The sequence below is a fragment of the Nostoc sp. DedQUE07 genome (assembly GCF_034530975.2).
GTDB lineage: Bacteria > Cyanobacteriota > Cyanobacteriia > Cyanobacteriales > Nostocaceae > Nostoc.
The window spans coordinates 57,672-115,342 of record NZ_JAVRCC020000017.1; the positions used below are offsets into that span (position 1 = coordinate 57,672).

Consider the following 57,671-nt stretch of genomic DNA (forward strand, 5'->3'; position numbering starts at 1 on the left):
CGCTTAAAACAAAGACCAAACTTATTTACCCAGGTTTCATTGATTTGATAGATTACTACGTTTTCCAACGTAAGTACGGAGATCATCTCTATTTTTATAGCAGCGTATTAACTAAGCCTTAGCTTCGTTGATACGGATGACGGCACACCATTACTTATCTACCTCATTTAAATGAAAATGCCTATAGATTAAGCTTTTAGCTTTTCACTATAGAAATTGCATATCTGATTTTCATAAAAAGTATATATTATTCATGAAGTTTTAATCATACATAAGTTTAACTACTAAGTGTTGATAACAGTATCATACTAGATAAAAATTCTTTTTTTTCAGTGAAAGCACTTTAGATAAAGCGCTATTTAAATATACTAGCAAAAGTAAATAGACAGATTGACGTTACAGAAGTCTAGCTGTTAGAAGTAAGAGACAACTGAAGAGAGATAGCTGCTCAAAAAGCATTATCTAAATTTTTTTTCCTACTTAATGGCTCATAAAATGAAACCTAATTTATTCACTGCCTTGATTGCCGCTACAGCTACATTAACCGGATTAGTTTCCAAAGTAGAAACTGCATCTGCTGCTGATTTTAATTGGAATAGTTCATGGACTCAACCAACTGTATATAATAAGTCTCAAACTGGTTTTAACGACGCTCCTTTTCAACAATTTGTCCAAGCAGAAAGTGCTGCCCTTCCAAACAGCGGACAATTTAAATTAGACCCCAGTAAATTAAATCTAAAATACGACCACGATGTTTCTGTTTATTTTATTAATGAGGGCGCAGGTTATAGAAACCAATTAGCCTTTGAAGCTACAGGAACTACTAACAAATCTGGGCTGCTTTTTAATGATATTTCTTGTGAAGGGACTGGATGTGTTGGTGGCTGGGGCGGTAACGCACTAAAACTAGGTGATGGGGTCAAAGTTGGTAATGTTACCGCAGGTACTCAACTAGATTTATGGTTGAGAGCTGATGGTTTGAACCGTGGCAACTCTGCCAATATCTTTGGTACTGACACTGCCTCTAACGCTGACGGACTACAGCACGCAGTTGCTTATGCTTACAACAACTACATCCTCCTGGCATTTGAGGATTTATACGGAAATTTATACGCTTCAGGGGTAGATTCTGCAACTGGTAAGTGGAACGAAAGTTCCGATCGCGACTTTAATGATGTTGTCGTCGTTCTTGATGTCGGTGAGGCAAATGTTAAAGCGTTAATTGGCGCTACCGTTCCTGAACCATCTGTGACTCTATCAATGTTTGCGGTAGGAGCAGTTAGTATGTTTGGATTGCGCCGTCGCCGTCAAAGTCGCATTTCTAACTAAACTTTGAGACGGTGCTAAATATAAAGTGCATTTAGTTTAATTGGAAAATAACAAGCGATCTATCGCATTTTCACCCGTATAAATAATGTACGGGTGATTTTACGTTTGTAGTGGCATTTATATTTTATTTATTGCGATCGCGTTCTAAATCATCAATCACTTTTTGCAAATACCACTCGTCTGACATGCCAGGATGGTAATCTTTGTTTTGCTGAATCAATCGTTCGGCAATTTCCCAATATCCTCCAACCATTCGTAAAAGTCGCTGACGTAGGAGGTGATATTTTTGCTTTTTTGACTCTGGACTAAATTTCTGGATTTTTTCGAGGCTATTTAAGACTTGTTGATAATTTTCCCAGTCTTCTTGTTCGCAAAAGATACTCCCCGCCCGTTGATAATCTTCCACGGCGTTTTGTATTTCTTCTAAGCAAGTATAGGCAATGCCGCGATTGTAATAAGCTTGAGCATCATCAGAATTAATTTGCAGCGCTTGGGTGTAATCTTGAATCGCACCGAGATAATTACCCGTTGTTCGATAGACATTACCTCTGGCAATATAAACTAAGCCATCTTCGGGTTGCATCTGGACTGCTTGGTTAAGATCCGCGATCGCACCTTGATGATCTCCTAAAATAGAACGGGCTTTACCTCGGTTGCGATAGACAATGGCATCTTGAAAATTTAATCGTAATGCTTGATTAAAATCTGCGATCGCTTCTCGATAATTCCCCATTTTACAACGCACAACCCCACGACAGCAGTAAGCTTGGGCATCTTGGGGATCGGCTTTTAATACCCAGTTTAAATCGGCGAGTGCTTCTTGAGTATCTCCCTTTTCAGCCTTTTCTAATAATTGTGTGAAATAATCATTGGTCGATAAAATTGGCTTATTAGTGGAACTCGATTGCTCAAGGACAGGTAATTCTTTTGGTTGTAGCTGTTTAATTCGTTCCAAAGACAGACGACAATTCTCTTTATCCTGTTGTTCTAGATATAACCCAGCAGCTTTTTTAAAGTTAGCGATCGCATCTTGAATATAACCTTGTTTGCGGCGCACCATTCCCCGCAGATTATAAGCAGCAGCATAATTGAGATTGAGACGAATCGCACGTTCTACATCATCTAGCGCCCCCGGTAAATTTTTCAGCGCTACTCTAGCCAATCCCCGGCAATAATATGCCTCTACACTCTCAGGATTCAGCTTCAGGGCTTCGGTATAATCTGAAACAGCTTTCAGGATTGCTCCTGAGTCATAATGTGCTAAACCCCGTTGTAAATAAGCTTCGCTAAAGTAAGGTGTCAGTTGTAAAGCATGGTTAAATTCCTCAATTGCTCCCGCGTAATCTTTTCGCCTAGCCTTTTCCAATCCCCGATTGTAAAATTCGTCATTCATGGCATTTGTTTGGTTTATTCAGTTGATTGAATTCCAGCAGGCTTGTTTCGTAGCCTAATCTATGCACTCGACTTGATATTTTAAGTATATTTCATATTTTTTGTGAAGTAAAAACAACACACTACCCTAAGTTGTGATAAATGAAATTTATCTAATAGAATATTGTACGCGTTCAAATTATAGAGTTAAGTTTAATTAAAACATCACTAATTATTTATACTAATGAAAATTAGAACTATTACAACAGGTATATCAATTCAATCTCTCCAATATCAGGAAAAAATTAAGCAAGCTGCTGAGTTTAATCAGCAGGTGCAGATTTTGTTTGAAAAACAAGGATATGAAGTTCAAACAACTAGAATTGCTACTAATAGCTGGGAAGAATATCTGCAAGGCTTATCTAAAATCGAAATTATTAATGAAGTTAAAGCTATCGAACAACTTTGTCAAAGTTTGAATATCAGCTTTTTCAATATTGGTTATGCCAGCAAATCTGAAACTATAGATATAATTCCAGATATCAATAAAAATACATCAATTATTTATTGTTCTAGCAAAATTGGGGACAGGGAAAACGGTATAATTTTTGAGAATGCTCAGGAATCTGCCAAAGTTATTAAACGTATTTCCCAAGAAAGTGAAAATGGCTATGGTAATTTTCATTTTTGTGCATGGGCAAACTGCCAGCCAGATATCCCATTTTTTCCTACGTCATACCATACAGGCAATACATCTTTTGCTATAGGTTTAGAGTTAGGCGATTTGGTAACGCAAGCATTTTCACAAGCTAACAATATTTCTACAGCAGAGCAAAACCTGCAATTACTTTTAGAATTAGAATTAAATAAAATCGCAGTTATTGCTGAAAAAATCTCCGATAAATTTGCTGTTATATATAGAGGAATTGATACATCTATAGCTCCATCTTTAGATAAAGAAAATAGTATTGCTTTTGCTTATGAAAAATTGATGAATGGCAAGTTTGGGCATTCAGGAACTCTCGCAATTTCTGGGATGTTGACTCGCGTCTTGAAAAATGTATCAGTAAAAACCTGTGGTTATTCTGGACTGATGCTTCCAGTTTGTGAAGATGTTGGACTAGCTACCAGAGCTAATGAGCAAACATATAATATTACAAATTTATTATTATATTCAGCAGTTTGTGGCTGTGGACTGGATACAGTTCCGATTCCTGGTGATATCACAATAGAAAAAATTACAGCTTTATTAATTGATATGGCAACTTTAGCTATCAAATTAGATAAACCACTATCAGCACGATTATTTCCAATTCCAAATAAAAAAGCTGGGGAAATGACTACATTCAATTCCCCATATCTCGTAGATTGTAAAATATTTACGGTTGACTAAAATTATTCTGAAAGCAAGCTGGGAGAAGTTAGTACAAAAACATCTCTGCTTCCTTGAGCATCAATCTGTGGTTTGATCGGAGTGGTAAAGTGGAAGAAATCACGATCGTTGACTAATAATAGTTCTCCCGGATTTAGAACTTTGCTAAACACGGGCTTTTGTTTTTTGTCAGTATATAGATGTGTTTCTCCACCTTGAATATTATCTCTATCTACTGAAAATATACCGATAAAATCAGTACCATCTTGATGGATACCTTCAGGTGCTGGATTACCCAAATTATCCGCCGAACAAATAGTTCTAATTTGATGAACTCCAATTTCAGCTTCAGGATGAAGTTTACAAGAATCACTGAATGCTAAGACAAGATTCTTAAAAATATCAAGTTCTATAAGTGCATCTTCTAATTCTGCAAACTCTCTTTTTATGTCACCCACTAATGGATTATACTCTTTACTTTGAAAGAGGTAGCCATGAGGTAATTTGATTAATTGATTTCCATAAACTGTAAACCGAGATAATCTTCTGGAACGATAAGTGCCTTTGATATAAGGGTCAATAGGCATATTACTAAAAAATGCCTTAAAACCTTCTGGATTGATAGAATTTACCTTTCTGAGAGTAAACAGAAAAGCATATTCTAATTCCGTTGCTGTCCACACTTTTTGCATAGGATTTACCTCCTTGCACGTTGAAATTCTCCCAGATTTTTATGGGAGGCTTGTAATACTTAGTATATGCTACTTTTTATTACTATGTTGTCAATTTGACTACAAAAATTGACAATCCATGATATGTAAAGTTACTCAAATGCTGTCGCAGGGCGGAGTAGCTGCTGAAAAGATTTGCAGATATGGGTTTGGTGGGCAAAGAATCGACGTATATTTACAAACAGCAACAAGGTTCCATAATGATAGATTGGCTTTACAAATACCCACCTTTGTATCCCGGTATTTTACTCAAGCGTTACAAGCGGTTTTTTGCTGACGTTCAACTTACTTCTGGCGAAATAGTGACAGCACACTGTCCCAACACAGGGCCAATGATTGGAGTATCGACACCTTTAAGTGCAGTACAGCTTTCCAAAAGCAATAATCTTAACCGCAAATTGGCTTACACTCTAGAACTAATTCAGGTACATGACAATGAGCCGACTTGGGTAGGCATAAATACTTTTTTGCCCAATCGGGTGGTAAAGCTAGCTTTGGCGAAACATCTTTTTCCAGAATTGGGCAACTATAGCCAAATTAAGGGCGAGGTGGTTTATGGGCTAGATAAAAAAAGTCGAGTGGATTTTTTCTTGACGGGAAGTGATGAGGAACGCCCGATTTATTTAGAAGTGAAAAATACAACTTTGTCTGAGGGGAGATTAGCTTTATTTCCTGACACGGAGACTACAAGAGGGCAAAAGCACTTGCGAGAACTGATGGCGTTGTTACCTTTGACTCGTGCGGTGATGCTTTACTTTATCAATCGCGGTGATTGTATCGAATTCTCCCCTGGCGATCGCACAGATCCTATATATGGTAAATTATTGCGGGATGCGATCGCTCTCGGTTTAGAAGTTTTACCTTGTCGTTTTGAAATTTCCCCCGAAGGTATCCGTTATTTGGGTTTAGCAAAACTAAAAATTTGATTGCATTTAATTAAGAGAGACTAGCAATTGCAAAGTTTCTACACGCATAAAGCAATAAATCCATCTAGACAGCATCTAGATGGATTTGTTGGTAGTTGATGTTTACTAAAAAATATTCAACCAGACTGTCATGAAGAAATGACTATAGGTAGTCGTCACCCCAAAAATAGCATTCGCTATTCTGACGTTGGGTTATGCAGGAATCAAAACTGTGTCAATGACGTGGATGACACCGTTATCAGCAGCAACATCTGCTGTTGCAACTGTTGCATCATTGATCTTAACGCCATTAGAAGCGTCAATTTTTACATCTGAACCTTCAACTGTTTTAGCTGTTTTTAGCTTAACTACATCAGCAGCCAGTACCTTGCCTGAAACAACATGATACGTCAAGATTTTCTTGAGCTTTGGAATATCTTGAAGTAATGCGTCTACTGTACCTGCTGGAAGCTTATTAAATGCTTCATCGGTGGGTGCAAAAACGGTAAATGGCCCATCACCTTGAAGTGTATCTACCAAACCAGCTGCTTGGATTGCTGCAACTAGTGTGTTGAAAGAACCATTGTTAGTGGCAGTGTCAATTATGTTGGCCATGTGTTTTATCTAGTTCTGTGTAACTTGTTACAAATCTAAACTATTTACTTAATAAAATCTATCTATCATTAGGCGTATGTCAAATCATTTTTGTTATTGATATTATAAAAGTTTACATATATTTTTCTCCAAGTAAAGAATTATACGTATATCGTCCAGGTGGATAAGTTATGGGCACTGCTGAATGCCATTAAGACTCAGAGCCATCAACGATTGGAGGAATAGTTGTCACTGCTGGTTTATTAGGAATATGGCTGAAGAAAAAGAAAGCAATTAGCTAGAAAGAACAGTCCTTTTTTTACCTTTTGGAAAAGAACAGATCGTAAATCCCTCAAACTACTGTGCAGTAGTTATGAGGGATTTGGTCATCTTCCACTAAAACGGCGATCGCTCTAATATATCGATCTAATTCTCGATAATTTAGAGTCGCTGCTTGTGTTTTACACCGATCGCTACTATTGCTATTAATTTGCAATTATTCTTAGAACTTTAAAGCAACTTAGCTAAGATAGCAAGTAATTTTAATTAAAAACTATTATTGTCTTTTTCTCAGAAAAACATTCCAAAAATATATCAAAAGATAGATGACTAAGTTTATATAAAGTTAAGTAACTTAGTTTTTGCTATGCCAATAGCTTAACAAGACTTATATATTTAGTCAGATTTATAAAATTCAGAAGTTTTGATAAATGCTTGCTCAGGTGTAGCCTTTATGATAATCTCTCCTAATAGCACTAGAATTAGATGCAAATCAGTCGCAAATAGCTTTTGAGAATTTCTAGAACTAGTGTTAAGCATTATCGATAATATACAATCGCTCGTCTATTCGGCATCTGTGGGATTAATGCTACTTCAAAAGCATTATTTCCACGCTAGTAAGTCGCTGTGAATATTTATCATCAGGTTCAGGCAGGAGGCAGAAGGCAGAAGGAAAGAGGGTTTTAGTCCACTTTACTTTTATTAACATAGTTTGATTTTTCCCGCCTGTTCTACTTGGTATGGAATTTTGATCAACTTATGGTGGCATAAACAAAGGCGCTGAGATGCCACTGTGATACGTTCTATGTTCTTTATGTATGTTGCTAGTGAGTATGGATTTAATGTCTGTTTGTTACGAAATATAGGCGAAAGTCACTAAATTTTTCTAGTCAAATTAATTTAATCGAATCATCATGTTGAATATTAGAATTTATTTGTGGCAATTCGATCGGTCAATACTAAAAAGAAAATTTTCTAGATTTTTAGCTTTTATCCTCAGTGCCATTTTAGTTGTAGTTTTGGCAAATAACAGTTTTGCGACTGCACCCAAAACTACAGAGATATTATGGGATACTTACGGCATACCGCATATATATGGTAAAGATGCTCCAAGCGCTTTCTCTGCATTTGGTTGGGCACAAATGCAGAGTCACGCTAACTTGCTGTTGCGCCTCTATGGTCAAGCTAGGGGAAAAGCAGCCGAATACTGGGGAGAAGAGTATTTAGAATCTGATAAATGGGTACTGACGATGGGAGTATCCGATCGTGCTAATTCTTGGTATCGGGCACAAAGTCCAGCTTTCCGTAGTTATATAAATGCCTTTGCCAGTGGGATAAATACTTATGCAAAAGCCCATCCTGATTTAATTGACGAGCAAGTGAAAATAGTATTACCTATAAAACCAGAAGATGTGTTGGCGCATTTGCAAAGAGTGCTGAATTTTACTTTTGTCGTCAACCAAGAACAGGTAGCAGGTATTACTCATACTCAATCGGAAGCTGGTTCTAACGGTTGGGCGATCGCACCTAAGCATTCTGCCAGTGGCAAGGCGATGTTGCTGGCAAATCCCCACTTGTTCTGGTCGGATTTATTTGTCTGGTACGAAGCCCAAATTACTGCTCCAGGAATGAATGCTTCTGGAGCAGCGCTGGTGGGAATTCCAGTTTTAGCGATCGCTTTTAACGATTATTTGGGTTGGACTCATACCGTCAATACTCATGATGGTTGGGATGTATATAAGTTGAAATTAGCTGATGATGGTTATCTTTTTGATGGCAAAGTCCGTGCTTTTACAACATCAAAGTTTTTGTTAAAAGTTAAGCAAAAAAATGGCTCGTTAGTCGAACAACCATTATTAGTCAAAAGTTCCGTCCACGGTGCAGTCGTTCAAGAAAAAGATGGGTTTGCTGTGGCACTGCGGGTTGTCGGTACAGACCGTCCCGGTGTATTGGAACAGTGGTGGGATATGGCGCGTTCCCAAAACTTAACCCAATTTCAAAAGGTATTGAAACGCTTGCAACTACCGATGTTTACTGTCATGTATGCAGACCGAGCCGGACATATCATGCACTTATTCAACGGTCTGGTGCCGATTCGTCAACAGGGAGACTTTCAATACTGGGAAGGTTTAATTCCTGGCGATACATCTAAGACTTTGTGGACAAAAATGCACCCATACAAAGATTTACCGCGTGTAATTGACCCGCCTAGCGGTTGGTTGCAAAATGCTAATGATGCACCTTGGACAACGACTTTCCCTGCTGCGATCAAAGCAGATGATTACCCTGCTTATATGGCTCCACGAGGAGAGATGTCTTTCCGGGCACAAAGTTCTGCAAAAATACTGGCTGAAGATCCAAAAATTTCTTTTGAGGAAATGATTAAGTACAAACATTCCACCAAAATGGAACTTGCAGAACGCATCCTCGATGATTTAATTCCCGCAGCTCAAAAATATGGCGATGAATTAGCTCGTCGTGCTGCTGATATTTTAGCTGCTTGGAATCGCAATGCTGATGCTGATAGTCGAGGCGCGGTATTGTTTTCTTTTTGGTGGCAAGAAATGGATAAAAACCAAACCTTCAGTATTCCTTGGAGTGAGAACTCGCCGCGCACCACACCCGATGGTTTAAAAAACCCAGAAAGTGCAACGAAAGCACTACAAATAGCAGCAACAAAAGTCGAAAAAGCTTATGGAAAGCTAGATGTTGCTTGGGGTGAAGTCTTCCGAGTCCGTAGCGGAAACTTAGATTTACCTGCCAATGGTGGCGATGGGGATCTAGGAATATTCCGCGTCCTCAATTTTGCTCCAGCTAACGATGAACGCTTTCAAGCTGTCGCTGGTGATAGTTATGTTGCAACCATTGAGTTTTCACAACCAGTAAAAGCAATGGCTCTGATCAGCTACGGTAACGCTACTCAACCCGGTTCGCCCCACATTACTGACCAACTACCACTGTTTTCTCGCAAGCAATTGCGTTCTGTTTGGCGAACTCGGAAAGAAGTACTAGCACATTTGGAGGAACGCAAAACTTTTTGAGAGCTGCGTTAACCATGAGTTATGCATCAAAAGCCTGCCTGTACAGTTTGAAGATTGTTCTTTTGATAACGCTTGTTAGTATTTCTTTAGCAGCGTTGTCAGAAGGCAAACAACTGAATAATGATGAACCACAAATTCTTCAGACTGAAATTAGCGATCGCATCAAATAGCAAATTCTGATTATGTTAATGCTAAATACAAACCCACGCGATCGCTTTTGGTAATATTGGTGGGTGCAGCAATGTCTACTTTGGTGCAATTATGCAGGGTATGACTCGTAATCCATTAGCCGATCCTGGTATTTTGGGGGTGAATGCAGGTGCAGTTTTTGCTGTAATAATTAGTATTGTTCTATATTGCCAAGGTAATTAGTTATGATTCTCATAGTACTTGCACCCTACACGCCAGTTGCTCATGCCATGACTGCGCTGGCTCCCTTTAATCCCCGATCTACCTGCGGGAAGGGGGAAGCAAAGCGCTGATTTCGTGGGGTGGGGTTCTTTGGGTTTAATTAAGTCATCAAGTAGATATGATATTACATACTTACAAAATTCTCAAAGATTCTCTTAAGTTTAATTATGTCAATGTCATTATCGAGCGATAATTTACATTACCAACTGTCAGCAAAGAATTTGACTTTGGGTTATGATAATATAACTATTATTAAGGATTTAGATTTAAATATACCACCAGGAAAAATAACTGCTTTAGTTGGTGCAAATGGTTCTGGAAAATCTACTTTATTACGGGGTTTAGCAAGATTATTAAAACCTCGCGTTGGCACAATTTATTTAGATACAACAGATTTATTTAAGCTATCAACAAAAGATGTTGCTAAAAAATTAGGAATTCTTACCCAAGGCCCCGTTGCACCAGAAGGATTAACCGTTCGAGATTTGGTAGCTTGTGGAAGGTTTCCTTATCAAAATTGGTTGCAGCAGTGGACAAAAGAAGATGGAAAATTAGTAGAACTAGCGTTAGAAATTACTGGAATTAAATATTTGGCAGAACGCGAATTAGATACTCTTTCCGGTGGACAGCGACAACGTGCTTGGATTGCAATGGCATTAGCTCAAGATACAGATATTTTATTGTTAGATGAACCAACTACTTTTTTAGATTTGGCGCACCAAATAGAAGTTTTAGATTTATTGTATGATTTGAACCAAAATCAGCAACGAACGATTGTCATGGTGTTACATGATTTGAATCACGCCTGTCGTTATGCTGATTATTTAGTAGCGGTGAAAGAAGGTCAAATTTTTGCTGTTGGCGAACCTAATTTGGTGATTACTGAGAAGATGGTAAGGGAAGTGTTTGGATTGGAATGTCGGGTTATCCCAGACCCGGTTTCCGGTACACCGATGTGTATACCAGTAGGAAGAAAGGGGAGAACATAGAAACAAATCAAAACCTTACACAGCAGAATACAGTTTAGTTAAGCATTTCTTCTTTCTTGTCTTGCAGAGTAGGGAATAAGTTTTGTAATTAGCAGCGATCGCAAAACATCTCGCAGATATGCAATGCTCTCTTCTGAAATTAAATTGCTGTATTTATTGCAGATATCTAATACAGTGGAGAGCGATCGCCTTTGATGTAGATTGTGATATCTCCAGAGATGATAACGGTTTTCAAGTAATTGAACTACGCCACTCCCTACTCCCCGTCTCATTTATGGTCTAAAATCATTTTCTTGTAATCAACCCTCTAGATTGCTCCACTAGGCGAATAAACTCACCCCGATAACCCTCCTGGTCTTCCCCCTTCCCTTGGGTTGCCAATTTCATCACCAAATCATAATTAGCATCTCCCTTATACTCAGAGTCACGCAGCACCATCCCAAAGGTCGCTACCGCAGCAGCAAATTTCAGGTTTGTGGAGGGGTCAGTTCTCAAATCATCATCTTGGATGGTTTGGGTAATTAGTTGACTGGTGCTGTCCTGAGGCGACTTGTAGCGCAGTTTCACCTGCATCAACTCATTACCAGCAGCATCCGAGACAGTTTCACCAGAACGCTGATACCGCAAAGGATCTATCTCTGGCAGTTTCACATCGCTTTTTGTACCAGTGGGAATTATTTCATAAAGCGCTGTTACAGAATGACCAGCCCCAATATCGCCTGCATCTTTCTTGTCATCATTGAAATCCTGGTTTTGCAGCAAGCGATTTTCGTAACCAATCAAGCGATATGCTTGAACTTTCGCCGGATTAAATTCCACCTGAATTTTTACATCTTTGGCAATAGTAAACAGAGTTCCCCTGAGATCGTTAACTAAAACTTTTTTGGCTTCCAATAGGGTATCAATATAAGCGTAGTTGCCGTTACCCTTATCAGCCAGTTGTTCCATTTTTCCATCTTTATAATTGCCGGTGCCAAATCCCAACACCGTCAGAAAAATTCCCTGCTCTCGCTTTTGTTCAATTAATCGCGTCAGGTCGCCATCGCTGGAAACCCCGACGTTAAAATCTCCATCGGTAGCTAAAATGACTCTGTTATTACCAGACTTGAGGAAGCTTTCTTTGGCAATCTTGTAAGCTAATTCAATACCCTGACCGCCAGCAGTGGAGCCTCCAGCCTTTAAGCGGTCAATCGCCGCCAGAATTGTTGATTTTTTACTACCAGCAGTAGCCGGTAACACCAATCCAGCATTCCCCGCATAGACTACTAAACTTACCCGATCTTCAGGACGCAGTTGATTCACCAACAATTTGAGCGACTGTTGCACTAAGGGTAATTTATCCGGGTCATCCATAGAACCAGAGACATCAATCAGAAATACTAAGTTGCTTGGTGGTAAGGTTTTGCTTTCTAGGCGTTTACCTTGCAAACCCACCTGTACCAACTTGTGTTGAGGATTCCAGGGAGCAGCAGCAACTTCAGTGGTGACGGAAAAAGGGCGATCGCCTTTTGGTTGGGGATAATTGTAGGTAAAATAATTGATTAATTCCTCAATTCGCACTGCATCTTTGGGTGGTAATTCCCCTTGAGTAATAAACCGTCGCACGTTGCTGTAAGATGCTGTATCTACATCAATGGAAAAGGTGGAAAGGGGATCGTTACCAACGCGATGAAAGGGATTATCTTCAATCCGGTTATAGTTTTCTGTATTGAATCTGCTACCTATTTGAGGTTCCGGGGCAACCCTTCCAATACTGTCACGAGTTTGGAGTTTAGGCATATTCGCACGGTTAGCAACTCGATCCTGCACGGATGAGCCAGACGGAATACTAAGGGGTGGGGCTGTAGGTAAGGGTTGAGTCTTTTGGTCAGACTCAGTTTGAATACGTTCTCTGGTAGGCTGATTCAAAGTGATGGGACTAGGAGCTTCCAATTCCTCTATCGGACTTTTTAGGGTTGCTAACTCCGGTGCAAATTCTGACTGCAAGCGTTGCAGAATTTTCATATCTGCTGGGGTAACTATCTTGGGATCGGTCGCTATTAGCTCATTGCTCCGATTCACACAGGCATTCAAGACTGTAGCAAATTCAGTTCGGGTTACAGGAAGAGTGCCAAAATTTTGGACGGTAACGACACAACTATACTGTTTTACCAATGTCTGGAGTGCTTGGTAGTCAGGGTGATTGGGGAGAATGGAAGTTTTTGGAGTAGAACTGGCAGGATTCTGATTGGCTGGAACTGCAACCGTAGCAGACTGGCGTAAAACGGCAATTCCTATTGAGGGTATCAATAAAAACAATATTACAATACTGACTCGCTGCCACATTTTGGATGGAATCGGGTAAGACATGGCTAAATCCTCACACTAAATTTTTTCTGTCACATTTGACTATTTACCCAGAATAGTCCTGAGCAGCTTGGGATTTGATAAGCGTTTCAGTTTTGGTAACTGTAATTTATACAACACTAACCATTCCCATCTAGCATTAGGGAATATCACAGTGTTTGTTGGTATAGTCGCTTAACTTTAGATATTCATTTGTGACAAAGTTGGCGTGAAGTTTGATGAAGTTGTATTAACGTGAGTTCGACAAGCCCCCAGCTGATAAGGGCAGTGGTGGAATATGGGATGTTGAATACGCAGTCTATGATTTGTTCGATCTGGGTGAGTTCGATCGAAAAAAATACGGTCTGTCTGCAAAAATAGTTTGAATAGAAAACTAAGGTTAAAGAGGTAGATAGTAAGAGGATGTTTGAAAAGTTTGTAGTGGTGTATAAAGTATTTGTTTACCCCACCCTAACCCTCCCCTTGCAAAGGGGAGGGAACCGGATTTTTCTTTTTTCCCCCCAATATATCGGGGGGATTAAGGGGGGTAATTTGACTTGTGTATACACGGTATTTGGAAAGGGGAGGGAAATAGATTTATTTTTTCCTGCCTTTATAAGGGGGATTAAGGGGAGTAAAATGTGATTAAAATCACAGTCAACTACTTTTAAAACAACCTCTAAGGAGTTTTTCCACTATCTACCTTTTTGAGAATATAGAAATGAGTAAAATTTTCAACAGAATTACGGAATTGCGATCGCATCGCTTGAAGTCATAATCATCAGAACACAAACTGACTGCGTTCACTGAATTTTTTGCTTGTTCAACTCCAAGCAAGAAATCTTAAAACAGCCAAATAATTAAAGCTATTAAGGAGATAAATGAACATGAGCGAGAATAATAATCCACAACCCAAAACAAAAAAACAACCTCCTAATACTATAGGAAAACCACCTAAGACTGAATTTATTAACTCCAATCAACAGTCCACAAGATCAGAATTATCAGATAAATAATTTTTTTACCCCAATATTTTATTTATAGCTCAATACGCTTGGCTTAAGGGTTATTGGTGTAGATACAGCAGATTGCGAGTTAATGAAGTACAAAAATACCCCTCCCTAACCCTCCCCTTGGAAAGGGGAGGGAACTAGATTAAGAATTTCCCCCCTTTACAAGGGGGGATTAAGGGGGGTAAGGATATACTTCATTTAGATGCAAAATGCTGTAATTGGTTTTTGAAGACGCGATCAATCGCGTCTCTACATGAAGGTTTTGTTGCTCATCCTGAACTGTATTGATTTATCACTATAAAACGAATTCTAGTGTAGGAGACAATAAGAAACTAGAAGTCTGACGAAAATATTCACTTGCTGCTAGATTTTGGGAACCATTGGTTCCCATTTTTTTCATCTCTAATCCCATTTTTGATTGATTTATTGCTTTGATAAGGGTAGGCAAATGGTAAAACAAGTTCTACCTGAGTGCGACTCAAATGAAAGCGTACCGTGATGGCGATTTTCTACAATTCGGCGAACGGTTTCTAAACCAAGTCCTGAACCATGTCCTACTGATTTGGTGGTGAAGAAAGGTTCAAAAATACGGGTTTTAATTTCAGGTGGAATTCCACTGCCAGAATCGATGATGTCAATATGGGCATAGCGATCGCAATGATGTGTTGTAATTTCTAGCAATCCTTTACCATCCATTGCATCAATGGCGTTGTCAATTAAGTTCGTCCACACTTGATTTAGTTCGCTGCCAAAGGCAAGGATTTTTGGAAGACTTCGATCGTAATTGCGTTGCACTTGGACACCGCACTTGAGTTTATGAGCAAACAATCGCAAGGTATCTTCCAAGCCTTGATGTATATCTACTTCTTGCTGAGTGCCTTGATCGAGGTAAGAATAAGACTTCATCGCTTGCACAAGTTCGGAAATCCTCTCAGATCCTCGCAAACCATGTTTAATCATCGACATAACTTCAAAGGAAAGCGCTAGCCAGTGCAATCCCATTTCTCGCAATTCTGTGTCGTCGTTGCGCCAACGTTCCATGAGTTGCTCTAGGGTTTCAACCTCAACACCACCTTCTGCTAAAGGCTCTGCCAATTTCCAGGCTTGGTTTACACCATAGTCTTCTAACCATTCCAGCAATATGTCTTCGCGATCGCTTAGTGTCACCGGATCTAGGCGATTGTTCAAAATCGCATCATAGCCTAGATCGCGTACTCTCAACCAGTGTTGAGTATGGGTTTCCTCAACATTGCGTTGCCCATAAACTAAGTTCATCCGTTGTAACTCTAGGATAGCGGCTGGCATTTCTTTTAAAGTCCGAACCAAGGCTGCGGCTGGGTTGTTGAGTTCATGAGCAAGACCCGCAGCAAGTGTCCCTAAAGCTGCCATCTTTTCCCGCCCACGAATGAAAGACTCTAGCCCCCGGACACGACGTTGCATAATTCGGAAGACCATCCGCTCAAAATCACGACATTCATGCAGCAGTTTGCGGAAGTCTTCTCCCTTCATTTCATAGATGTGGCAATTTGAAAATGCCCGCATTGTCACAGGTGCAGGTTCATCTGTGAGTACTGGAATTTCACCAAAAAAGGATGGAGCTTCGTGTTGCCCAATCGGAATTTCCACTCCTTCACTGCGGCGGGTCATGTTGATTTTACCTTTGACTAAGATAAATAAGCGACATACAGGGTCTCCCTCATAGGACAACACATCTCCAGGGGAAAGTTCAACTGTTTGAGCGCGATCGCAAACCCACTGCAATCGCTCTTTGGGAAGTTGTTGAAATGGGTCTAAGTTGATTAATTCCTCAACACATAACATCGATTAACCTCCTTGAGTGAGCAGGGGGGTAGGGGAGCAGGGAGCAGGGGGGCAGGGGGCAGGGGACAGCAGAGATAAGAAAGTAGGGTTATATAGGTGGGTTTCTTTATGGAGAATTTTGGCTTAAATAGTTGAAGAAGGCTTTGTATAGCACAAGCCTTGGTGGTTAGGACATTAACAGATGATAAAACTTAGACACAACAAGACTTTTCACCCAATCCCCAGTCACCAGTCCCCAGTCCCTTGCTATATCAGTTTATCAGAATGCGCAAAAAACCCGATCCGTTTATAAGGTGGGGATGGATAGCGGGCTGATCGCTCAAAATTTATTAAACCCAGCAGAACGACGATAAAGTAACCAGATAAACACGGGTGAACCCAGCAAGGCAGTGACGGAACCTACTGGTAGTTCTACTGCTCCTAGTCTAGAGAGTAAATCTGCAAAAGTGAGTAACCATGCACCTGCAAGAGCGGAAAGTGGTAAAACAAAGCGATGATCTGTACCAACAATCAGGCGGACACCGTGAGGGATAACAAGACCGACAAATCCAACCAAGCCACTGATGCTGACTGCACCTGCGGCTAATAGAGTGGCGACACCACCAATTAACAAGCGCGATCGCGTCAACGAAAGCCCTAAACTCACAGCTAAATCATCTCCCAAAGCCAGGATGTTTAGCGATCGCGCCAGCAAGCATCCCCCAATCAATGCAACGATGATATAAGGGCCAGTTGTAGCAATTTCTTGCCAACCCCGTCCATTAAGACTACCAACCAGGAAACTGAGCGCAACTTGAATTTGCCCATCTTCAGCTAAAAGCAGCAATGTACTTTGTACAGCACCAAATAAAGAACTCACCGCTACTCCGCCTAAAATCAAGCGCTCAACAGAAATTCCCGACCCCGAACGACCGAGTAAAATAACGATCGCAGCAGTTAAAATTGCTCCTATCCATGCTGCAAAAGGAATTGCGATCGGGAATATATGGCACACAATCATCAGAATTACCAGTAGTCCCGCACCCGCTGAAATGCCCAAAATAAATGGATCGGCGAGACTATTACGTAACATTCCTTGCAGCAGTGCCCCTGACATTCCCAAAGCTGCGCCGACAATAATCGCAGCAATAATGCGCGGAAGACGTAAATCCCAGAGAATTGTCTGTTTAACCGGATCGCCTTTGTGGAGTATAGCTTGCCAAAATTCCGACATATTTAAAGGTACTGCTCCTTGAGAAAGTGACAGCGCTAGCGTTACCACCAGTGCTGTACCAAAAAGTAAAACAGCCCAAAATACGCGGTGTTCAGTAAAAATTTTCTGAAATGGTCTAGTCAAATTTATGATATGTATTTTTTTTAAATATAATCTGTCCCAAACAAAGCTGCATTTAAAGATAGCTTCTCGATAAGGGAGCAGAAATCTAAAAATTTGACCCTTAGAAGCTCAATGTTGACCCTCAGAAGCTCAATGTTGACCTTTAGAAGCTCAATGTTGACCTTTAGAAGGTGGAAGTTAACCTTCTGAAGGTGAACGTTGACCCTCAGAAGCTCAATTTTTAAGTTTTAACTCCCTCTTCTTCCCCTGCCTCCCGCTCTCCTAAGTTAGTTCCAGTCCACCTTGATAGCCAGTGACAATGCGTCCACCATCCTTAAGGATGTGGATTTCGATCTGGTCGCTAGCCCAAGTAATCTGGTCTTGGAAGTCCGGGTTTAACACCCGAACCCGTTGATTGCTGGAAGAAACTGGAGAATTGGGAGAATTAATTGCCAGAGATTGTACAAAAGGCCCGTCAATCAGGATATCGAGTTGTTCTAACAATGCTTGGGAACCTGGCGGCGCAGATTGGGACTGTAGCTGCTTAAGAGTGAACCCGGAAAAAGACATTACATTTAAACCAGCAGCTTTTACCTTCTGGGCTAAAGACGCTAGTGCCGTTGCTTGCCAAAAGGGTTCTCCACCAGAGAATGTTACACCCGTGTTGCGAGGATTGCTGAGAATATTTTCGGCAATGGCATCAACAGCAATCAATTGGTTAGCCTCAAAAGACCAGGAGTTAGTATTAAAGCAGCCAGGACACTCACGCAAACAACCTTGTACCCAGACGACTGCACGACAACCAGGGCCATTAACTTCTGATTGATCGACGTAACCCATAATATTGAGATAGCCTGGGGGAATTTCCATGAGTGCTAGCGATGGGTCAGTTGGCTTAATTTCCATCTCTTTAACTCCTTTTAGCCGTTAACTGTTAAATATAGCGAATCTCCAGTTAGATAACCGTGACAATAGTTATATAACTGGAGATTTAATTGATGATTAATCTCTCAAAAACTTTTGGGAGTTTGGAAAAGTCCGCTTTAACTTACTAGACCGGGTGCTAGTGAAGATAGTTACAGGTTAATTGACACATATTTATCGAGTTTGGTATTGTTACCAGCGTCCCATAAATTACGAAGCTTATATTATATGTGGCCCAGAAATGCCCTTAGAACACCAAGCTGCACTGAAACTGAAAGCTGCTGTATATCCCTAAGTGCAGATAGACAAATTTACCGGATTTAATGAGTTACATCGCCGCAGATGCCGTAGTCGCAATGGGTGGCTACAAAACAACTTGCGAGATTCTCTCAGTGGGTAAGCCAGCAGTAGTAGTACCCAGAATTAAGCCATCACGAGAACAGTGCATTCGTGCAGAAAATTTGGCAAATTTGGGGGTTTTAGCAGCGATTCAAAACGATCTGACTTTAGATATATTACTGCGATCGCTGTTACAACAACTCCAAACTCCGCAGATTTCCCAACCGAAAATTAATCTCAATGGTTTGCCCAAAATTAACCAATACATCTCTACCTTACTAGCAAAAAAAGAGCGTGATTATACCAATTCAAAATTAAAAATTCAAAATTAGAAAAGCTAGACATAACAAAGGTATGTCCGTATGGATCTGTCGCATTCTTTTTTAAATTGATATTACATTTTTCGATAACCCATATGTACAATTACTGAAATTAGCGATGATTGCCAAAATTGTTCAAGTAAAAAGTAATAAAAGTATTTATTGTATCTTTCGTTCGCCTTCTTCCAACCATCCAAATTGACAGAGGTAAAATTTTTATGAAACGTATTATGTTTTACTGCCAACATATTTTAGGTATGGGGCATCTGGTTCGCAGCCGCGAAATTGTGCGAGGTTTAACCAAAGACTTCCAAGTTTGTTTTATTAATGGTGGTGAAATAATTCAAGGATTTGAAATTCCTGCTGGTGTAGAAGTTATCAATCTGCCTGCAATTAAAACTGACCTAGAATCTGCTGAACTACAAGTACTAGATGATGCCTTTAGCCTTAGCGAAGCCAAAGACATTAGAAAAAATCGACTTCTGGAAATCTTTAAGCAATTCCAGCCTGATATTTTAATCGTTGAGTTATTTCCTTTTGGGAGAAGACGCTTTTCTTTTGAATTAATTCCATTATTAGAATTAGCCAAATCAAATAAAGGCTCAACTAAAATAGTTTCTAGTTTGCGAGATATTGTAGTTATTAAACCGGAAAAACAAGTAAAACACGAAGAAAAAGTATGTAACTTAATCAATAAATATTTTGATATTCTGTTGGTTCACAGCGACCCAGAATTAGTCTCACTAGAAGCAACCTTTTCTAGAGTCAATGACCTAAAATGCCAAGTATATTACACCGGATATGTCGTGCAAGACCCACCAAAAAATCTTATTTTAACTGATGAAGATCGAGAAATTATTAAATCAGACAAACCCCTGATTTTAGCCAGTGTAGGAGGTGGTAGATTTGGTCATGAGTTGCTTGAATGTGTAGTTAACACAGCCCCTTTTTTAGAGAAATTATTGCCACATCATATTCAGGTTTTTACTGGGCCATTCATCCCCAATTCAAAATTTAAAAACCTGCAAGAAATGGCAAAATTTAGTAAAAATATTTATATTCGACGCTATACTCCTTACTTGCTAAATTACATGAAAAAAGCAGACCTTTCAATAAATATGTCTGGCTATAATACCATAATGAATATTTTAACCACAGGTGTACGAGCTATGATTCTTCCCTTTACAGGTAATCAGGAGCAAGAACAAATAATTAGAGCCGAAAAGTTAAGCGACTTAGGAATAGTCAAATTTATCAATCATAATTATTTGCAACCTGATTACTTAGCTATTAATATTATTAATTATCTCAAAGAGCAGCCTAATAAAATTAACTTTGATTCTGGGGGAGTTGAAAAAACTGTAAACATCTTAAGAGAATGTTTTAAAAGTCCTTTCGTTAGTAGCAAAACGTTATCGATCCCCCCAATCCCCTTTAAAAAGGAAGGAGGGATATGAAAGTGTATAAAATCACAGTGAAATACTTTTCAAACAATCTCTTAACTTAACTTTGTGCAATGGTATCGAGACTATTACGGTAAATAAAAAAAACATTCCTGACTATATCCTACTCATAGCAATAGTCTCGATACCAGAATTGGTAATTACTTCAGAAAATAGTCAATCTATATTTACCGCGTTCCTGTGGATTTTTGGAAGTAATAACTATATAGTATGTATCATCTTCAGGCAACCTAGCTCGGTCAATTAAAGCACTGTAGACACCACTTTTGTCTTTGTCTTTATCGATCGCGATCGTCTGTCCTTTAGAATTTAGCAAAGCTACATAAGGAGAAAACTCTTCATCAACACTATCAACACGAATACTTATCAGCTGATTTTTTCTACCTTGAAAATTAGAAACATTGTAAGCGCCTCCATTTTGTTTCAAGGTTGAGCTTTTGGCAGTTAGTTGATCTGATTCATCTAAAGTATAGCTAGCTCTATCATTCCTGAGAGCCAAACTATAGCGGCCTGTATCTCCAGGATTTTGACTAGTAACAGCAATCTTATAAATACCATTCTTAGGCAGTCGCGCGAAAATAAATGCATCATCACCACCACTGCTTTTATCCAAAGCGCCTTTTTTAACAATGATATTATTATCAGGATCGTGCAGAAACAACAACGGTTTTAAACTCAAGTTATTGGATCTGCGTGTATCATTACTGCCAATCAATCTAATTTGAACTAATTGATTTTCTCTGCCCTCAAACTCATAGAAATGAAAATATCTACCTTCAGATTGAAAGTCACCTTTACTCAGAATACCTAATGCAACATCTACAAAGTTAATCTCTTTGTAAGTTGGTGTTGCAGGTGAAGAAATCGCTGAATTATTGAGATTTTGGTTTCCTGTAGCGACATTATAACTTGGCTTGCGAACTCTCCCAGAGCCACCATTAGAACGATTGGCGTTTGAGTTAGCAATTCTAGCTCTAGACGATCTAGATGCAGAGCTACCACCATTGGAACGATTAGAATTTGAGTTAGAAGTCCTACGTCTAGATGCTCTAGGAGTAGAGCTATTATCTGAAACCCTGGAAGTTCGCTGAGAATTTTCTCTATGAGAAGATACACGAGGAGCCTTTTGTACTGGTGACTCAATAGATATCTTCCGTCTTGGAGATGTTGATGCCTGAGAAGCAGGAATTTGCTCAATTCCTTTTTTTACTGCTTCTGGTTGTCTCTCATCTGGTGATTTAGCAATTATGAAATCTTGAGAACTTTGAGATTTCACAAAAGCACTTATAGGCAGCACATTACTTGTAATTAACAAACTACTACTCACGCAACCAATTAAAACATGACTTAATTTGCGACGATAGTTTTTGTTGTCTAATAGCATAATTACGCTCCTAATTTTGCTGATAATTTTGTCTTTCAAGAAAAGACAAAATTAATACTAGTTGCTGTTTTAGCCACAGCAGTTATGTAAATGTAAAGGGAAATTTAGCGTATATACTTTAGCGGCTTGCTAAAGGCATCGCCTGTAATCAAATGAATTCGTATATCTTACATACCCAAATGTTTGCCACAATCAAATCGGAAAAATTGTATTTTCAATTTAGACTACTAAAGGAAATCTCAATTTCGTAGGTATATACTGAGCTACAAACTTAAATTGCTGCTTTTCGGAATTTTGCCTAGATATTTTTGTAAACTTGACTAAATTGCGCATACAGATGTAATACACAAGCAGACCTGACGCCCATCAATTCGTCAAAAGGCATCGCTCAAACACAATTTTTTCAATTTATCTAAATTGTTCAATACCTGATGAGGTAAGGAAATAGAAGATTTGTATGCTGTCTCAGTGATATTTACTAACAACAGAGATTATACTGCATGACTTAAGATGAATATATACCCCAACTGAAATGGATTCCCAGTATGCTCTGTTGTGTGAATCCCGATTGCCAAAAACCCTTAAATCCTGATAAAAACAACTATTGCCACAGTTGTAGAGCGGAATTGATACCCCTGCTAGGAGGTCGCTATCGTCCCACTCAGGTTTTATCAGACGAGGGTGGATTTGGTAGAACCTATCTAGCCAAAGATATACACAAACTGAATGAATGCTGTGTTGTTAAGCAATTTGCGCCAAAACTTCAGGGAACTGGGCCGCTAACTAAGGCCGTTGAACTATTTAAACAAGAAGCGAGCCGACTGCAAGAACTGGCAGAACATCCACAAATTCCAACTTTATTGGCTTATTTTGAGCAAAATAGCTATCTCTTTTTGGTGCAGCAGTTTATCGATGGGCAAAACTTGCTCAAAGAATCGGAAACGCGGGCAAACTATAACGAAACGGAGATTCGCCAACTTTTGCTAGATTTACTGCCAGTACTGAAGTTTATCCATCTGCGGGGAGTGATTCACCGAGATATCAAGCCACAGAATATTATTCGCCGTCAAAGTGACGGGCGATTAATCCTCATTGATTTTGGAGCTTCCAAGCTGTTGACAGCAACAGTGTATACAAGAATGGGCACTGTGATTGGCTCACACGGTTACACTGCACTTGAACAGATGCAAGAGGGAAAAGCTTACCCAGCCAGTGATTTATTCAGTTTGGGGGCTACTTGTTTTCATCTCCTGACTGGGGTTCGCCCATCTCAACTGTGGATACACCAGGGTTATGGTTGGGTTGCATCTTGGCGGCAACATTTAACCAGTTCAGGTAGGGACGGGATTTCTATATCTGTAGAGTTGGGTGAAGTTTTGGATAAGCTGTTGCAATTAGACATCCAAAAGCGTTATCAATCGGCTGATGAAGTCATCAATGACTTGACACCTCAAATACCATCATTGTCATCAGTGCCCCCAACTATACTGACAACAACATTTGCAGCTCCCCCAGCAAACAAGGTGCTAGTTTCACCAAAATCAAATAACAATCTGAAAAGTCAACTGCTGTTAGGTTCTAGCATTTTAGTGTTGGGATTAGGGGGAGTTTGGTATTTTCAGTCTCGTCCCCAGATAGTCAGCGAGGCTCCTCAACCTATTTCTCAGCCTGTTTCTCAGCCTATTCAGCCCCAAAAAAACGTCTCAGAAAATTCTTATTCACCCAAACCCTTCAAGGGGCATTCTAGTGACGTGAATTCCGTAGCTTTCAGTCCTGATGGTACAACCCTTGGCAGTGCCAGTGATGATAAGACAATCAAGCTATGGAATCTGACAGGTGGACAGGAAATCCGCACTTTAGAAGGACATTCCAATTGGATTTGGACTATAGCTTTCAGTCCTGATAGCAAAATCCTCGCTAGTGGCAGTGCGGATAAAACAATCAAACTGTGGAATCTGGAAACAGGAAAGTTAATTCGCACTCTGGAGGGAAATAGCGATGGAGTTACTTCTGTAGCTTTCAGTCCTGATGGCAAAACCCTTGCCAGTGGCAGTGCTAGTAAGGATATGAAAATCAAACTGTGGAATCTGGAGACAGGAAAGTTAATTCGCACCTTAGAGGGACATACCAGTGGTGTTGCATCTGTAGTTTTCAGTCCTGATGGTAAAACCCTTGCCAGTGGTAGCTGGGATAAAACAATTAAATTGTGGAATCTGGGAACAGGAAAGTTAATCCGCACCTTAGAGGGAAATGCAGAGTCGATTCTTTCAGTCGCTTTTGCTCCTGATGGCGTCATCCTTGCCAGTGGCAGTAAAGACAAGACAATTAAATTGTGGAATCTGAAAACAGGAAAGTTAATCCACACCTTAAAAGGACATAATGATAAGGTTAATTCTGTCGCCTTTTTGCGAAGCGTAGGTTCAAATGGTATCACCCTTGTAAGTGGCAGTAGTGACAAGACAATCAAACTTTGGAACCCAGTCACCGGAAAGGAAATCCGCACTTTGGAGACAGGTTCTGGATATATTTATGCCGTTGCCATTAGCCCAGATGGACAAACCATTGCCGGTGGTGGAAGTGGTGAAAACATTCTCAAAATTTGGCAGATGATTAATTAAAAATATTTGATAGCGTACATTCAGAATACATTGCGACTTTTTTGGGTTCTACCTGAGAAAGAACATTTAGCTGTGCAAAAATACCAAATTAATCCTAGCCTCAAAAGATGATATTGGCGAAGAGTATATTATGGTAATATTCTGTACGTGTTGGGGATTATAGCTTGAAAAAAATATCAAAATCTATCCCCAATTCGCCAAAAGTGGGTTATAGAGGTTTGATTTTTTTTTAATATCTTTAAATAAAAGGTTATGATTAATATATTTTTTCTACTCATACTATTTTCTTCACTTTTAGGGCGAATTAAATTTCCAGGAATAAATATTGGGATTCATTATTTATTACTTCCTATATTTAGTTTGGGAATCATTAGTTTATCTTTAAAATCTATACCAGAAGTTATTAAGAAGCATAAAATAATTGTGATATCTATAGGTCTGATGTATTTGTGGATGTGGCTTTCTTCATTCATGAGCAACTTTCCAAATATTGCTATTATTTATAGTCTAAAATACTCAACTTATTACATATTATTTTTTGCTTTTTTAGTATTAACTTTTAAGAATATAACTGCACCATCTTTAACATTTTATTATCGTTGCATATTGTACTTACTACAGATCATTGCAGGTTTGGGTTTTTTAGAGGTTTTACTTCCTAATAACTGGATTTTTAAATTATTAAAGTTTCCTAGCTTTTATCCTGAGATTGGTTCAATTATGCAAAACCCTAATCAGTTTGGGGTCATAGTCGCCATTGGATTATGTTTAAGCCTGATTTTAGAAAAACAGAATAAAATTTCTAAAATTGAATTACATATAAGCGAATTCATTTTTCTAATTCCCTTAGCATTATCTGCCAGCGGTAATGGCTGGGTAATTTTTATAATTGGGATGTTTCTTTTGCTGATATATAAAATTATTAGTTTGAGAAAAATGATTTATCTAATCAGCTTGTTGTTTTTATTCATTGTAACTGCACCAGTTTCTACACAGAGAATTGGTTTGGCAGATAGTAAAATATTTCCATTAACTAATATATTTTTAGAAAATTCAAGTTCGGTCAATCCAAATCAAAAAAAGATTCCTACTCTTATGGGAACAGGTTTTTCCAGGTTTCAAATGTGGCAGGCAGCTATTAATGAAACTATTAAAAGACCATTTACTGGTATAGGCATAGGAGTTTTTCCAGACCAGATAGGAGTGAAAGTTTGGGGAAAGAAAAGTTATCACGCACATAATATATTTTTAAATGTGTCAGCAGAGCAAGGAATTCCTGGATTATTGTTATTTACTAATTTTTTAGCGAGAATAGCATTGAAAGTTAAATATACTAATCCTTTAATTACTGTTCCGATTATTATGTTTTTAGCATCTCAAATTCCAGATGTGTTTACTGAAGACTATACTTTTACAACTATTGAGTTTTATTTTATCGCAGCGGCTATCAATTCTCGCAAAGATGTTGTCACGCAATTAAAACCTGAAATTATTGAAAATGCCAAAACCCTATGAGTGCTAAACCTCGTCTTTACTTAATATTTCCCAATATATTTGATTTCAAGGGAGGTATTCAAGTTTACTCAAAATTTTTGCTGAAAGCTTTACAAGATATATATCCTGAAGCTGATTATGATGTGTTTCTCAAATACGATAAGTATAGTTTAAAACAGCCAGATAAATTGCAGTTTTTAAGTTCAACAATATTTCATTATTTTGGAGATTTACCAAAATTATTGCAACCAATTTTATTTGCCACGAAAATAATTATTTTAGCTATTATTCAACATCCTGTTATAGTGATTTCTACTCATGTTAACTATGCGATTGTTTGTTATATTGTCAAATTTTTTACTGGAACTCCTTACTGGGTCGTTGCTCATGGCTTAGAAGTTTGGAATATCGAAAATAAGGCAACAAAATTTGCTTTAGAAAAAGCAGATAAAATCATTAGTGTTAGTAATTATACTCGCCAGCGCTTGCTTCAAGATACAAATATTGATTCAGAAAAGATAGTTATTTTGCCTAATACATTTGATGCTAGTAAGTTTCCAATAAATTCTAAACCTACCTACTTACTCAAGCGATATAACTTAACAGACGAACAACCTGTAATTTTAACAGTAACGCGCCTGGGAAGCACTGCAAAATACAAGGGTTATGACCAAATCCTTCATGCTTTAGTTAAAGTGCGATCGCATCTTCCTAATGTTCACTTTATTCTTGCAGGTAAAGGAGATGATATACCTCGAATTAAAGCTTTAGTTACTAACTTAAATCTCCAAGATTGCGTAACAATTGCCGGATTTGTTCCAGAGCAAGAATTGTGCGATCATTACAATCTCTGCGATGTTTTTGCTCTGCCTAGTAAAGGAGAAGGATTTGGGATTGTTTTTCTAGAAGCTTTAGCTTGTGGTAAACCTGTTTTGGCAGGTAATCAAGATGGTTCTATAGATCCCTTGGCTGAGGGGAAGTTGGGATGTTTGGTCGATCCTGATAATATTGAAGAAATTGCCGATAATCTAATTCAAATCTTGCAAGGTGATTGCTCTAATCCAGTAATTTACCAACCAGAATACTTACAGCAAAAAACTATTGAAGCTTTTGATTTTAGCCAGTTTCGGGAAAGTTTAGCAAAGTTAATTAGTAGTAATTAGTTACAATTTAATAAAATTTGGTAAAAAAAATGGACGATTCAGTATTTGTTATATTTCTCGCCTTTGGATTTATTTGGGTTTTGATGGGAGTTGTCGGTTGGATTGCATTTCTCAAATCTGAGGGTGAGGAAATTAAGTTTGGGAAGTGGGGACTTATAGTTGCTATTCCAATCTTAATACCAATAATTATTACTCTGATTATTGGTGTATTTTATCATTAAAAAACTCACTAAAATCTATGTTTTTTGTTTTTGAATCGCACCTCTAACCAAAATGACTGTACTTTCAACACCAGAGGCGATCGCTTCGGGAATATTACCTTGAATCGCTTGCTGTAGCAATCCCTCGCGGGAAGCTCCCAAAACTACAACGTCGTAACCTTCGGTTTCCACTAGGTTAATCACACCTTCAGCGACTGAATTAGCTTGTATGGGGAGAGCAACTACAGTACTCGACAATTTGCGACGACGCATCAAATGGCGGATGGCTTGTTCTGAAATTGACATATCTGGCTTGAGTTCAGATGGTTTAAACACCTGTGTCAAGCGAATTTTCGGATCGTTTCCCAATGTAATTAAAGCCGGTAGCAATTTAATTGCCAGTGGGGAATTGGGGCCACCAGCCACTGGAACTAGCCAACGGTTAAACTGGGGACTGGAAATTGGGGATTGAGTAGTGCCTAATTTTACTAATACGACTTCGCAGGTAGCTTGGCGAATTATGGTGTCAACAACGCTGCCAAAAATCCGACCAGGGGTAGATGTATTACCTTTCCATCCCATTAAAATTAGGTCGATGTGTTGTTCGTTGATTGTCTCCAAAATTGCCTGCGCCACATCGTGGGTAACTCGAATCTGCGTGTGTAAGGGAATTTTCCACTTTTTTGCTAAGACTTCTGCCTGTCGTAGCAAGCGGCGGCTTTTTGCCGTTCTTACCTGTGTTTCTGATGGGGAACTGTGGCGGGGTATGAGCATCACTTGCACGCAATCTATTTCATAATGGCGATCGCGGGCAATAGCTGCTGCCATTTGTAATAAAACACCTGCTGTTTCGGGATTTGCTACGGGTACTAATAATCTACCTCTACCAGTGCTAGGCGATCGCGTCTGGTAAACTATGTATGAAGGTTCTGGTCGCAGTTTCGGTGTCGCATTCTCACCATTGAGATGATCTGCTTCCGCCCGAATAATATCTGCACGAGTAATAATCCCAATCAGTTTTCGTCTATCTACCACCGGTAAACGACTGATTTGATAGCGATCGAGTAAATATAGTACATTACTGAGGGTGTGAATTGGTGATACTGTCATCGGGACAGATGTCATAATTTCTTTTAAGAAAATATCGGCTAGATTGCGATCGCGAAATGTGTGGTTTGTACTCTCGCGGATTTTTAACAAGTCTGATTGCGTTACAATCCCCACTAACTTGCTATCTTCTACCACAGGGAAACCGCGATGATGGGAACGAGCAAAAGCTTGCATTGCTTCTTCCAAGCTCATCTCTGCATCTAGAGTTTCTACCCGTTCTTGCATTACATCTTTTGCAGTTAACTTGGTTAATGCTCCTTCCATCGCAACTTCTTTGGTGAGAGTAATCCCTTTTAACTCCAAAAGTTTTTCATAAAGCGAACCAGGCACTACCTTATCCGCAACCAGGTAAGCTGCGACAGAAACAATCATCAAAGGTAGCACTAGGTTGAAATCTGTAGTCATTTCAAAGACAATCACAATTGCTGTGATTGGCACTTTGGAAACGGCGCTAAAAAATCCACCCATACCCGCTAGGGCGTAAGTCGTAGGAGAACCAACTCCGGTGATATATAACTCAGATACACCGATGATGTGTCCTAAACAAGAACCCAAAATCAGACTGGGAGCGAATAATCCCCCCGGCGCTCCCGAACCAAATGCAATCAATGTGAGGATGAACTGGGCTGCAAAGGCGATCGCGGCGACACTAGGATGGGAATTTCCAGTAATTAATGACTCTCTTAACCCAGTATTATCACGGAAGGATGGAGGAAGCATGGCGACAACAACACCAGAGATAAATCCAGCTAAAGCTACGCGCAAGGGCAAACTGATGTGTAATCTTTCGTAAAATTTAATACTAAAGATAATGCCGTGATTAAACAATGCACCAAACAGGCCTGCCAAAATACCTAACAGGATGAAAAAGGGAATTTCTGGGATGGAAAATTGGCTAGAAGATTTTACTAATTGCAAGTTAAGGTCAAGAGAGCCACCACCCAAAAGTCGGGATATCACGCCACCAATAAAGGAGGCGATAATGGCAGTTCCGAGAGTCAATCCTGATAAATCTTGGAGTAATTCTTCAACGATAAATAATACACCTGCAATTGGGGCATTGAAAGCAGCAGCCAAACCGGCACCCGCACCAGCTGCAATCATCTGCCGTCGATGATCTGGGGAAGTGGGAACCCAACGACTCATCCCTGCTGCCAAACCTGCCCCCACTTGGACAGTAGGGCCTTGCCGTCCCAAAGTCATGCCAGAACCGATGGCGACGATCGCACTGAGTAACTTCACACCCGCTACCCGCCAAGATAATGTCACAGGCACATTAGCCAGAGAAGCTTTGACTTGTGGAATACCGCTACCAGAAGCCTCCGGTGCTAATCTATCCACCAACCATCCAGCCAGAAATCCCAGGACAAGACCAATTGCAGGTAGTACCAGCCATGCCGGGAAAAGGTGGGTAGTATGCACTCGCCATGTCCCCAGCCATCCCGATCCGACTTTTAGGAATACCGCAGATAGGGCAGCAACCAGACCGATAATACAGGCTTCGGCGATCGCTAAACCTCTTCTAGGCTGCCACCAGGTGCGAAAACGCTGATTCATACCAGTTTTGGATTTTAAATTTTGGATTACAAATCTTTCCTAAAAAGCTGTTTAGTGGAATCTTAGAGGATGGTTTAAAAGCCTATATCAAGGCTCATATCCCCGACTTCTTTAAGAAGTCGGGGATATTGTTATTCACAAATAATTTAGGATCGCTATACAAAAGCACTCTCCCCGATTACGAATTACGAATTACGAATTACGAATTATTTAATTGCTTCTTCCCGTAGTAGATAGCCCTTCTACGATCAGAGACGGAGTATAACAAGAACCATTCCAATCAACATCGTTGCCTAGTGTAACCAATTGCTTCAGGGCTGTGTAAACATTACCTGCAACCATCGTATCCTTAACACGCCCAATTACTTGACCATTTTGGACGCGGTAGCCTAAATCGACGTTGATCGAAAAATCTCCAGAAATACTGCCGCCACCACCCAACATTTGATCGACAATCAAGCCATCATCTAGTTGTTGAATCAAATCTGGTAACGATGCCGATCCGGGCTGGATGAGAAAATTAAATAAACCAGGGGTAGGATAGCTACCTAAACCAGGGCGAAAACCATTTCCAGTGGTATTAGTACCCAGTTGGGAGCCAGTGGTGCGATCGCTATAGAAATGCTGTAAAGTCCCGTTTTGGATAAATACTAGAGATTGAGCCGGAGTGCCTTCATCATCAAAAGGGCAACTGTAAGGGCCAGCTTCAGGATCTTGGTAGATGGTGAGACTAGGTGCAACTACTTCCTTACCCAAACGTTCTGCCCAAGGTGAAGCTGCTTCTAAAACTCGCTTGCCATTCAAAGCGGCTTGTACAGTACCCCAAAGCATATCGGCGGCTTTAGAAGTGAATAAAATCGGGACACGACCAATAGGAGGTGAAATATTTTCACTCGACCAAATTAACCGTTGTAAAATTTGGTTAGCTAATCTCTCTGAGTCGAGTTCCCCCCGATTGGTTTGACCATCAGCAACACTTAAAAAATCATCACCACGCACCCATTCTGCTGATATATAGCAGCTGAGGGTAGTGTCTGTATAGTGACAATCTAAACCTTTGGTGTTGACTAGTCTGGTGGTTTCAATATCACATTCCCAGTCACCATTACATACAACATCGGGATAGGCATCACGAATGAGTGCGATCGCTTCTTTGCCCCAGTCCACCAAAACCTCTATCGGGAAACTTTCTCCTAAATCGGGGTAGGAAGGCTGAAAGTTAGAGCCTAATTCTACAGTTTCCGGTTGATTTAGTTGACTCAAAGCCAGAGCTTTTTCTACCATTACTTCGGCTAAGACAGAACCGTAAGCTACCGTCAGTCCCGGACGCCCGTTTCGCCAAAGCCGTAGTGCTGTGCCTTCAGATTGGTTAGTTTCTAGCTGTTTGAGTCGGTTTGCCTCAAAAAACACGGGACGAGAAAGCGATCGCGACTGATACACTTCAGCAGTTTCTGCTCCAGATTTTATAGCTAGTTCCAGCAACTGTTCGGCTAGTGTATCTTGTGACAAATTTTCAGAACCCATGACCCTTAGTGAATTGTGGATTTTGAACCGCATATCAACGCTATCTTTTGAGAAGTGCGATGTCTACGACGAGCTACGCCTACGCACTTTCCAATGATGAACGCAGATAACTATCCAAAAATCATCAATGTTTCTTTACAGTTACGATTTGAAACCGCAGATCGACACTGATGGACGCAGTTAATTATCCCAAATCATTGTCATGTCTCAACGGATATTGTCATTTGTAATTGGGGATTGGGGATCGGGCATTGGGCATTGGGCATGGTTATTCTCCTTATCTCCCCAGTTCCCAATCCCTAGTCCCCAGTCCCCAATCCCCATTACCCCTTATCACCAGAGGGGGCCCCACCATCCCCAGTCCCCAGTCCCCAGTCCCCAATCCCCAGCCCATTTTCACAAATTAACCTCTTGCAACAGCCAAAAACCAGCAAAAGATTCTGCTTTGGGATCGGACTGTACCCCGATAAAATGTACTCCATTCGCTTTTTGCTTGGCTGCTTCAAAAGCTTTGGCTTCTGCTAAGATTTGAGGTTTTTTGATATTTGCCACAATCCAGCTTTCAGTTACACCAGTTTCTAAAAGCAATCTCGCCTCTTGGCTAGCGTCAAATTTTAAAAAAGCTAACTCCAAACCAGACATCCAGCCAGCCAAGGGTAGCGCTCTCGATGAGAAAATCAAAATACCAGGAATACGGGCTTCGGGTGAAACTTTCGCCAACTCTAAAGGGAAAGCTTCACCAAAACCAATTTCCCACTCTGGCATATCAGCAAAATCCGCAGCATCTAAGGTAACAAATACCCACTGCTGTCCTTCCAAAGCATCTGGTAAACGTTGTGGCAAAGGTTTTTCTAAGCGGACTGAGGGATTAGTCCCCCCTTGATACCCTGTCTCTTGAGGATACACTTCTTCCATCCGCTGTTCTAACCATTGATTGAGAACCAAAGTCCGGCGGCTAGGCTGGGCGGGAATACCCAAATCTTGGCAAGCTTTAGTAATCATATTGTTCATTTGGCGGCGGAAAAAGCGGATTTTAATTGGTGCTTTTCCAGCTTGGTTAATAGCCTCCTGCAATGCTGTCCGCAACCAGACCGAATTTACCTGGGTACTGGGACAATATTGAGCATAGCGAAACAAAGAGTCTACTTTTGCGCCGATATCCAAGGGGCTTTCGCAGACTAAGACTTCCCAAACTTTTTTTTGATTAGCGTCCAAAATCGGACGAGAGTAAAAATCGATTTCCCAAATACTGCCCATGTTTTGCGGTAAAAATCTGGCTGTTATGTTTTCCTGATATCTCGATCATACGAGTGTTGGGGCAGCAGGGGAATAAGGGAGTGGGGAGTGGGGAGTTGGGGCAAGGGGGATGAACGAGTCTTTGAGGTGGATAATATAAATACTAGGCATGTCAGACTTAGAGGTTTTATGTCCCTGACGCTTTAAAACTTGGAAAAAATGCAACAACAGTACAGTACCCCAGCGATCGCATGAAACTATTCAATGGCAATTAAGATAATCTTAAAAGACCCTACAGAGGTAGATGAATGCAACTAGAAGATTATTTTGAGTTTTTAGACCCAGATGACATCCGTATCAAAGGCCATCGCATTGGTATTGATAATGTGATTCAATATTACTTGCAAGGATATTCACCAGAGGAAATTATAGACGAATTACCTTCCCTGAATTTGGAGAAAATTTACGCTACGCTTACCTACTATCTGCATAATCGTGTTGAAATAGATGCTTATATGTTGCGGCTAGCAAAGTGGCGAGAACAGCGCTATCAAGAATCATTAGCTAATCCTTCACCTTTGATGCAACGTTTAAGAGTATTAAAGGCGCAACGTGAGCAGGAGTTGCTAAACTCTTGGTGAAGGTACGTTTTCTCATTGATGAAAATTTGTCGCCCAAACTGAAGATAGCTGTTTTGCGCTTCAATCCAGCAATAGATATTCTGCGCGTAGGCGATGCCGAAGCACCACCATTAGGTACGCTTGACCCAGATATCCTGCGCTACCTGGAATTATCCCAACGAATATTGGTTACAGACAACCGCAAAAGTATGCCTCAACATCTGGAAGAACACTGGGGAGATGGAGGACATATTTGAGGACTAGTTTGGTTGCGTTCCAGTGGGAACCTGAGTATTTAGGCAGAAACAATTTATTTGATTTGGGAAACGACTGAGGCACAAGAGTGGATTGATAGATTGGATTGGATTCCACTTTAAAAAAAATTTAGCGTTGTTAAATTGAAAGTATCCCCTCATTTTCCACGGTCGATCCAAACACCTCTGAGTCCAGCTGCTTTAGCTGCATGATAATCTTCTACAATGCTATCGCCGATATGCCACGCCGCCTCTGGGGAACATTTATGTTTGTCTAAGGCAATGGCAAAAATTTGCGGGTCGGGTTTAGCTGCACGTACCTGCGTAGAAATGGTGACGGAGGTAAAAAACTCTCTCAATCCCAAACTTTGCAATACTGAGTAAATCCGAGAATCAAAATTGGACAGCACCCCCAGGCTAACTCCCAACCGCCGCCAGTTGATTAAAGCTGGTAAAACATCAGGATAGACAAACCACGGTTCGCCAGTGCCAAAGTGGATGTAAAGTTCGCTAAAAAAAGCCGAAAAGTCAGAAAATTCCTTGAGAACACCTGCCCTTTCAAAAGTGTTCAGAGCAATTATCCGCCACCAATCAAACTCGCGCTGGGGAATATCTTGCAGTTCTGCATCTGGAAATATCGGTGGCGGCGCTGTTTTAAAGCTTTGGATGAAAGCTGTATTCAATGTTTCGGCTGAAACTGTAACGCCAAATTCCTGGGCTATCTGACTATAAACTTCGCCCACACCACCTTTGACATCGAAAAGTGTACCCACAGCATCTAAAAAAATAACTTTCGGTTGTTCCATTAAAGTTTGAAAATTTTGAATGTTGAATTTTAGATTTTGGCTTATTAAGAGCTTCTGTGGGTAGAGTTTAGCATTTGCTAAGTAGATTGGCGGAAATTAAACAAATCATCGTAAATGTATTGGTTTTTTTACCAATGCTCAATTCGCAATTCCCAACCTTGAAAGTTACCTTGAAAGTGTTTCTATAATCGGACGGAATAGCCAATTAAAACCAACTTTCAGCTGATGGTCTAAAGTTGGCAATCTATATAAATAAGCAGCACGGCGAGCGACGTATGCCAAGGGCCCATCTAGTTTAATTCCCAAACCAGTGAGAGTAGCGTTGTCTATTCCTAGTGCCATCATTTCTCCTAACTGTTGGTAGTGGAAGGGAAGGAGGGGGCGATTAGTCAGAGTTGCCCAGATATTCCAAGCAGTATAATCAGCTTGTTGAAAAGCCGCTTGTGCCGTAGCGGGGACTTGCTGTCCTTCAGCATCATGACAATCTGCTAAATCTCCCAAGGCAAAGATTTCTGGACGATCGAGGACTTGCAGATTGGATGTAGTGATGATTTGACCGCGCTGATTTTGCTTGAGAGGAAGAGATTTGACTACGGGCGCAACTCTAGTTCCTACAGTCCAAATTACCAAATCCACGGGAATCGTGTCTAACTGGTTTTTGTACTCTAGGGAAATGCTATTTTGCTCGATTGATTCGACTTTGGTTTCTAAGTCAATAAATACACCACGGGCATCTATTGCTTTCTTTGCTGCTTCCCGATTGAACTCTGGGGAAGTTCGCAAAATTTGGTCGGCGATTTCAACGATCCGAAAGCGTCCTCTTTCGCCTAGTCTGTCAGCTAACTTACAAGCTAACTCTACACCACTGTAGCCAGCCCCAACGATCGCTACCCGAATTTTATCAGCATCCGATTCTTCTAAAAATCGCAGGCGTTCTTCTAAACGATAAGCATCAGAGATGGTGCGGAATGTGTAGGCGTAGGCTGCCGCACCAGGGACTAAATCTAGCGGTGTTTCACCTCCTAGCGCCAGCACTAATCGGTCATAAGGAATTTCCGGGCCTTCTTGGATATTTACCCGTTGCTGGTCGATGTCAATTCCAGACACAACGCCTTGATAAAAACGCACCCCTGTGCCTTGTAAAAGTTCTTCAAAGGGTGGGGCAATTTCCCAGGTTTGCAGTTCGCCAGTCAGTAATTCGTAAAGTAAAGGAGAGAATAGGAAGCGATCGCTTTGATCTATTAGAACAATTTCGGGTTTTTGCGTAGATTCCCAAGGTAATTGGCTTAACCGCAAGGCTGTGTAGAGACCACCAAAGCCTCCACCAAGGATACAAATTCTAGAAGTTTGTTCAGTCATCTATTCTATGTTATGGAAGAATCAATATTAATTAGGCAACTAACTTCAGGGTAACTGAAAGTTTAGGTTTCAAAACCCTCCATTTGTATGAATGGTTTTAACATCGGTAACTCAACACTGCTTCGGTGAGACAAAAGGTGGATGAACGAGTCTTCGATCTGGATTCATCCAATTCAAAGGTGGATGAACGAGTCTTTGATGTGGATTCATCCAGTTCAAAGGTGGATGAACGAGATTCTAATACCAATTTGAAAAAAGAATGCGACAGATACATACGGACATACCTTTGTTCTGTCTGGCTTTCTTAATGCATGAATTTTGAATTTTGAATTGATATAACTCTCCTTCATCCCCAATCCCCAATCCCTAATTCTCACTCACTGAGACAACCGCCAAATCTTAATAGTGTTATCTTCACTACCGCTAACAAGGGTTTTGCCATCGGGAGTGAAGGTAACAGATGTGACGGTGTTGGTGTGCCCTGCTAATGTGAGAATTTCTTCTCCTGTAGCTGTATTCCACAGTTTGATAGTGCGATCGCGGCTAGCACTAGCAACAATTTTACCATCGGGACTGAAGGCTACGGATGTGACAGTATTGCTATGTCCGGCTAAGGTGCGAAGTTCTCTTCCCGTAGCTAAATTCCAAAGTTTAATGGTGCGATCGCGGCTAGCACTGGCTAAAGTTTTACCATTTGGGCTAATAGCCACAGTTGTCACTGTTTGAGAATTTCCTTCTAGTGTGCGGATTGGGTATCCCTTTGCTAGATTCCAGATTTTGATCGTCTTGTCAAAACTGCCACTGGCCAGAATCACACCATTAGGACTAATAGCCACTGACCGCACCCAAAATGTATGCCCTGCTAGTGTCCGAATTTGCTCTCCTGTTGCCAAATCCCAGATTTTAATCGTATTGTCATCACTAGCACTAACTAAAGTCTCGCTATCAGCACTGATGGCTAGGGCATGAACTGAGTCAGAATGCCCTATAAGAGTGCGAATTTGTTTTCGCGTTGCCAAATTCCAGATTTTAATCGTGTTGTCATCACTAGCACTAACTAGAAGTTTGCCATCTGGACTAATTACGACGACATTCACCTGCTGAAAATGCCCTTTGAGTGAAGCGATTAGTTTTCCGGTTGCAAGATTCCAAAGTTTGATAGTGCCATCGTCGCCACTGCTGGCTATGGTTTTACCATCAGGACTGATGGCGACAGATAAAACTGAGTTTTCGTGTCCTTGGAGGGTGTTAGCTAAGGAAACTTTACCCAAGCTAATCTGACTCAAAATCGCATCATTTTTACTAGGACTATTTTGTTGCATCAACCTAGAGACCAAACTGGTTTGAATCTGGCGAAAATTTTTATACCAAGATTCGCTGAATCCAAACAACAGAATGAAAGCACTTACCAAAATTAAAATTCTCAGTAAGGGATAGCTTTTTGGTAAAGCTGGTGCTTTAGTTGGTGGTAATTTCCCAGATGACTTACCCGCAGGTGGCAGTGCGAGGAGTTGTTTTGGAGTCAAATCTCTCAGGACTTCTTCGGCTGACTGGTAACGTTCCTGGATATCTTTTTTCAAAAGCTTGTCGATGACAAAATCCAACTCAGGATTTAACGGACTTCGCAAATATTCCCGCCAATTACTTACCCAAGCGTACCCAGATTCCATCCACAACTGAAATGGGGAATTTCCCGTTAGCAGATGAAAGCAGGTAGCCCCCACACCGAACAAGTCGCTGGCGGGGAAAGCTTTCCCATCTCTAATTTGTTCTAGGGGAGAATAACCATGCGAACCAATGGATGTGCCAGATTTCTGCTGAACTTTGGCGGTAAATTGCTTTGAGGAGCCAAAATCAATCAAACTTAATCGCCCATCATTTTTATTGCGGATAATATTTTCTGGCTTGATGTCTCGGTGAATAATTTTGCGATCGTGGATAAATTTTAGGATGGGTAGTAAATCTAACAAAATAGATTGAATGTCTCTAGCGTTATAAGCCTTGCGCTGTTGCAACTCCTTTAACAAATTATCTCCATTAATAAACTGCTGCACCAAATATAGGCAGCCGTCTTGCTCAAAATAAGCTATCAAAGTCGGAATTTGAGGATGTTCCCCAAGGTCTTGTAGTCGCTGCGCTTCTTCGGCGAACAACTCCATCGCCTTTTTTTGCGACCAAGTTCCTTGGAATTTTGGAGCTAATTGCTTGATAACACAGCGTTCATTGAGTTTATCTACGTCTTCTGATAGATAGGTTCTGCCAAATCCCCCCTCATCTGAAAGGACTCGGATCACACGAAAGCGATTTCTTAAAAGTGACACCAGCGGGGTGCTACAACTTTGGCAAAACTTCTTTCCATTGGGATTCAGGGGATTTGAGCAATCGGGATTTAAGCAGCAGATCATGATCTGACAGGCGCGACTGCATGACAACTTAGGCTAAGTTTGTCCCGAACTTTCCCTTAAAATAATTGACTCTCGCTTACTTGTGGTAGATAAACCCTGTTCTGGGGATTGGGGAATTACTTATATAGTTAGCTTTTGTAAATAGTAGTCAGTCTTCCTCATCTGTGGAAAACTACGAGAGCCATAAGATTAATTATTCTATCGATTATATAATAATCTAAATAAAAATATTTTTTTGAACTTTTAAACCTAGTAATTTTGCTTGTATCTTGGCAAGCGACAACTGACTAAGTATTGAATACAAACCCTGATTAATGAATCATTACTGATTATCAAATATAGTTAAAATGCTTACTAAATTTGTTTTAGCTATTTTCAATTGCCCATAATTAATTATTCATTTGATACTTCAGCTAAAAAGGCTGCAACTTACAGCAAATTTCAAGTCGATGCGATACACAAGCTAAGTCTGTTACCCAGGTATAAAGCATGTTTTACTCCTGAATTATGAATTCTGCTGTATGTTATCTTGTTTCCTTGAATCTTGCTCTCCATTTCCGAATGGCATTAGCAGTTCTAGCTACAGGTGGCATGTATACATCATAATTTTCGTGTTGTATAATTTCATGCTGTGTAATTTTGGTTTGTGTAATTTCGTGTTGTGTAATTTCGTGTTGTGTAATACTTTTATTATTTAATTTTTGGGTAGTTAAACAGTTAGCCAAAGTAGGCAAATAACTTTCACTACTTAAAGCTTTCATCACTTCATCGGCAGTCTTAAACCGCTCCTCTAAAGTAATTTTCACCATTTTTCCTAAAATCTGGGCGAAACTGTTGCTGATATTTACCTGTTTTTGCCAAGATATTTCACCAGTTTTTGGGTCGTAGTCCAATTCTAAAGGACTTTTAGCAGTCAACATAAAAATGCAGGTTACACCCAGTGCATAAATATCACTGGCATAAACTGGACGTAAAGAAAACTGTTCTGGTGGTGCAAATCCCTTAGTACCGATAAAGTTGGTTTTTACAGCTTGATTGATTGAGTTTTCACAAGCATCAACTAATTTCTCTTTCACCGCACCAAAATCAATCAGCACTATGCGCCCATCATATTCACACCGCAATAAATTCTGAGGCTTAATATCCCGATGAATCACATGATGTTTATGAAGATACTGTAAGACAGGTAATAATTCCTGTAAGAACTGCTTAACTGAGGATTCACTTTTGGGCCCAGTTTGCCGCACTTCTCGCGCCAAAGTCAAACCTGGCACATATTCTTGAATTAAAAAAAACTCCCCATTTGCCTGAAAGTAGTCTAATAACATGGGAATTTGCGAATGACTACCGAGTTGTCCCAAAATTCTTGCTTCTTTTTCAAAGCGCATACATGCCCTTTGCCAACTTTGGGGACTAGTCACTTTTGGACAAAGCTGTTTAATAACACACAGTGGCTTTCCAGGTAATACGGCATTTTTGGCTAAAAATGTTACGCCAAAACCACCTCTACCTAAAATTTGCAGTATTTCATAGCGATCGCGAAATAGCCGTTTGGAACCACACATCTGACTCAACTGAGTTGGTTGTGAAATGCTCTCTTGATAATTCGTTGTTTTTTGAGGAAAACGATTCATTAGTATAAAGTATCTGCTTTTAAATGTTTCTAATTTTATGACAATTCTTTATTGGCAACAGTAAGATTACTGAATCTTTGTCAAATCCTCATTACTCTTCAAAAAGTAAAAATAAATTTTTGTAGAACTAGTCCTTTCACGGATGTGTGACGAGCTAATTTGTAGTTTTGTAAAGGTGAAAGTCTGTTGCGTGGTATTTATAAAAATTTTGTATGAAGATACACATAATAAAACCCCTCTATTTTAACAAAAGGGGGACGGCGTAGCCGGGGATAAAAATATGTAGTTTTACACTTAGTACATTTCTATAAATGTAAGGACTTGCATTCTTACGTTCGCAAAGATGGGATGTTTTTTTGACTATACAGCAGCTTTCAAATTACTTAGGTACACAACGATTCGTCTGTTACCCAGGTATAAAGCGTATTTTACTTTTGAATTCTGCTGTAAGTCCCTAAGCTGGTGGAGTTTGTGAAGAGAAAATATCTGTGATATTCTCCTCAACCAGCAAATCGGGTGTTTGCATAATAAATGGGAGTTCGGCTCCCACAAGACCTCTTTGGATGCGTTCTAAAGTCTCACTAAAAACGATAAACAGAGGATATACAGTATTAGCTCCCTCACTCAAAATATGACTGTGACGGAGAGGCATCAACCACTCATAATCATTGTCTAGATAAACTTGAGTTTGTCGCCAACGTCCTAACAAATCAGAAAAGTCTTCGTCAGCGCGATGAATAAAGACTAAAATTTCTGCACCAGTTTTGATTTTCCACTCTGGATCGCACATCAAAATTGCCACATCACAGGGTAAGCAAATCGTTTTTAAGGCTGTTGTAGCAGGATTGCGAAGCCGAACAATTGGCAAGGGTATAGTAATGACACTTTCATCTGGACGGCGCAGACTGGGAATCATCTCCAAGTAGGGCCGATATTGCTTTAATAAGGCGATCGCAGCTAGATGATTACTGTACTCTGCCAAACTCGCTTCGTACTGAGATTTTTGTACAGTCATAGTTTATTAAATAATGAGGAGTGAGGAGTGAGGAGTTAGGAGTTAAGAATAAAATTAATTAGTGATAAGCTAAAAGTTAGGAATAAAAAATTTTAATTCCTAACTCATAACTTCTAACTCTTAACTATTAATCCTTTATCCCAGCTTTTCAAATACTGCAAACATAGGCAGATACATCGCTAGCAAAATGGTTCCAACCATTCCCCCTAGAACTACAATCATCACCGGTTCCAAAATACTGGTCATTGCTTTTACTGCTTGCTCGACTTCATCTTCATAGAAATCGGCAACTTTCATCAACATTCCATCTAATTCTCCAGTTTCTTCTCCGATACTAATCATCTGAATTGCCATAGCCGGAAAAACGGCATCTTTTTGTAAAGCAATGCTAATCATGCCTCCTTGTTGAATCTCCATCCGGGCAGCGTCTATGGCATTAGCAATCACTTGGTTTCCTGATGTGTCTCGGACAATTTCTAAGCAAGTTAAAATTGGTACACCTGAACGAGTCAAAGAACCAAAAGTCCGGCTAAAGCGGGCAACTGAAGATTTTTGAATTAAATCACCAAACAATGGCATCTTCAAGGAAAAACGATCGATTGTGATGCGACCAACAGGAGTTTTAGAGTATTGTGTAAAGGCAAATTTAAGTCCGATAAGAGCAGCAAGAAGAACTAAAGCACCCGGACTTCTCAGAAATTTACTCGCATCCATCAAGAATTGCGTTAGAGGTGGTAATGTGATTCCAAGTTGTACAAAAATTGTGGCGAAAATTGGAATAAGAAAAATAGTCATACCAAGAAAGATAGCAACTGCGATAAAACCCACAACCGTTGGATAAGACAGTGCTGATTTAATTTGGTTTTGTAATCGGGCAACATCTTCTAACAACTTGGCTAAACGATTTAATACTTCGTCTAGTACACCGCCAACTTCGCCAGCTTGAATCATACTCACGTATAATCCATCAAAACAGTCAGGATGCTTCCGCATTGCCTCTGAAAGATTCATTCCGCTTTGAACATCGGTGCTAATGTCTACAAGGGCTTGTTTCAATTTAGTATTACTACACTGTTCGGAAAGTACCCCCAAACTTCTAACGATCGCAACTCCCGCATTCATCAAAACGGCAAATTGACGCGAAAAAACGGCTTTGTCTTTCACAGAAACCTTAACTAAGGAATTCTGGAAATTTTTCAAGGCAACATCTGGCTGAAATCCTTGAGATTGCTTGAGTTCTTGGATTACAAAACCTTGATCTCTAAGATTAGTACGAGCTTGTACCAAGGATTCAGCAACAATTTTTTCTGTTCGAGATTTCCCTTGCGAATCCCGAACACGGGCAACGAAGTTTGGCATAAAATAAATTCAAAATAGTTGTTATTAATTGGGCATGAGATAATTTTATTTTTGATTTTGGATTGAGGATTTTGGATTAAATTTCAATCTAAAATCCAAAATCTAAAATCTAAAATTATTACTCCCCAGTTCCTTTAATGTGCTTTGGCTGCCGCACCAGGTTTCGCACCTGCTGCCTGCGGTGGTACAGAAGTACCGATGAGACGTTGAATTTCATCTGGCTTAGAAGTCTTAGACATCGCCGCTTCAAAAGAAATCGTTCCGGCTTTGTAAAAATCGGCTAAAACCTTCTCTAGAGTTTGCATTCCCAATTTGCCGCCAGTTTGAATTGCTGAGTAAATTTGAGATGTTTTGCCTTCTCGAATCAAGTTGGAAATAGCAGGAGTGACAATCAGAATTTCTTGAGCCATTACCCGACCATACTCACCAGGTTTAGGGCTTTTCTTGGACACTAAGGTTTGGCTAAATACCGCCACTAACGAGTTAGACAGTTGCACCCGCACCTGGGTTTGTCTTTCATGGGGGAAAACGTCAATAATCCGATCAACCGTTTGTGCAGCGGAACTAGTGTGTAGTGTACCAAATACCAAGTGTCCTGTTTCTGCTGCGGAAATCGCCAAAGAAATTGTTTCTAAATCGCGCATTTCCCCTACCAGAACAATGTCTGGATCTTCCCGCAAAGCTGCTTTCAAAGCATTAGCAAAGCTTTTAGTATCTTCACCTAATTGCCGTTGGTGAACCAAACTTTTAATTGGTTCGTAGACAAATTCAATTGGATCTTCTACCGTCAAAATATGCTCTGCCTTGGTGCGGTTAATCAAGTCAATCATTGCCGCTAGGGTTGTTGTCTTGCCTGAACCTGTAGGGCCTGTCACTAGAATTAGTCCTCTGGGCTTATCTGTCATTTCCCGCACGATATCTGGCAAACCTAACTTTTCAAAGTTAGGAATCTTAGAACTTAATGCTCGTAAGCAAGCAGCATAAGAACCACGTTCTTTATAAACATTGACTCGAAAGCGAGCTAAACCTTTTACACCATAAGAACAATCCAACTCCCAGTTCTGCTCTAAGGTTTTACGCTGGGTGTTGTTGAGCATACTAAAAATTAGCCTTTGACATTGATCTGCTGTTAATACATGCTCACCTATGGGCGTAAGTTTGCCACTGATGCGGAAGTAAGGAGGCAAACCTGCGGATAAGTGCATATCCGAGCCACCCAATTCAATCAACTGCTCCATCAAATCTTCAATCATCATTTCCATAGTTCTGCTTCCTTTTAATGTTTTTTATTTGTCATTTGTCTTTTGTCCGTTGTCATTTGTCCTTTGTCCTTTGTTATTTGTCAGTTGTTTAAAGTTATTAAGCATTCACCAATGACCAATGACTAATGACTAATGACCAATGACCAATGACTAATGACTAATGACTATTCTTAAAACCGAGCCGTCATACAGTAAGGACAATCCAGCCATTCTTGTTTCAATGTGGCATCACAACTTCGGCAGGTAAGACCTGTCTTACGTTTGGCTTTTAACTCTGCTTCCAAGCCAGTATCAGTAAACGTCACTCGTTCTACTTCTTCTAGAGTGGTGGAACCTTCACGCACTAAGTCCAAACTGTAAGCCAGCAAGGTTTTCATGCCCTCTTCTATTGCCACTTCCTTGATGCGTTCGGTGGGTGCATCTTCGTTGATCAGAGTTTGCAGGTTTTCGGTGACTCGCATGACTTCATAAACACCACAACGCCCTTTGTAGCCGACACCATTACATTTTGGGCAAAGGTGATTTTTGGCTTTGGCATCTGCGATCGCATCTAATGTCAAGGTGTTAGCTTTATAGAAAGTGACTCCGACATCTGAGGAAGCTGATAGACCATAACGAGCTAGTTCCTCGGTTGTGGGAGTGTAGGGGACACGACATTCAGAACATACACGCCGCACCAAACGTTGAGCTAAAACGCCAATTAGGGAACTAGAAACCATGAAAGGCTCAATCCCCATTTCTCCCAAACGAGCGATCGCTCCTGGGGCATCATTGGTATGTAAGGTAGTTAATACTAAGTGACCTGTCAAGGCAGCTTCAATCGCTGTTTTTGCCGTTTCTTTATCCCGCGTTTCACCCACCAGTAGCACATCTGGATCTTGTCGCAAGAAAGCCCGCAACGCGGTAGCAAAATCTAGCCCTTTTTCCCGAATTACCTGTACTTGAGTAATCCCTGGAAGACTGTACTCAATGGGGTCTTCTACAGTACTGATATTAATTCCGGGATCGTTCTTTTCTGAAAGTGCAGAATACAGCGAAGTTGTTTTTCCCGAACCAGTTGGCCCAGTTACCAAAATTAACCCAAACGGACGGCTAACCATATCCTTGACAATATTCAAAGTCTCTGGATCGGTAATTAACTTATCTAATCCCAGTTGGGTGGAGGAGTTATCCAAAATCCGCAGTACCACCTTTTCCCCGTAGCGACTGGGTAAGGTATTCACCCGGAAGTCCACCTTACGTCCCTCAAACAGCCGTCGGATGCGTCCATCTTGAGGTAGACGGCGTTCAGCAATGTCTAGATTGGAGATGATTTTAAATCGGGCTGTCACCGCCGGGATGATTTTTTTCGGCATTGAGGGGAAAGCTTCACGCAGTACACCATCTTTCCGAAAGCGGATGCGTAGGTTTTCTTCTTGCGGTTCGATATGAATGTCAGAAACGCCCTCATGTAAGGCTTTAGCTAGGATTCTATTAACTAGGTTGATAACTGGGGCATCCTCTGCACCCTTCATCGCTGCTCCTAGATCGGCCTCCATTTCTTCAGGAGCATCCGAAATATCAAGATTTCCGAGATTTTCTAAATCTTGACTAATATCTGTAGAGTTTTCTCGTTCCAGGTGCTTCTGCTTAACAGCCATTTCATCCAAATATTGGTTGATTAGCTGTTGGTAATCTTCCTGGGTAATCACCATGCGCTGTAAAGCCAAGCCTTGGGGGCGCAAGATGCGGTTCAGGTCATCAGAAGCCTCTAGATTATCTGGAGCAACCATCGCCACTAAAACTGAGGGCGGGGTTTGGTCTTCGTGTTTTGACAGTGGTACTAAGCGATGGCGACGGCAGATATCCACTGGGATGAGGGTTTCAATCAGGTTCCCCATCATCGTGTTGCCAACGGAATTGACTTCTGGATCGAGGAATTCAACTCCGTATAATATTTTCAGTTCAAATAGCTGCTGTTTTTTGTATTGCCTGAGCAACTCAGGCGATAGTTGTTGCCCAGTGATTGACTCTAATACTTCTGTTAAGGGTCTGCCAGATTTGCGGCTTTCAATTAATGCCTGCCTCATCTGTTCGGTATTGACATAGCCAGATTGCACTAGCTTATTGCCGAAGGGCGAAAACTCTGTTCTGGTAGTTAGAGCGGTACTGCGCCGTTGTGGTGACGAGTAAGTCATAGATGAGCGAATGAGTAGGGGGAACCTCTGCTTAAAGTATTCCCTTAGTGTGAGATAGAATTCTCATTTCCCAAAAAAGTCCTGAGTCACGTCGCTTTGCTTTGAATTCAAAATTCAAAATTAAATATATTTTCAAATAACATAAGGGGCAAGTCGCATTCAGCGCTACTATTGCAAACTACTCGTTCGGGTTCCCGCCTTAATAGCGTCTGGGCTAACGTGTTCACCATTTGTCACAATAAGAGGACGGTTACATCACTTCCAGGAAATTGTTGGCAATAAAATCAGCCTCAGTGGCATGTCGTGGATGACGACGGTTGCAAGCTGTGGAGATACACTGCCATAAATAGGATCTGGAATGAATAGACAATGATCGATGAAAATAAACAGATAAACAATACAAGCCAGCAATTGGGTGAACCAACAGAGGTAAAGCAAGCAATGAAGAGTGACTTCCCAGCCCAAGTTAATTTCAATGAATCTGGCAGCGAGGTGACAGAGCAAGTGGCGGGCCAAACAAATGTATCGGGGGATACTGCTACCGTCAATTCAGAAAATAGCGTCGCTGCAACTGAGAAAACTGGAGTGGAAACAGCAGCTTTGGCAGAACTGACTCAACAAATCGAGTCCGTCAAAACGCAACTGGAAGAGCGTAGTACTCAATATATGCGGATCGCCGCTGATTTTGAGAATTACCGGAAACGCACTAGCAAAGAAAAAGAAGACCTAGAGTTGCAGGTGAAGCGGAATACGATTTTGGAATTGCTACCAATAGTCGATAATTTTGAGCGGGCGCGATCGCACCTCAAACCGCAATCTGAGGGCGAAATGACCATGCACAAAAGTTACCAAGGTGTTTACAAACAACTAGTAGATAGCTTGAAGCGCTTGGGTGTATCGCCAATGCGTCCCGAAGGTCAAGAATTCGATCCTAACCTGCACGAAGCAGTAATGCGGGAACCTACGGATGAACATCCTGAAGGAACAGTGTTAGAAGAGTTAGTGCGCGGATATTACTTGGGCGATCGCGTGCTACGCCATGCAATGGTCAAAGTAGCTGCTCCCAAGGAAGATACACCTTTTGCACCAGAAGATCAGTCGAGTTCAGCCAGCAGTTAAGCTGTAGTCGCTCGTCTCGCTGACCTCAAGTGCCTGGGTTATAGCAAGGACGAGCATCGCGTACCAAAACAAAAACAAGGCTTTGGATAACTCTCTGTGTTTCAACTTCTTTCTTGCTAGCAGCAACAGGGGTTCCACAGATGTTATCCGCTAGCCTTTGTTCTTAGCAAAAAAGTTAGTCCGCGACATATTACAGCAGAAATATTCAGTAAAAATACTGGTAAATATGGGAAAAGTTATTGGGATCGACTTAGGCACTACTAACAGTTGCGTCGCAGTTTTGGAGGGTGGTCAACCACTTGTGATCTCCAATTCTGAAGGTGGACGAACGACTCCAAGTATTGTGGGATTTGGGAAGAGTGGCGATCGTTTGGTTGGTCAATTGGCAAAGCGCCAAGCCGTAACCAATGCTGAAAACACAATTTACAGTATTAAACGATTTATCGGGCGGCGTTGGGAAGATACTGAAGTAGAACGCGATCGCGTCCCCTACAACTGCATCAAAGGTCGAGATGAGACCGTTGATGTCCAAATTCGCTCAAAAAACTATACGCCCCAAGAATTATCCGCGATGATCTTGCAAAAGCTGAAGCAGGATGCAGAAAACTTTTTGGGTGAGGAAGTCACTCAAGCAGTGATCACCGTACCAGCATATTTCACAGATGCCCAAAGACAAGCAACTAAAGATGCTGGCACAATTGCTGGACTAGAAGTTCTGCGAATCATTAATGAACCAACAGCTGCGGCTTTAGCTTTCGGATTGGAAAAGCAAGACCAAGAGCAGCTAATTTTAGTATTTGACTTGGGAGGCGGTACTTTTGACGTATCGATCCTGCAACTTGGGGATGGCGTTTTTGAAGTAAAGGCGACTTGTGGTAACAACCACTTGGGTGGAGACGACTTTGATAATGCGATCGTCCTTTGGATGATGGAACGTTTCCAAGAACAAGAGAAAATCGACCTTTCCAAAGACAAAATGGCACTGCAACGCCTGCGGGAAGCTGCGGAAAAGGCAAAAATTGAACTCTCCAGCATGGTGAATACCTCCATCAACTTGCCCTTTATCACAGCGGATGACACTGGGCCAAAGCATCTGGAGATGGAACTCAGTCGCTCGAAATTTGAAGAACTCGCCGCGAAATTAATTGAAGCGACCATCGAACCACTGATCCAATCGCTTAAAGATGCGGATCTCAAACCAGAAGCCATAGATCGGATTATTTTGGTAGGTGGTTCTACCCGTATTCCGGCAGTCCAAAACGCGCTAATTAAGTTTTTTAACGGCAAAGCTCCCGATCGCTCCATCAACCCTGACGAAGCCGTAGCATTGGGAGCAGCTATTCAAGCAGGTGTGTTGGGTGGCGAAGTCGATAATCTCTTACTACTGGATGTCACCCCTCTGTCCTTGGGAATTGAAACTTTAGGTGAAGTGTTCACCAAAATCATTGAACGCAACACTACAATTCCTACAAGTCGGTCACAAGTTTTTTCCACCGCCGTTGATGGGCAAACCTCAGTGGAAATTCACATCCTCCAAGGTGAACGAGCGATGTCACGAGATAACAAGAGTCTCGGCAAGTTTTTGCTAGCAGGAATTCCCCCATCGCCCCGTGGTGTACCGCAAATTGAAGTATCCTTTGAAATCGATGTCAACGGCATCCTCAAGGTTTCTGCTCAAGATAAAGGTACAGGTAGAGAACAGAGTATCAGGATTACCAATACAGGTGGTTTGAGTAGCAACGAAGTCGAACGGATGCGCCAAGAGGCCGAACTGTTTTCCGAAGAAGATAGAAGACGTAAAGAACTGGTTGAACTCAAAAACCAAGCAGATAATTTGTTGTTCAGTTATGAATCTACGATCAAGGATAATAGCAACTTTATCGGCGACCAGATGAAAACCTTGGCTAGTGAAAAAGTTGAACAACTCCAAGCGGCAATGATTGACTCCAGCATTTCCACAGTGGAATTTAAGCAGCGCTTAGACGACTTTCAACAAACCTTGTTTGCAATTGGTGCTGATGTTTACAATCGAGCTAACAGCCAAACCGATCAGATTGAGGAGAGTTCATCTGGTCACTTTCCCTCAGAAGTAGACTCACCAATGAATGGCACCCTAATACCACAATTCAACTTTGATTTTGACGAAGAAAGTACCGCTCAGGCTGATTATGAGGCGATAGATTAGGGATTGGGCATGGGGCATGGGGCATTGGGAAAGAGGAGGCAGAAGGCAGAAGGCAGGAGGCAGAAGTTCAAAAATGTTTGAATTTTGAATTTTGAATTTTGAATTGATTTGTCCCCTTGTCCCCAGTACCCAGTCCCCAATCTCCTAAGTTGCAAATTTTTATTATGATATTTTAATATATCTAAATATTTAGATTTAGCGAAGTTTCACAAGACCCCAGTCCTTTGCTAGATTGTAGAAGCAAATTACTTTGGGCTAGGCAATGTGCAAGTTCAGAGCCACTTCCATTGCATAAGGGTGGTTTTCCACACCTAATGGTGCGGCTAGCCCCTCTGGTTGATGGGCGAGGTTTTCCTCTCCTACGTAGCACAATTGTAAAAGAGACAGCCGACTCGGCAGTGAGAAGTATGAGCAGAGGCTCCCCCTGTTCCTAACTTCTATAGCTTTTGTCGTCTCCCACGAGGAAAGCACCTGTTGCTCAAGATTTGTCGGTGATTTTTGTAAAAGGTAAAGGGTAAAATCAGTTATTAACAAAAATTAATTTTATCTTCTGCCTGCCTTCCGGCAAGCCGCCCTCTAACAGGATAATGTGTTGCTCTTGCATATCTGTAGGCAAAACACTTAATCCATAGGGTAGCAAGTGACCGTGAATGACGTTCTACTGACTTCTGCTTTCTTCCTTCTAACTTTTACCTTTGCTATATGGCCCGCGACTATTATGAAATCCTGGGTGTCTCTCGTGACACTGACAAAGAAGAAATCAAACAAGCCTATCGCCGTCTAGCCCGGAAGTATCACCCAGATGTGAACAAAGAACCGGGGGCGGAGGATCGCTTTAAAGAAATTAACCGCGCTTATGAGGTACTCTCAGAACCCGAAACCCGCGCTCGTTACGATCGCTTTGGTCCAGAGGGTGTATCTGGTGCTGGCGCGGGCTTTCAAGATGTCGGCGATATGGGTGGTTTTGCCGATATCTTTGAAAGCATTTTTAGTGGCTTTGCTGGCGGTATGGGTAATCCCACCCAACAAAGACGCCGCAGTGGGCCTGCGAGGGGTGATGACCTGCGGCTAGACCTGAAGTTAGACTTTCGGGAAGCGATATTTGGCGGCGAAAAAGAAATTCGCATTTCTCATCTAGAAAATTGTGAAGTTTGTAGCGGTTCTGGTGCTAAACCTGGAACCCGCCCTCGGACTTGTTCGACTTGTGGCGGTTCGGCTCAAGTACGGCGTGTGACTAGAACACCCTTTGGCAGTTTCACCCAGGTCTCGACTTGTCCCACCTGTAATGGAACAGGGATGGTAATTGAAGATAAGTGTGACGCGTGTGATGGTAAGGGCGCAAATCAAGTCACAAAGAAACTCAAAATTACCATTCCAGCAGGGGTGGATAATGGCACACGTTTGCGGATTTCTAGTGAAGGAGATGCCGGTCAACGTAGTGGCCCTCCTGGGGATTTATACGTTTACTTGTTCGTAAATGAGGACGAGGAATTCCAACGAGATGGGATTAATATTCTCTCGGAAATCAAAGTTAGCTACCTGCAAGCGATTTTAGGTTGTCGGTTAGAGGTAGATACAGTAGATGGGCCGGTAGAACTAATCATTCCAGCTGGAACTCAGCCGAATACAGTGATGAAGTTGGAAAATCGCGGCGTACCCCGCTTGGGTAATCCCGTAAGTCGTGGGGATCACATGCTGAACGTATTAATTGATATTCCCAATAAAATCACCCCAGAGGAGAGGGAACTGCTGGAGAAGCTAGCTAAAATTAAGGGCGATCGCACTGGTAAAGGCGGTCTAGAAGGATTCTTGGGAAATTTATTTAAGTGATGATGCCCTCTTCTGTTTTAACTCCCGACGCTCAACTTGATTTACGCGGCACCCCTTGCCCGATTAATTTCGTGCGGACAAAACTACGTCTGGAGAAAATGCCATTGGGAGGTTTACTAGAAGTCTGGTTAGACCCTGGTGAGCCGATTGAGCAGGTTCCTGATAGTTTGACAATGGCAGGTTATCAGGTAGAACAAATTACAGACTGCACTAGTTATTTTTCTCTGTTAGTGCGCCGTCCAGCTGCTAGCCAATGACAGGGGAAATTTTTGACGTAACTGGACAGTTATTGGGTACGGTGGTGGCTGTACAGGCTAATTTTTACCGAGTACAGATGGATCGAGAGGCAGGGGAGCAGAGGAGCAGGGGAGCCGAAGAGAAACTGGATTTAAATGCCTCTTTGCCCTCGCCTCCTCTTTTGCTTTGTACCCGAAGAACACGTCTGAAAAAAATTGGACAACAGGTGATGGTAGGCGATCGCGTTGTGGTAGAAGAGCCAGATTGGGCTGGAGGAAGGGGAGCGATCGCTGAGGTTTTACCCCGTCAAAGTGAATTAGATCGTCCCGCGATCGCCAATGTCAACCAAATCTTATTGGTATTTGCCGTTGCCGATCCACCTTTGGAACCCTATCAACTGAGTCGGTTTCTGATTAAGGCTGAGTCTACTGGTTTGGATGTGCTTTTATGCTTGAATAAAAGTGATTTAATTTCAGCGCCAGAACAACAACAAGTTAGCGATCGCCTGCTAGGTTGGGGTTATGAACCAATATTTATCAGCGTTAAAGATGGTATCAATACTGACCAAGCAGCCAAATACCTGAGCAATAAAATTACCGTAATCGCTGGGCCTTCCGGCGTTGGTAAATCCAGCCTGATTAATACGCTGATTGACTCTCTTCAGCTGCGAGTCGGAGAAGTTTCTGGTAAACTGGCTCGTGGTCGTCATACCACTCGCCATATAGAATTATTTGAGTTACCTAGTGGTGGTTTACTGGCAGACACTCCCGGTTTTAATCAGCCGGACATGGATTGTGTACCAGAAGAATTAATCCATTATTTCCCAGAAGCCAGAAAGCGGTTAGCAGTTGCTAGCTGTCGGTTTAGTGATTGTCTGCATCGAGACGAGCCTGAGTGCGTGGTGCGGGGAGACTGGGAACGATACGAACATTATTTAGAATTTTTGGATGCGGCGATCGCTCATCAAACACAGCTACACCAACAAGCCGATCCAGAATCTACCATGAAGTTAAAAAGCAAAAGCAAAGGCAAAGGGCAGAGTCAATACGAACCCAAGCTAGAAAGTAAAAAATATCGGCGAATTTCCCGCAAGACTCAGTTACAAGACTTGCAGGAATTATATCGAGATGAGGAATAAAGTGTGCGATGTCTACGACGGGCTGCGCCTACACATTTCTATCTATAAACAAAATGTTGTATCGATGTTGGTTCCTCCTAGTCGCTCCATTTGTTTAAAATTGAGCGATATTCCCAATCTTTGTCATCCATATCACCTAAATATATACGACAGTGTTTAGGAACAGCATCATACGCTTGGCGCAAATACTGCTTATTTGTCTCATTTGGCTCATGCTTGTATTGTGTTAATTTCTGTCGGCAAATCTCTCCTGTTGTTAGCTGCCCATTGAGTCGTCGGATCTCGTCTTCAACTTCTTTAACAAACTCTTGCTCCTCAACTCTTGACTTCACTTGATAGGCGGTGAAATTAAGACCAGACACCATCATTGATACTCTTGCTCCTTCAGACAGATGAGTTGTAATCCAACCTTTGCTCACCTTTTCTTTGAAACCATCAAAGTCAACCATCCCCCAGCAATCAATTCTGCCGTCTTTGTAGACCTTAATTTCAGTGATAAAATATTGCTCTCCATTCTTGATAAAGGCTTGCAAAAATACGCCAGGAATGGTTACACCATCAACTATGCGATAGATTGTGTTATGGAAGGACATAATAACAACTCATCGTTATACAGTAGCGGATGACTCATTAAGTTATACGTATTTGCACAACTATTTATTATGCAGAATTTTTTATATAACTGCTCTAAATCAGTTTTGTATGACTAGTTAAGGAACTGCCAAGCCTGATTTGAACATGAAATACTTGCGGTGCTTATTGCGAATATTTACTTCTCCTTTAGCAAACAGTATGTACTGTACTCTTCGCTCGATCTCGGTAGGCCCCTGTGAACGCTTACCATCTGTGTAATGTTCAAATCATAAGATTTTGGCAAATCCTGAGTTTAATTTTTACGTGACAGCAAAAACACGCAGTGGAGGCACAACAATACAATAATATTGGCTGTACCCCTACAAACACTGTATTTAACTCATATTGAAAACTATTCTTACGATCCCCATAAAGTCTTAAAATATTGTTAATTTCAGCCAAACCTCTCGACCTTCAACTTATAAGTATCACCCAAAATCACTATGGCTATCGGCTACGTCGCGCTTGTACTCCACGCACATCTACCCTTCGTTCGTCACCCAGAAAGTGACTACGTGCTGGAGGAAGAATGGCTCTATGAAGCCATCACAGAAACTTACATCCCCTTATTGAAAGTATTTGAAGGCTTAAAGCGAGACGGTATTGACTTTAAAATCACGATGAGTATGACACCCCCTTTAGTGTCAATGCTTCGCGATCCTTTGCTTCAAGAACGCTACGAAGCACACTTAGCTCAACTAGAAGAACTTATAGCACTAGAAGCAGAACATAATGTCAACAACGGACATCTTCGTTATTTAGCCGAACATTACGCAACTGAATTTAGTGAAGCGCGTCAGCTATGGGAACGCTACGACGGGGACTTGGTGACAGCTTTTAAGAAGTTCCAAGACAGTAACAACCTGGAAATCATCACTTGCGGCGCTACTCACGGCTATTTACCGTTGATGAAAATGTATCCACAAGCAGTGTGGGCGCAAATTCAGGTAGCCTGCGAACATTACGAACAAAGCTTTGGACAAGCACCCAGAGGCATTTGGTTGCCGGAATGCGCCTACTATGAAGGTTTAGACCGGATGCTAGCCGATGCTGGGTTACGCTACTTCCTCACTGATGGGCATGGCATCCTTTACGCCCGTCCCCGGCCGCGCTTTGGCACTTATGCCCCAATTTATACAGAAACTGGTGTTGCTGTCTTTGGTCGAGATCATGAATCTTCCCAACAGGTATGGTCTTCTGAAGTGGGTTATCCTGGGGCGGCGGAATATCGGGAATTTTACAAAGATTTGGGCTGGGAAGCAGAATATGAGTACATCAAGCCCTACATCATGCCCAATGGTCAGCGAAAAAATACGGGCATTAAGTATCACAAAATTACGGGACGTGGCTTAGGTCTTTCAGATAAGGCGCTCTACGATCCTTATTGGGCTAGGGAAAAGGCAGCAGAACACGCTGCTAATTTTATGTATAATCGAGAGCGGCAATCTGAGCATCTATATGGTATAATGCAGCGACCGCCAATTATCGTTTCGCCTTATGACGCAGAGTTATTTGGACATTGGTGGTATGAAGGCCCTTGGTTCATCGATTACCTATTCCGCAAGTCATGGTATGACCAAAAAACATATCAAATGACCCATTTAGCAGACTATTTGCGGGAGCAGCCGACGCAGCAAGTTTGTCGTCCTTCGCAGTCTAGTTGGGGTTTCAAGGGTTTCCACGAGTATTGGTTGAATGAGACGAACGCTTGGGTTTATCCGCATTTGCACAAAGCTGCTGAACGGATGATTGAAATCTCGCAACTGGAACCAGAAGATGAGTTGGGGTGGAAAGCATTGAACCAAGCAGCGCGGGAATTGTTATTAGCACAATCTTCCGACTGGGCATTTATTATGCGGACAGGAACAATGGTACCCTATGCAGTTAGACGGACGCGATCGCACCTGATGCGGTTTAATAAGCTCTATGAAGACGTTAAAATCGGCAAAGTTGACAGTGGTTGGTTGGAAAAAGTCGAGTTAATGGATAATATCTTCCCCGAAATCAACTATCGCGTCTACCGTCCGCTATAGTCTCACACAAAGTAATCAACAGCAGTAGGGTGGGCAATGCTCACCCTATATTAGTAGTCAGGAGCGTTTACTTCGGCAAAGCTCAGTACAAGTATTTTACCAACAACAGAACAAGCCTTAGCCTGTGTAAGGGTTTGTCAAATGCTGTCAAATGCTGTCAAATCTTTATAATTTTATTAACACTGCCGGATTTAGCTAAAGGCTATCTGGATCGATATTTAATTCTCGGAGTTTAGCAGCTAATATTTGCGCTTTTTGCTCTGTTTGCTGTCGAGCCTCTTCTGCGGCTTGTCGTGCAGCTGCTTCCTCTTCATGAGTTAGGAGTGTTTCACCCGTAGCTGGATTGTGAAAACGCAGTTTTCCTGCTTCTAGGCGTAACTCTAGCCCCAAAACTTCACTGGGTAGAGACACTGTACCATCTGGCAAAATATTAGTTGCCACTGGGAAATAATTTCCATCAACCAACTGTAAACCCTGAAGTTGGGGATTGAGATAATCACCTGTGGGGTCATATTGAAAATATTCACGCACTCCCAGAAAGGCATAAATTCCTTTCTTTGCACCTTGGTCTTTGCTGCGGGTGGTTTTTGAGGTAATCTCTAAGACAAAATCTGGGGTTTGATTATTTTCTTCCCAGGTTTTGTAAGAGCGTCTGTCACGGTTTTCCACTCCAAACACCACAAATACATCTGGTGCGACAACCGATTCTGGATAACCTTTTTCGTAGTAAATAAATAGATTACCAGCGACGTATACATCTGGGTGATTTTGAAAATAAATTTCCAGCACAGTGGTAGCGTATACAAGACACTTGCGCTGTAAATCACCTTCAGCCATCGGCTTACCATCCTCATCTGGGTACTCAATCGGGGTAACGGGGATGTACTCTACTGAGGCTGTCATGGTCAGATACCTCAACTTAACTAGGGCTAGATTCCATAATATCGCTGCTTAATCTTCTTTTTCCTCGCCAGCATTTTCTAACTCACATTCTGCAAGCAGATTATTAATACTTTCAGGAAAATCCCCATTCTCTACTTTTTTGCTAAAAACTTGATAACAATCTTTTTTATCGCCTTCTTTCCGAGGATAACCTAACCAAAGAATAATAATAATTTTTGGTTCTTTAAATGCTCTGAAGAATAATCTATATCGTTCAGGTAGCCCCATCTTTTTGAGACGGCTATACTTTTGCAAAGGTTTTTGCAAAGCAAAATGACTAGCAAAAGGGTCTTGAGGAATTTTTTCTTTAATCCCAATATTCAATGCTTTTAAGAATTTGACATCTGAATGTGTAATAAATTCTTCTTTAGGTAACTCATTTTTTAAAAAACGAACCCTATTACGCAATTCTACCCATTGTTCGTTAAACAATGGGTAGAAAAAAATCTGCCAACCATTACAAGTAAATGCAGCCATTAATCTATAACTACATCAGCCAGTAAATCATCCATTTCATCGCTCATTTCTTGGGTATAAGGAACGAGTTTAGAAGGATTTTGCATAGCATCCTTCATGAGAAAGTCAAGAAAAAGGCTCATCATTATGCCCTCGTCTCCATCAGCTTCATCAACATTATCAGTTTCTAATCTAACTAAGAACGTGTTATCAGATAGCACTTCAATATGGCCTGAAGCATTAGCTAAATGGGGATAATCCTTAGAGAATGCGCGAGGTAAGCGAAACCCATCTTGATTTCCTACCTTTGCATGAGTTACGGGATAACTTTTTACAGCCATGAGCTAATTCCTAAGTAGGAAGATACTAGGCATTTAAATATAATACCTAGACACTACAAATTTGATGTGAGAAGTTACGTTGTGTTATAACAACTGTTATAACTTACAACTAAACTATAACAGATTCCCTAAAAAAAGACTAGAAGTTAATATAAGAATTTTTGATTAAGTAGATATACTTTTAAAGCAAATTGCATATCGAGACTTAAACATCTTTGAGGAATAAACAAGCTCAAACCCATGCAGGGTAAGGTAAATACACCAAATGCTCAAAAATGGCTCAAACCCAGATATATCAATAAACCAAGCAAAATGATGTTAAAGTCTCTCTGTATATAGGTTTGAGGCTTTTTTCTTGGTGTTCTTTGTCTAAGTTCCAATATTAACCTCTGAGTGCTATATGCAGACTTGGAAGCATAACATATAAAAAAAGACAGGCATCTTGCCTGTCCTACAAATAATGATTTAGCAAAGAATTTAGAAATTCATTTCAGCAGCTTGAACTTTCTCAACCTGCTTCTTCTTCAGCACAAGCATAACTTGAGCCAACATTACAAGAGCGATGAACGCAATCATCCATTTGACTCTGGAAGCGTCTTGCAGTACGATTTCTCCATCTGTTTGACCGAATCCACCGACGTTCGGGTTGCTGGTCAAAGCATCACCAGTCTTAACTGCTTGCCCTTCGGAAACAAGCAGGTCTGGCCCTAAAGGAATCGTATCAACGACAACATCACCTGATTCAGGTTGGATGTTGACTAAATATTTAACGTTACCGTCTCCATCTTCCTCTTTAGCAATCTTGGTAATTGTGCCAGTAGCGGAAGCGTTGTAAACAGCGTTATTGCTCTTTTCGCCAGTGGGATAAACTTGTCCGCGTCCCCGATTACCACCTACGTGAACTGAATATTTACCAAAGTGGATGTTTTTGTCGGTTGCGGGGTTGGGAGAAAGAACTGGGAAGACGATTTCCTGATACTGTTCGCCAGGTAAAGGGCCGACGATGACGACGTTATCTTTGTCTTCGCTGTAGGGTTG

Annotated in this window: 48 protein-coding genes and 1 pseudogene (1 of these 49 only partly in view); 22 read left to right on the forward strand and 27 right to left on the reverse strand. The window is 41.1% G+C overall.

The genetic code is table 11. The annotated features are described in order from the left end of the window. The first annotated feature begins 495 nt into the window (after nt 1–495). A complete protein-coding gene (locus RMZ95_RS15395; RefSeq protein ID WP_322682707.1) occupies nt 496–1,329 on the forward strand; it encodes a DUF4114 domain-containing protein in 834 nt (277 codons plus the stop codon). Nucleotides 1,330–1,453: 124 nt separating this feature from the next. Here RMZ95_RS15395 and RMZ95_RS15400 read toward each other — a convergent pair whose 3' ends face one another. Further along, complete coding sequence (locus tag RMZ95_RS15400) at nt 1,454–2,722, reverse strand: tetratricopeptide repeat protein (RefSeq protein ID WP_322682708.1); 1,269 nt, start codon at nt 2,720–2,722, stop codon at nt 1,454–1,456. Nucleotides 2,723–2,944: 222 nt separating this feature from the next. On the opposite strand from RMZ95_RS15400, the gene RMZ95_RS15405 reads away from it, so the two are divergent. Next, the gene (locus RMZ95_RS15405) at nt 2,945–4,093 is read left to right on the forward strand and encodes a DUF711 family protein (protein ID WP_322682709.1); all 1,149 of its coding nucleotides are present in this window, start codon (nt 2,945–2,947) and stop codon (nt 4,091–4,093) included. 2 nt (nt 4,094–4,095) lie between these two features. Here the strand turns inward: RMZ95_RS15405 and RMZ95_RS15410 are convergent, their stop codons facing one another. Continuing rightward, nucleotides 4,096–4,764, reverse strand: a complete 669-nt coding sequence (locus RMZ95_RS15410) for a 2OG-Fe dioxygenase family protein (protein WP_322673080.1) — start codon at nt 4,762–4,764, stop codon at nt 4,096–4,098. Nucleotides 4,765–5,003: 239 nt separating this feature from the next. Here RMZ95_RS15410 and sfsA point away from each other — a divergent pair, with 239 nt between their 5' ends. Beyond that, nucleotides 5,004–5,729 (forward strand): DNA/RNA nuclease SfsA, encoded by a 726-nt coding sequence (sfsA, locus tag RMZ95_RS15415; RefSeq protein ID WP_322682710.1) that lies wholly within the window; start codon nt 5,004–5,006, stop codon nt 5,727–5,729. Nucleotides 5,730–5,921: 192 nt separating this feature from the next. On the opposite strand, the gene RMZ95_RS15420 is transcribed toward sfsA, so the two are convergent. Further along, nucleotides 5,922–6,323, reverse strand: a complete 402-nt coding sequence (locus RMZ95_RS15420) for a fasciclin domain-containing protein (RefSeq protein WP_322673082.1) — start codon at nt 6,321–6,323, stop codon at nt 5,922–5,924. A gap of 203 nt (nt 6,324–6,526) precedes the next feature. Between RMZ95_RS15420 and RMZ95_RS15425 the strand changes: the two are divergent. Next, nucleotides 6,527–6,604 (forward strand): annotated as a pseudogene (locus RMZ95_RS15425) (hypothetical protein); the annotation flags it as partial. Between the two features lie 50 nt (nt 6,605–6,654). Here RMZ95_RS15425 and RMZ95_RS15430 read toward each other — a convergent pair. Further along, the gene (locus RMZ95_RS15430) at nt 6,655–6,798 is read right to left on the reverse strand and encodes a hypothetical protein (RefSeq protein WP_322673083.1); all 144 of its coding nucleotides are present in this window, start codon (nt 6,796–6,798) and stop codon (nt 6,655–6,657) included. A gap of 697 nt (nt 6,799–7,495) precedes the next feature. On the opposite strand from RMZ95_RS15430, the gene RMZ95_RS15435 reads away from it, so the two are divergent. The 3 genes from RMZ95_RS15435 to RMZ95_RS15445 all read left to right on the forward strand — a co-directional run bounded on the left by RMZ95_RS15435 (nt 7,496) and on the right by RMZ95_RS15445 (nt 11,022). Continuing rightward, nucleotides 7,496–9,622 (forward strand): acylase, encoded by a 2,127-nt coding sequence (locus RMZ95_RS15435; RefSeq protein WP_322682711.1) that lies wholly within the window; start codon nt 7,496–7,498, stop codon nt 9,620–9,622. A 270-nt stretch (nt 9,623–9,892) separates the two neighbouring features. Further along, on the forward strand, nt 9,893–9,994 hold the full coding sequence (locus RMZ95_RS15440; RefSeq protein ID WP_322682712.1) for an iron chelate uptake ABC transporter family permease subunit: 102 nt from the start codon (nt 9,893–9,895) through the stop codon (nt 9,992–9,994). A gap of 206 nt (nt 9,995–10,200) precedes the next feature. After that, nucleotides 10,201–11,022, forward strand: a complete 822-nt coding sequence (locus RMZ95_RS15445) for an ABC transporter ATP-binding protein (protein WP_409882736.1) — start codon at nt 10,201–10,203, stop codon at nt 11,020–11,022. A gap of 38 nt (nt 11,023–11,060) precedes the next feature. On the opposite strand, the gene RMZ95_RS15450 is transcribed toward RMZ95_RS15445, so the two are convergent. The 5 genes from RMZ95_RS15450 to RMZ95_RS15470 all read right to left on the reverse strand — a co-directional run bounded on the left by RMZ95_RS15450 (nt 11,061) and on the right by RMZ95_RS15470 (nt 18,402). After that, complete coding sequence (locus RMZ95_RS15450) at nt 11,061–11,294, reverse strand: hypothetical protein (protein ID WP_322682713.1); 234 nt, start codon at nt 11,292–11,294, stop codon at nt 11,061–11,063. Nucleotides 11,295–11,307: 13 nt separating this feature from the next. Then, on the reverse strand, nt 11,308–13,371 hold the full coding sequence (locus RMZ95_RS15455) for a vWA domain-containing protein (protein WP_322682714.1): 2,064 nt from the start codon (nt 13,369–13,371) through the stop codon (nt 11,308–11,310). Nucleotides 13,372–14,783: 1,412 nt separating this feature from the next. Then, nucleotides 14,784–16,181, reverse strand: coding sequence for an ATP-binding protein (locus RMZ95_RS15460; protein WP_322682715.1), 1,398 nt, complete (start codon nt 16,179–16,181; stop codon nt 14,784–14,786). Between the two features lie 319 nt (nt 16,182–16,500). Then, nucleotides 16,501–17,517: an iron ABC transporter permease gene (locus RMZ95_RS15465; RefSeq protein WP_322682716.1), complete on the reverse strand. Its 1,017-nt coding sequence runs from the start codon at nt 17,515–17,517 to the stop codon at nt 16,501–16,503. 261 nt (nt 17,518–17,778) lie between these two features. Continuing rightward, nucleotides 17,779–18,402 (reverse strand): 4Fe-4S single cluster domain-containing protein, encoded by a 624-nt coding sequence (locus RMZ95_RS15470; RefSeq protein ID WP_322682717.1) that lies wholly within the window; start codon nt 18,400–18,402, stop codon nt 17,779–17,781. A gap of 341 nt (nt 18,403–18,743) precedes the next feature. Between RMZ95_RS15470 and RMZ95_RS15475 the strand changes: the two genes are divergently transcribed. Continuing rightward, complete coding sequence (locus tag RMZ95_RS15475; RefSeq protein WP_322682718.1) at nt 18,744–19,091, forward strand: glycosyltransferase; 348 nt, start codon at nt 18,744–18,746, stop codon at nt 19,089–19,091. Nucleotides 19,092–19,297: 206 nt separating this feature from the next. Then, nucleotides 19,298–20,536 carry a glycosyltransferase family protein gene (locus RMZ95_RS15480; RefSeq protein WP_322682719.1) on the forward strand — a complete coding sequence of 413 codons (1,239 nt, stop codon included), beginning with the start codon at nt 19,298–19,300 and terminating at the stop codon, nt 20,534–20,536. A 151-nt stretch (nt 20,537–20,687) separates the two neighbouring features. On the opposite strand, the gene RMZ95_RS15485 is transcribed toward RMZ95_RS15480, so the two are convergent. Continuing rightward, complete coding sequence (locus tag RMZ95_RS15485) at nt 20,688–21,926, reverse strand: peptidase (RefSeq protein WP_322682720.1); 1,239 nt, start codon at nt 21,924–21,926, stop codon at nt 20,688–20,690. A 545-nt stretch (nt 21,927–22,471) separates the two neighbouring features. On the opposite strand from RMZ95_RS15485, the gene RMZ95_RS15490 reads away from it, so the two are divergent. The 4 genes from RMZ95_RS15490 (at nt 22,472) to RMZ95_RS15505 (ending at nt 27,422) form a co-directional block, all read left to right on the forward strand. Further along, a complete protein-coding gene (locus tag RMZ95_RS15490; RefSeq protein ID WP_322682721.1) occupies nt 22,472–24,544 on the forward strand; it encodes a serine/threonine-protein kinase in 2,073 nt (690 codons plus the stop codon). Between the two features lie 252 nt (nt 24,545–24,796). Next, nucleotides 24,797–26,059: an O-antigen ligase family protein gene (locus RMZ95_RS15495; RefSeq protein ID WP_322682722.1), complete on the forward strand. Its 1,263-nt coding sequence runs from the start codon at nt 24,797–24,799 to the stop codon at nt 26,057–26,059. Further along, the gene (locus RMZ95_RS15500; RefSeq protein WP_322682723.1) at nt 26,056–27,201 is read left to right on the forward strand and encodes a glycosyltransferase; all 1,146 of its coding nucleotides are present in this window, start codon (nt 26,056–26,058) and stop codon (nt 27,199–27,201) included. The genes RMZ95_RS15495 and RMZ95_RS15500 overlap by 4 nt, the downstream gene beginning before the upstream one ends. A gap of 29 nt (nt 27,202–27,230) precedes the next feature. After that, the gene (locus RMZ95_RS15505; protein ID WP_322682724.1) at nt 27,231–27,422 is read left to right on the forward strand and encodes a hypothetical protein; all 192 of its coding nucleotides are present in this window, start codon (nt 27,231–27,233) and stop codon (nt 27,420–27,422) included. 15 nt (nt 27,423–27,437) lie between these two features. Here RMZ95_RS15505 and RMZ95_RS15510 read toward each other — a convergent pair whose 3' ends face one another. From RMZ95_RS15510 to RMZ95_RS15520, 3 genes are all read right to left on the reverse strand, one after another. Beyond that, a complete protein-coding gene (locus RMZ95_RS15510; RefSeq protein WP_322682725.1) occupies nt 27,438–30,068 on the reverse strand; it encodes a chloride channel protein in 2,631 nt (876 codons plus the stop codon). Between the two features lie 210 nt (nt 30,069–30,278). Continuing rightward, nucleotides 30,279–31,592: a TldD/PmbA family protein gene (locus RMZ95_RS15515; protein ID WP_322682726.1), complete on the reverse strand. Its 1,314-nt coding sequence runs from the start codon at nt 31,590–31,592 to the stop codon at nt 30,279–30,281. Between the two features lie 396 nt (nt 31,593–31,988). Beyond that, nucleotides 31,989–32,849: a Tab2/Atab2 family RNA-binding protein gene (locus RMZ95_RS15520; protein ID WP_322682727.1), complete on the reverse strand. Its 861-nt coding sequence runs from the start codon at nt 32,847–32,849 to the stop codon at nt 31,989–31,991. A gap of 287 nt (nt 32,850–33,136) precedes the next feature. Here RMZ95_RS15520 and RMZ95_RS15525 point away from each other — a divergent pair, with 287 nt between their 5' ends. Both RMZ95_RS15525 and RMZ95_RS15530 read left to right on the forward strand, forming a co-directional pair. Beyond that, the gene (locus tag RMZ95_RS15525; protein WP_099102448.1) at nt 33,137–33,469 is read left to right on the forward strand and encodes a DUF433 domain-containing protein; all 333 of its coding nucleotides are present in this window, start codon (nt 33,137–33,139) and stop codon (nt 33,467–33,469) included. Next, complete coding sequence (locus RMZ95_RS15530; RefSeq protein WP_322682753.1) at nt 33,466–33,705, forward strand: DUF5615 family PIN-like protein; 240 nt, start codon at nt 33,466–33,468, stop codon at nt 33,703–33,705. The genes RMZ95_RS15525 and RMZ95_RS15530 overlap by 4 nt, the downstream gene beginning before the upstream one ends. A 155-nt stretch (nt 33,706–33,860) precedes the next feature. Here the strand turns inward: RMZ95_RS15530 and RMZ95_RS15535 are convergent, their stop codons facing one another. The 8 genes from RMZ95_RS15535 to RMZ95_RS15570 form a co-directional block, all read right to left on the reverse strand. Then, nucleotides 33,861–34,508 (reverse strand): HAD family hydrolase, encoded by a 648-nt coding sequence (locus RMZ95_RS15535; RefSeq protein ID WP_322673105.1) that lies wholly within the window; start codon nt 34,506–34,508, stop codon nt 33,861–33,863. A gap of 165 nt (nt 34,509–34,673) precedes the next feature. After that, a complete protein-coding gene (locus RMZ95_RS15540; protein WP_322682728.1) occupies nt 34,674–35,867 on the reverse strand; it encodes an NAD(P)/FAD-dependent oxidoreductase in 1,194 nt (397 codons plus the stop codon). Between the two features lie 377 nt (nt 35,868–36,244). Next, nucleotides 36,245–38,272 (reverse strand): serine/threonine-protein kinase, encoded by a 2,028-nt coding sequence (locus RMZ95_RS15545; RefSeq protein WP_322682730.1) that lies wholly within the window; start codon nt 38,270–38,272, stop codon nt 36,245–36,247. A gap of 524 nt (nt 38,273–38,796) precedes the next feature. Continuing rightward, on the reverse strand, nt 38,797–39,906 hold the full coding sequence (locus RMZ95_RS15550; protein ID WP_322682731.1) for a serine/threonine-protein kinase: 1,110 nt from the start codon (nt 39,904–39,906) through the stop codon (nt 38,797–38,799). Nucleotides 39,907–40,360: 454 nt separating this feature from the next. Then, nucleotides 40,361–40,921: a hypothetical protein gene (locus RMZ95_RS15555; protein ID WP_322682732.1), complete on the reverse strand. Its 561-nt coding sequence runs from the start codon at nt 40,919–40,921 to the stop codon at nt 40,361–40,363. 135 nt (nt 40,922–41,056) lie between these two features. Then, nucleotides 41,057–42,280, reverse strand: coding sequence for a type II secretion system F family protein (locus RMZ95_RS15560; RefSeq protein WP_322673111.1), 1,224 nt, complete (start codon nt 42,278–42,280; stop codon nt 41,057–41,059). A gap of 134 nt (nt 42,281–42,414) precedes the next feature. Beyond that, on the reverse strand, nt 42,415–43,542 hold the full coding sequence (locus RMZ95_RS15565) for a type IV pilus twitching motility protein PilT (RefSeq protein ID WP_289797446.1): 1,128 nt from the start codon (nt 43,540–43,542) through the stop codon (nt 42,415–42,417). 170 nt (nt 43,543–43,712) lie between these two features. Further along, complete coding sequence (locus RMZ95_RS15570; RefSeq protein WP_322673112.1) at nt 43,713–45,719, reverse strand: GspE/PulE family protein; 2,007 nt, start codon at nt 45,717–45,719, stop codon at nt 43,713–43,715. A 369-nt stretch (nt 45,720–46,088) separates the two neighbouring features. Here RMZ95_RS15570 and grpE point away from each other — a divergent pair, with 369 nt between their 5' ends. After that, nucleotides 46,089–46,838, forward strand: coding sequence for a nucleotide exchange factor GrpE (gene grpE, locus RMZ95_RS15575; protein WP_322673113.1), 750 nt, complete (start codon nt 46,089–46,091; stop codon nt 46,836–46,838). A gap of 226 nt (nt 46,839–47,064) precedes the next feature. Then, the gene (gene dnaK / locus RMZ95_RS15580) at nt 47,065–49,023 is read left to right on the forward strand and encodes a molecular chaperone DnaK (protein WP_322682733.1); all 1,959 of its coding nucleotides are present in this window, start codon (nt 47,065–47,067) and stop codon (nt 49,021–49,023) included. Nucleotides 49,024–49,278: 255 nt separating this feature from the next. Here the strand turns inward: dnaK and RMZ95_RS15585 are convergent, their stop codons facing one another. Next, the gene (locus tag RMZ95_RS15585) at nt 49,279–49,557 is read right to left on the reverse strand and encodes a hypothetical protein (protein WP_322682734.1); all 279 of its coding nucleotides are present in this window, start codon (nt 49,555–49,557) and stop codon (nt 49,279–49,281) included. A 168-nt stretch (nt 49,558–49,725) separates the two neighbouring features. Between RMZ95_RS15585 and dnaJ the strand changes: the two genes are divergently transcribed. The 3 genes from dnaJ to rsgA are packed head-to-tail and all read left to right on the forward strand — an operon-like array spanning nt 49,726 to nt 52,228. Continuing rightward, entirely contained in the window at nt 49,726–50,853 is a 1,128-nt protein-coding gene (gene dnaJ / locus RMZ95_RS15590) for a molecular chaperone DnaJ (protein WP_322673116.1), read from the forward strand. After that, a complete protein-coding gene (locus tag RMZ95_RS15595; RefSeq protein WP_322682735.1) occupies nt 50,853–51,110 on the forward strand; it encodes a sulfurtransferase TusA family protein in 258 nt (85 codons plus the stop codon). Before dnaJ ends, RMZ95_RS15595 begins: the two co-directional genes overlap by 1 nt. Further along, nucleotides 51,107–52,228: a small ribosomal subunit biogenesis GTPase RsgA gene (rsgA, locus tag RMZ95_RS15600; RefSeq protein WP_322682736.1), complete on the forward strand. Its 1,122-nt coding sequence runs from the start codon at nt 51,107–51,109 to the stop codon at nt 52,226–52,228. The genes RMZ95_RS15595 and rsgA overlap by 4 nt, the downstream gene beginning before the upstream one ends. Before the next feature lie 77 nt (nt 52,229–52,305). Here rsgA and RMZ95_RS15605 read toward each other — a convergent pair whose 3' ends face one another. Further along, complete coding sequence (locus RMZ95_RS15605) at nt 52,306–52,821, reverse strand: hypothetical protein (protein WP_322682737.1); 516 nt, start codon at nt 52,819–52,821, stop codon at nt 52,306–52,308. 483 nt (nt 52,822–53,304) lie between these two features. Here RMZ95_RS15605 and RMZ95_RS15610 point away from each other — a divergent pair, with 483 nt between their 5' ends. Both RMZ95_RS15610 and RMZ95_RS15615 read left to right on the forward strand, forming a co-directional pair. Continuing rightward, nucleotides 53,305–54,894 carry a glycoside hydrolase family 57 protein gene (locus RMZ95_RS15610; protein WP_322682738.1) on the forward strand — a complete coding sequence of 530 codons (1,590 nt, stop codon included), beginning with the start codon at nt 53,305–53,307 and terminating at the stop codon, nt 54,892–54,894. A 93-nt stretch (nt 54,895–54,987) separates the two neighbouring features. Continuing rightward, nucleotides 54,988–55,065, forward strand: a complete 78-nt coding sequence (locus tag RMZ95_RS15615; RefSeq protein WP_409882756.1) for a DUF6888 family protein — start codon at nt 54,988–54,990, stop codon at nt 55,063–55,065. Nucleotides 55,066–55,089: 24 nt separating this feature from the next. Here the strand turns inward: RMZ95_RS15615 and RMZ95_RS15620 are convergent, their stop codons facing one another. The 4 genes from RMZ95_RS15620 to petA all read right to left on the reverse strand — a co-directional run. Further along, entirely contained in the window at nt 55,090–55,797 is a 708-nt protein-coding gene (locus RMZ95_RS15620; RefSeq protein ID WP_322682739.1) for a Uma2 family endonuclease, read from the reverse strand. A gap of 48 nt (nt 55,798–55,845) precedes the next feature. Then, nucleotides 55,846–56,313, reverse strand: a complete 468-nt coding sequence (locus tag RMZ95_RS15625) for a type II toxin-antitoxin system YhaV family toxin (RefSeq protein ID WP_322682740.1) — start codon at nt 56,311–56,313, stop codon at nt 55,846–55,848. Next, a complete protein-coding gene (locus tag RMZ95_RS15630; RefSeq protein WP_322682741.1) occupies nt 56,313–56,633 on the reverse strand; it encodes a hypothetical protein in 321 nt (106 codons plus the stop codon). The genes RMZ95_RS15625 and RMZ95_RS15630 overlap by 1 nt, the downstream gene beginning before the upstream one ends. A gap of 477 nt (nt 56,634–57,110) precedes the next feature. Then, on the reverse strand, nt 57,111–57,671 hold the 3' portion of the coding sequence (gene petA / locus RMZ95_RS15635) for a cytochrome f (protein ID WP_322682754.1). The gene runs 441 nt beyond the window's last position; only the last 561 of its 1,002 coding nucleotides appear in the window; its start codon lies off the right edge, out of view; its stop codon occupies nt 57,111–57,113.

Excerpts from the sequence above, each read along its gene's own strand:
- RMZ95_RS15610 (WP_322682738.1), top strand. The coding sequence starts at position 53,305 with ATGGCTATCGGCTACGTCGCGCTTGTACTCCACGCACATCTACCCTTC.
- RMZ95_RS15395 (WP_322682707.1), top strand. The coding sequence starts at position 496 with ATGAAACCTAATTTATTCACTGCCTTGATTGCCGCTACAGCTACATTA.
- RMZ95_RS15605 (WP_322682737.1), bottom strand. The coding sequence starts at position 52,821 with ATGTCCTTCCATAACACAATCTATCGCATAGTTGATGGTGTAACCATT.
- RMZ95_RS15515 (WP_322682726.1), bottom strand. The coding sequence starts at position 31,592 with ATGGGTTCTGAAAATTTGTCACAAGATACACTAGCCGAACAGTTGCTG.
- RMZ95_RS15565 (WP_289797446.1), bottom strand. The coding sequence starts at position 43,542 with ATGGAAATGATGATTGAAGATTTGATGGAGCAGTTGATTGAATTGGGT.
- RMZ95_RS15570 (WP_322673112.1), bottom strand. The coding sequence starts at position 45,719 with ATGACTTACTCGTCACCACAACGGCGCAGTACCGCTCTAACTACCAGA.
- RMZ95_RS15630 (WP_322682741.1), bottom strand. The coding sequence starts at position 56,633 with ATGGCTGTAAAAAGTTATCCCGTAACTCATGCAAAGGTAGGAAATCAA.
- RMZ95_RS15505 (WP_322682724.1), top strand. The coding sequence starts at position 27,231 with ATGGACGATTCAGTATTTGTTATATTTCTCGCCTTTGGATTTATTTGG.
- RMZ95_RS15480 (WP_322682719.1), top strand. The coding sequence starts at position 19,298 with ATGAAACGTATTATGTTTTACTGCCAACATATTTTAGGTATGGGGCAT.
- RMZ95_RS15535 (WP_322673105.1), bottom strand. The coding sequence starts at position 34,508 with ATGGAACAACCGAAAGTTATTTTTTTAGATGCTGTGGGTACACTTTTC.
- RMZ95_RS15435 (WP_322682711.1), top strand. The coding sequence starts at position 7,496 with ATGTTGAATATTAGAATTTATTTGTGGCAATTCGATCGGTCAATACTA.
- RMZ95_RS15555 (WP_322682732.1), bottom strand. The coding sequence starts at position 40,921 with ATGACTGTACAAAAATCTCAGTACGAAGCGAGTTTGGCAGAGTACAGT.
- rsgA (WP_322682736.1), top strand. The coding sequence starts at position 51,107 with ATGACAGGGGAAATTTTTGACGTAACTGGACAGTTATTGGGTACGGTG.
- RMZ95_RS15625 (WP_322682740.1), bottom strand. The coding sequence starts at position 56,313 with ATGGCTGCATTTACTTGTAATGGTTGGCAGATTTTTTTCTACCCATTG.
- RMZ95_RS15485 (WP_322682720.1), bottom strand. The coding sequence starts at position 21,926 with ATGCTATTAGACAACAAAAACTATCGTCGCAAATTAAGTCATGTTTTA.
- RMZ95_RS15520 (WP_322682727.1), bottom strand. The coding sequence starts at position 32,849 with ATGGGCAGTATTTGGGAAATCGATTTTTACTCTCGTCCGATTTTGGAC.
- RMZ95_RS15455 (WP_322682714.1), bottom strand. The coding sequence starts at position 13,371 with ATGTCTTACCCGATTCCATCCAAAATGTGGCAGCGAGTCAGTATTGTA.
- RMZ95_RS15620 (WP_322682739.1), bottom strand. The coding sequence starts at position 55,797 with ATGACAGCCTCAGTAGAGTACATCCCCGTTACCCCGATTGAGTACCCA.
- RMZ95_RS15550 (WP_322682731.1), bottom strand. The coding sequence starts at position 39,906 with ATGAATCGTTTTCCTCAAAAAACAACGAATTATCAAGAGAGCATTTCA.
- RMZ95_RS15475 (WP_322682718.1), top strand. The coding sequence starts at position 18,744 with ATGAGTTACATCGCCGCAGATGCCGTAGTCGCAATGGGTGGCTACAAA.
- RMZ95_RS15405 (WP_322682709.1), top strand. The coding sequence starts at position 2,945 with ATGAAAATTAGAACTATTACAACAGGTATATCAATTCAATCTCTCCAA.
- sfsA (WP_322682710.1), top strand. The coding sequence starts at position 5,004 with ATGATAGATTGGCTTTACAAATACCCACCTTTGTATCCCGGTATTTTA.
- RMZ95_RS15440 (WP_322682712.1), top strand. The coding sequence starts at position 9,893 with ATGACTCGTAATCCATTAGCCGATCCTGGTATTTTGGGGGTGAATGCA.
- RMZ95_RS15560 (WP_322673111.1), bottom strand. The coding sequence starts at position 42,280 with ATGCCAAACTTCGTTGCCCGTGTTCGGGATTCGCAAGGGAAATCTCGA.
- RMZ95_RS15420 (WP_322673082.1), bottom strand. The coding sequence starts at position 6,323 with ATGGCCAACATAATTGACACTGCCACTAACAATGGTTCTTTCAACACA.
- RMZ95_RS15470 (WP_322682717.1), bottom strand. The coding sequence starts at position 18,402 with ATGGAAATTAAGCCAACTGACCCATCGCTAGCACTCATGGAAATTCCC.
- RMZ95_RS15540 (WP_322682728.1), bottom strand. The coding sequence starts at position 35,867 with ATGACTGAACAAACTTCTAGAATTTGTATCCTTGGTGGAGGCTTTGGT.
- RMZ95_RS15510 (WP_322682725.1), bottom strand. The coding sequence starts at position 30,068 with ATGAATCAGCGTTTTCGCACCTGGTGGCAGCCTAGAAGAGGTTTAGCG.
- RMZ95_RS15495 (WP_322682722.1), top strand. The coding sequence starts at position 24,797 with ATGATTAATATATTTTTTCTACTCATACTATTTTCTTCACTTTTAGGG.
- RMZ95_RS15460 (WP_322682715.1), bottom strand. The coding sequence starts at position 16,181 with ATGTTATGTGTTGAGGAATTAATCAACTTAGACCCATTTCAACAACTT.
- grpE (WP_322673113.1), top strand. The coding sequence starts at position 46,089 with ATGATCGATGAAAATAAACAGATAAACAATACAAGCCAGCAATTGGGT.
- RMZ95_RS15500 (WP_322682723.1), top strand. The coding sequence starts at position 26,056 with ATGAGTGCTAAACCTCGTCTTTACTTAATATTTCCCAATATATTTGAT.
- RMZ95_RS15450 (WP_322682713.1), bottom strand. The coding sequence starts at position 11,294 with ATGAGACGGGGAGTAGGGAGTGGCGTAGTTCAATTACTTGAAAACCGT.
- dnaK (WP_322682733.1), top strand. The coding sequence starts at position 47,065 with ATGGGAAAAGTTATTGGGATCGACTTAGGCACTACTAACAGTTGCGTC.
- RMZ95_RS15410 (WP_322673080.1), bottom strand. The coding sequence starts at position 4,764 with ATGCAAAAAGTGTGGACAGCAACGGAATTAGAATATGCTTTTCTGTTT.
- dnaJ (WP_322673116.1), top strand. The coding sequence starts at position 49,726 with ATGGCCCGCGACTATTATGAAATCCTGGGTGTCTCTCGTGACACTGAC.
- RMZ95_RS15595 (WP_322682735.1), top strand. The coding sequence starts at position 50,853 with ATGATGCCCTCTTCTGTTTTAACTCCCGACGCTCAACTTGATTTACGC.
- RMZ95_RS15445 (WP_409882736.1), top strand. The coding sequence starts at position 10,201 with ATGTCAATGTCATTATCGAGCGATAATTTACATTACCAACTGTCAGCA.
- RMZ95_RS15545 (WP_322682730.1), bottom strand. The coding sequence starts at position 38,272 with ATGATCTGCTGCTTAAATCCCGATTGCTCAAATCCCCTGAATCCCAAT.
- RMZ95_RS15490 (WP_322682721.1), top strand. The coding sequence starts at position 22,472 with ATGCTCTGTTGTGTGAATCCCGATTGCCAAAAACCCTTAAATCCTGAT.
- RMZ95_RS15525 (WP_099102448.1), top strand. The coding sequence starts at position 33,137 with ATGCAACTAGAAGATTATTTTGAGTTTTTAGACCCAGATGACATCCGT.
- RMZ95_RS15400 (WP_322682708.1), bottom strand. The coding sequence starts at position 2,722 with ATGAATGACGAATTTTACAATCGGGGATTGGAAAAGGCTAGGCGAAAA.